A 57,671-nucleotide genomic window follows, 5' to 3' on the forward strand; every position below is an offset into this window, starting at 1 on the left:
TGTATCATATATAGCCATACCTGCAGTTACTGAACCGCCCGGGCTGTTGATGTATAAAGAGATGTCCTTTTCGGAATCCTGACTTTCAAGATACAGAAGCTGTGCAACGACAACGCTTGCGGTCGCGTCATTTACCTGATCTGAAAGCATAATAATTCTGTCATTGAGCAGTCTTGAATATATATCATATGATCTTTCGCCTCTGCTTGTCTGTTCAACGACATAAGGTACCAGTACGCTCATAATTTATCGCCCTTTCTTTAAAAACAGTTGTCCCACAATAAGCTGCGGGACAACGATACTTTATATGCTAAATTAGTCGAAAAAGCTATTATTCAGCCTTTTCCTCTGCAACAGTGTTATCAACCACAGCGTTTTCCTTAACAAGCTCTACTGCCTTCTGAACTCTGAGGTCTGTAGTATATTCATCAAGAGGAATGAACTGCTTAACTGTCTCAACATCAATATTATTTGCTGCAGCGATCTCGCCGAGACCGTTGTTGAGCTCTTCATCAGAGATCTCGATATTCTCAAGGTCTGCGATCTTCTCAAGAGCAAGTCTGAGCTTAACTTCACTGACAGCTCTGTCTCTGTATGTCTCTCTGAATGAGTCCATATCCATACCTGTGTACTGGAAGTACAGCTTGATGTCCATGCCCTGCTGTGCGAGCTGCTGCTCGAATGATCTCATAAGAGCGTCTATTCTCTGCTCATACATACAATTCGGGATAGGTGCATCTACCTTCTCGATAAGAGCTGTCATTACAGCATTCTCAAAAGCAGAATCCGCCTGACTTACAGCAGCTTCCTCAAGCTTTGTCTTGATATCATCCTTGTACTCAGCAACTGTGTCGAACTCTGTTGCATCCTTTACAAGGTCATCATTGATCTCGGGAAGTTCCTCATAGCTGATGGACTTGAGCTTACACTTGAATGTAGCTTCCTTGCCTGCGTAATCAGACATCTGATAGTCCTCAGGGAAAGTTACGTTTACATCGAACTCATCGCCGATATTGTGGCCAACGATCTGATCCTCGAAGCCGGGGATGAACTGACCGCTGCCGAGACGAAGAGGATGATCCTCGCCCTTGCCGCCTTCAAATGCTTCGTCACCGAAGAAGCCTTCAAAGTCGATAACAACTTCATCATCCATCTGAGCTGCTCTGTCGTCAACAGAAACGATACGAGCATTCTTCTTTCTGATGATCTCGATCTGCTTTTCGATATCCTCGTCAGTGATCTCCTTAACTTCCTTGGGAGCCTTGATTCCCTTATAGTCAGATATCTCGATCTCAGGCTTTGTAACACATACTGCCTTGAGCTCAACACCTGTTTCCTTATCGATAGATGTAACTTCTACATTAGGTCTGTCAACGAGTACAAGACCTGTCTCCTTAACAGCAGCATCGATCTCGGGACCGAGGAGTGAATTGATAGCACCCTCGTAGAAAGCGCCCTCACCGAACTCTCTCTCAGCAAGCTTTCTTGAAACCTTGCCCTTTCTGAAGCCCTTGATCTGGATGTTCTTCTTCTGTCGCTGGTATTCCTTCTCAACAGCTGCCTCAAAAGCAGCAGCGTCGATTGAAATTACTAACTCTGTAGTATTCACATCTGTTTTGTTTGATGATTTTAAACTCATATTGATACGTCCTCCAATATTTATATAACATACTTGGTATATTATACCACATTTGCAAAAATATTTCTACTGATTTTCAACACTTCTGCATAATGCACAAATCACATGATTTTTTCAGGGATAAACTGTAAATAATCCCCTGCAATAAGATGAAAATTTATGTCATCGTATGTATTTTTTACGCACAGATCATGTGCTGAGCGACCATGTATATGTCCGTAATAGCAATCTTTTATCTTGTAACGGTACAATATCTCAAGAATGTCGTAATTAAAATTTGTGGCAAAGATGGGCGGATAGTGCAGAAAAACTATTGGTTCAAGTTCATCTGCCAGAGCAGACTTTATTGAAGTCTCAAGACGCTGCACTTCCCTTTTCAGAACTTTTTCGTCCTGAGTCTCTCCGGGCATATTCACCCAGCCTCTTGTGCCGCATATTCCGTATTTATCATATTTATAGTGGTTGTTATGCAGTATTTTTATAGAGCTGCAGCCTTCTGAAGCAAGGAACTCCTCCATTTTACGCATAGTTGTCCACCAATAATCGTGATTTCCTTTTATGATGACCTTCTCGCCCGGAAGATCGTCTATAAAATGAAAGTCAGGAGCTGCTTCCGCAAGAGACATACCCCATGATATATCTCCCGGAAGTACTACTGTGTCATCTTCTTTTATAAGTTCGAGCCAGTTTTTCTCGATCCGCTCCTGGTAATCCTGCCACCCCGGAAAGATACTCATGGTCTTTTCAGGATTGCCTTTACACAGGTGCAGATCGGCAAGTACGAACAAGCTCATATTTTATATGCCCAGTGTCCTGAGCACATAATCCTTCTGGTCTGCTTTATCGATTACGTCGCTGAAGCGCTCGGGCTTGTTTCTGAGGTCAGCAAGAGCAGCAGGGACAGGAATATTCGAGAGCTGAGCGATCTTGTCGACCTTGTCATACTCATCTATGTCAGAAGCCTTGCCCTCAAGTGCTTCAAGAACAGCTGCACTGAACTTATAGGGGCTTGCTGTGGAAGCTATAACAGTTTTTGTTGTATCTCCAGAGGTCTCCTTATAATCCTTGTAAACCTTTACAGCTACTGCTGTATGAGTATCACAAGTGTATGAATATGTCTCATATACAGAGTGGATGGTAGCCTTTGTCTGACCATCATCACAGAAGCCTGCAGCGAACTCTTCCTTGAGCTTTTTCTTTACATCATCATTTACTTCATATCTGCCCTCTGAAGCAAGCTTGCCGAACCACTCTCTGATAAGAGCGTCATTGCGGTCAGTCATCAGATAGAGAAGTCTCTCAAGATTGCTGGAGATAAGGATATCCATTGAGGGAGATACTGTTGCATAGAACTGCCTGTTCCTGTCATAGATACCTGTGTTGATGAAGTCAGTGAGAACGTTGTTGATATTTGAAGCACAGATGAGCTTGTTGACCGGGATACCCATGTGCTTTGCATAGTAAGCAGCAAGGATATTACCGAAGTTTCCTGTGGGAACAACAATATTGATCTTATCGCCGAGAGCGATCTCGCCATCCTTCACAAGCTCTGCATAGGCAGATACATAGTAAACGATCTGAGGCACAAGACGTCCCCAGTTGATAGAATTTGCGCTTGAGAAGATCATTCCGTTGTCGTCAAGAGCTTTCTTCACATCATCATTTGTAAAAATTGCCTTTACGCCGTTCTGGCAGTCGTCAAAATTACCCTTGATTGCACAAACGCCGACGTTTGAACCTTCCTGAGTTTTCATCTGACGTTTCTGCATGGGGCTTACTCCGTCCTCGGGATAGAATACGAGGATCGAAGTTCCCTCAACATCTTTGAAGCCTTCGAGAGCAGCCTTGCCTGTATCACCGGAAGTTGCCACAAGAATAACGATCTTCTTGTCAAGCTTTATCTTCTTTGCAGATGTTGTAAGGAAGTATGGAAGGATCTGGAGAGCCATATCCTTAAATGCACAGGTAGGACCGTGCCAGAGCTCCAGCATATATGTACCGTCAAAGAGATGAGCTATCTCAGCAATGCTCTCAGTCTCAAAGTTCTTTGTGCTGTAAGCATTATCTGTACAATAGTGTATCTCCGCATCGGTAAAGTCAGTGAGATATTTTGAAAACACATAGGCAGCTCTGTCAGCGTATTTCATATCACCGATAGCTTTTATCTCATCAAGTGTAAGCTGCGGGATACTCTCGGGAACAAAAAGCCCACCCTCGGCTGAGATACCCTGAGTAATAGCGTCGGCACTGTTGACCTTGACATCACTGTTTCTTGTGCTGTTATAAAACATATTATCACCCTTCAGAATATGAAATTGTAGCCTGTTGTATCATAGGCATTTAAAATATAATCAATGCTGAGCACCTTGCCTGCGTCGATGATGACTTGTGCGACATCAAACCTCGGCTGAAGTATATTCGGGTACTTACAGCAATAATCAGCGGCAGTCTTTATTATCAGACCGCGTTTTCGTTTGTTGACGGCTTCAAATCCTGAGACCATGCTGTCAGGCTTACGGGATTTAACTTCAACAAAAGCGATATAGTCACCATTTTCGGCGATTATATCGATCTCACCGCCTTTGATCCTGTAATTCCGTGCGGTGATCTTATATCCACGCTCGATAAGGTAAGCACATACACTTTCCTCTCCGAGTTTTCCTATTTCACTTTTCGTCATAAAGCTTCTTCAAAAAAGTTCTGCGGTGTACATCTGATATACCGTATTCCGCAAGTTTTTCATAATGCATGGCAGTTCCATAGCCCTTATGCTTGCCGAAGCAATATTGCGGATACTTCTCATCAAGCTCACGCATATACCGGTCTCTTGCAACCTTTGCAAGGATAGAGGCAGCTGCTATGGAAGCTGATACGGCATCTCCATGAATAACATATCTGCATTCGCAATCAATGTCGGGAAGTCTGTTGCCGTCAATAAGTGCAATGTCAGGCTGTACTCCGAGTCCGGCTACCGCTCTCTTCATTGCAAGCATTGTAGCCTGAAGAATATTCAGACGGTCAATCTCCTCGACAGATGCGGTGGCGATACAGTAAGCATCAGCCTTTTCTATGACCTCATCATACAGAAGCTCTCGCCTCTTTTCTGAGATCTTCTTGCTGTCATTTAGATAATTGATCAGCACATCGTCATTAAGAACGACTGCAGCAGCATATACATCACCGGCAAGAGGACCTCTGCCGGCTTCGTCAACTCCGCATATCACAGGATATTCTTTGCGAAGCTGTGAATCATAATCAAAAAGTTCCTTGTGGAGAATGATCCTTGCCATTACTGCTCCTTCTGCGGAGGAGCTTCAAGGGTTATCCTGCCAAGCTTACCGCTTCTGAATTCATCCAGCACAGTGATTGCAGCACGTTCCGTATTGATCTCTCCGCCTGATATCATCATACCACGCTTTTTTCCGACTTTTTCGAGAAGATCGAGACCGGTATCTTCGTCTGAGAGTTCGATCTTATATCTTTCGGTGAGAGAATTCGGATAATTCTCGGCAAGGTATGAGAGCAGCTTCATGGCAAGAGTTTCGATATCAAGTATATCGTCGCTTATAGCGCCTGTAAAAGCAAGCCTTACAGCTACACTCTGATCTTCAAATTTTGGCCAGAGTACTCCCGGCATATCAAGCAGCTCGGTGTTATTATCCAGCTTTACCCATTGTTTGGTTCTTGTTACGCCCGGTCTGTCCTCGACCTTCGCGCGCTTAGACCCTGCTAACTTATTTATAAGCGATGATTTACCGACATTAGGGATGCCGACTATCATAAGTCTTATAGCCGCACCTTTCATGCCGTTCTTTTCACGCTTATCCATAAGCTCTTTCAGCACAGTGTTTTTCAATGCAGGCAGAATGGACTTCAGTCCCTTGCCTGATTTGCAATCTACTGCAAGCGCTTCACAGCCATTGCATCTGAAATAATTTATCCACTGCTGAGTTGATCTCTCGTCAGCAAGATCGCTTTTATTTAGCAGAACCAGTCTTGGTTTATTCTTTGTCATATGATCCATTTCGGGATTTCTGCTGCTGAGAGGCGAACGTGCATCTACTATCTCAACAACTGCATCTACAAGGGAAAGATTTGCTGCGATCAGTCTCCTTGTTTTAGCCATATGTCCGGGAAACCACTGGATCTGTTTCATGTCGGTATTATCCACACTTGCCTCCTGTGGGTCATTAGTCAAGTTTGCCAAATCTCTCGGACGGTGCCATGCGCCAGATAACCTCACCCTCTATATCCTTAACAGATACGAAACCGAGTTCTGACGAGCGGCTGTCAAGAGAATTTCTTCTGTTATCGCCCATTACGAATACATATCCTTCAGGCACCTTTACGGGGTACTTTCCTGTAAAGGCTCCTTCGTCGAGATGCGTCAGACCGCTTGCATACTCCTCGCGGAGCTCATTGCCGTCTACATACACCTTTCCTCTGCCAAAATCAAAATCTATTGTCTGTCCTTCAGCTGCGATTACTCTTTTTACAATAAGCTTTTCCACAACTTTTTTAGACGTTATTTCACCGCTGTCGTCAAGAGTAACCGATTTATCGGTTCTGGCGATAACGATATCGCCTTGCTTTACAGACAGGTGTATCTTACTGACTAATACGGTATCTCCGCGTGACAGCGTGCTTTCCATCGATTCGCCGTCTATGGTGTATGTGGCAAAACAGAAAGTAAACACCATGCTCACCACAAAAAATGTGATGAGCAGTGTTTCACAAAATCCGATTATCTTTTTTATCATGTCGGATCATTGCTTATTTTTGAAGAAAAGGAACTTGAACTCTTTTATAGGAGAATATTTAACAATAGCCTTTCCGTAGATCTGTTCCTTCTTGATAAGTCCGACGTCGCCGTTACGACTGTCAGCGGACTCACGTCTGTTATCTCCCATAACGAAGTAATATCCCTCGGGAACAGTTATGGGGAAATTGAAGTTACCGCCATCACTGATAACTGTCTGTCTGATGTAAGGCTCGTCAAGCACTTTGCCGTCAACGATGACCTGCTCTTTATCGACGTCAAAGTCGATAGTCTGCCCCGGCTCAGCGATAACTCGCTTGATGATGCATTCCTTCAGACCTGAACCTGATATATCTTTTTCAATAACTTTGTTGTTTTCGTCAAGGAAATATGCCATATCATTATTTATAACAATGATATCTCCGTAATGAGGACCTGTGTATACAGTAGTCATGAATACTCTGTTTCCATTGAAGAGTGTATTGTTCATCGAGCTTCCGACTACATTGACAGGGTGAAGGAAATATGTAAATATCATAATGATGACAAATACCGTAAGAAGAGTAGATTCAACTACCTCAATAATGTCGTTGATGATTTTTCCTTCTTTTTTCTCTGCTTCGTCGTCAGCTTTGTCTTTTTCTTCCTCGTCAGCCTCGTCATCATCGGCTTCATCGTCGTCATCTGTATCGTCTACGTCAGCAGCTTCTTCAAGCTCTTCAGCTGCATCCTCGATATCTTCAACAGCTTCGGCAAGCGCCTCTGTTTCTGTGTTTTCTGTAGTGTTCTTTGTTTCGTCAGCCATAATGCTGCCTCCAGACTTTCTTAATTATAAAAATGTAGCAAAAAAGGGACTTTAAGTCCCTCAAGGAAAGAAGATGAGTCAGCCGAGACAAAGTCGGCTGAACTCAGTCTGCAACCTGTTAGCGGAGCTGTTCCTTAACCTTAGCAGCCTTACCAACTCTGTCTCTGAGGTAGTAGAGCTTAGCTCTGCGAACCTTACCGTATCTTACGACCTCTACCTTGTCAACAACAGGAGAGTGAAGAGGGAATACTCTTTCGATACCGCAGCCGTGTGCAACACGTCTTACAGTAAAGGTCTCGCTGATTCCGCCGTGCTTCTTGGCAATTACAGTACCTTCGAAGATCTGGATACGGCTCTTATCGCCTTCCTTGATCTGAACGTGAACCTTAACGGTATCACCTACGTTGAACTGCGGAACATTTTCCTTCATGCTTGATTCGCTGATTAACTTGAGTGCATCCATTTTATTTTCCTCCTAAAATTTCCGAACATTCTTACCTGTCCCGCGATGTGCCGTTCAGCATTCGGCACGCACAGGAATAAATAATGCGGCGCTTTGAGCGCTCGGGCTCAATAAATGAGCAGCAGGCAGCGGACTATCCGATTTAATGTCTTTCGGCATTAACCCTCATTCGGGCATAAAATGTCCGAACGGATTTCAAATGCTTTTATATGATAACATACTTTGCAGAAAAATGCAAGTGTTTTCACGAAAAAATTTCATTATTTTCGCAAAAAATTCCCGTGCGTCGAATTTTTTCGGGTTCAAAGGGCGCTCCGTTACAGTTCCTGAGAGCATCTATGAACAGAGTCGGGTTAAAGTTCGTCTGTGTTCCTGCGGGAAGCCTTATGACCATATCAACGGATCTATCGTTCTTTTCACAGCGCATGACTTTAATAGAGGGCTTTATATCAACAGTTTTGATACCTTTTTTAGTCTTCTTTTCAATAAGTATCTCGGGCATACCGAGGAGAGCCTCGATATCGCCGTAAAGCCTTTCTGTATCATCAGAAACCAGCGAAAAACTGTACTCTGCTTCGGTTATTGCTGTTATTTTCTGCTTTTGTTCTGCTACCTTTATTATCTTCATGCCCTCAGGCATGACTGCATTGAGCTTGTCCCTTATCTCATCATAGGGCATTTCCTCATTAAGATTGAAGTCAAGTATCTCGCAGCTGCTCTCGAAACCGAGTGAAAGAGCGAGGGCAAAGGAATAGTATGGGTGAGGATTAAAGCCCTCGGTGTACCATATAGGAAGTCCCGAGCGTCTGAATGTTCTCAGCATACAGCGGTTCAGATCGAGATGAGAAATATATTTTGCACGGCCGCATTTTTCAAATGTTGCTCTTACACGGATCAAAAGCATTCCCTCCCGACTTTTTTATTTACTCCGCAGCCCGAACACCTCAGGCGGCAGTTAGGTGTTGTAACAGATTTATGAGCTGTCTTGTTTTCGCGTATGAGGAACTCTTTGCTGACATAATAGTCCAGATGATCCCATGGAAGTATCTCATCGTACTCAAATCTGCGGTTTGCGTAGAATGATGTATCGATGCCGCAGTCAGCAAAAGCCTCCATCCATTTCTCAAAGTTGAAGTATTCGTCCCAGCTGTCAAACTTGCAGCCTTTCTTCCATGCGGTATAGATCGCCTTGCACAGTCTTCTGTCGCCCTTTGCAAGTATGACCTCAAGCTGGCTGACATCAGGATTATGATAGCTTACCTTGATCTTCTTGGTCTTGACAGAGTCCAGAAGCAGCTTCTGCTTATGCTCGATCATTTCTCTTGTATCCTGAGGCTCGAACTGGAACGGAGTAAAGGGCTTCGGAACAAATGTAGCACAGCTGATGGATATCTGTACTCCCCTGCCCTTGGGACGGTTCTCTATACTATAATACAGGTCTATGATCCTGTTTGCAAGTTCTGCGATCCCGACGATGTCCTCGTCGGTCTCAGTGGGCAGTCCCATCATGAAATAAAGCTTTACAGAAGAATATCCGCCTTCAAAAGCAATGCGGCAGGTGTTCATTATCTCCTCTTCGGATACATTTTTGTTTATAACGTCACGGAGGCGCTGCGTACCGCCTTCAGCAGCAAAAGTCAGTCCGCTCTTTCTGACCTTTTTGATCTTTTCGAGCAGAGATTCCGAGAAATTATCGACTCTTAGCGAAGGGAGGGAAAGATTTATCCTTTCACTTACCGTATAATCAAGCAATGCTGTCAGCATAGGATCGATCTCGGAATGGTCGCTGGTGCTGAGTGACGCAAGAGAAACTTCATCGTAGCCCGTGTTTTCGCAAAGGCACTTTACCTCTTTACATATAGTCTCGGTATGTTTCTCTCTGAACGGTCTGTATATAAAGCCTGCCTGACAAAAACGGCAGCCGCGAATACATCCGCGAAGAACCTCTACCGATGCCCTGTCCTGAACGATCTCTGTAAAAGGAACAACAAAATTATCGGGATAAAACACCTTGTCAAAGTCCTTGATTATCCTTTTGCTGATCACTTCTGGAGCTCCGTCGGATACCGTGATTTTGTCGATCGTCCCGTCAGCCTTATACGAAAAATGATAGAACTTCGGAACATATACTCCTTCGATATGAGCTGCTCTGCGAAGGAAATCATCTCTTGAAGCTCCCTGCTTCTTCATTTCGGCATAGAGGTCCATAAGTTCGAGGTTGACCTCCTCGCCTTCTCCAAGAATGAATATATCAAAAAAGTCGGCAAGTGGCTCCGGATTACAGACGCAAGGACCGCCTGCAACAACTATCTGTGTGAGCTCCTGTGTCCTGTCAGCTGCAAATATCGGTATTCCAGCCAGGTCGAGCATATTAAGTACATTGGTATATGAGAGCTCATACTGCATAGTAAAGCCGATAAAATCGAATTCTTTTATAGGGTCGAGGCTTTCAAGCGCATATAAAGGGATATTATTCTCGCGCATTACCGCTTCAAAGTCCTCTCCAGGAGCAAAACAGCGCTCGCACCAGTAGTTTTCACGCTCATTAGTCAATGAATAAAGTATTTTCATGCCGAGATGAGACATTCCGATATCATATGTATCCGGAAAGCAAAAAGCAAATCTCACATCGATCTTGGATTTGTCTTTAATTACGCTTCCGACTTCTCCGCCGATATATCTTGAAGGTTTCTGGACTTCAAGAAGATGTTTTTCAATTAAATCTTTAAGCATATTTCCTCCGAGAAAACTCAAAATCGTTTATCCGCAGGTATCATCGCGGAAAAATCACCGTATCTTCCCTGCCATCCCTTAGGAACAAAGCTCTCAAAGTTTTCGGGCTTAGGGAATGCAGAGTACATTATATTATTATCAAAATCAATATACAGCGAGGGCTGATAATCTATCTTTTTATCGTCCCGTGCCATAGTCCTGAGGAGCCTGAGCTCGTCAGCAGAATACCGGCACTTGAAAAGATGTCCGAGAAAATGACTCGCTGTGTTTTCGTCAAGCACCTCTATCCCCCATCTTTTTTCACAAAAGTCTTCAAAGCTTCCTATATTGAGCTCAAAGTCTTCATACGACCTGCCGCTTCGTGAGTAAAGAGCCTTCCAGATGGAGTACAGCTTATTATAGTCCATTTTCCATAGATTTTTCGGAGCAACATACCACTCAAAATGCTTTCTGAAAACTACGGCAACTATTATATTTTCTTTATATTTCGGTAAAACCTTTGCTAACTGTTCCATATCTTTCGGGAAGCTCCTTTTCAAAACATATCATATCACATAACTGAACGCCCGCTTCAATTATCGGGTGATCATAGTTATCAATAAAAAAATTCTTGATAACACCGCTTCTGACAAAACCACAGCTCTCATAAAAAGGCACAGTAAGCGGACTGTCGCCTGTTCCGACAATGAGCCGACGAAAAGAACCTGAGAATCTGTTTTCGATGAAAGAGATCATCTTTCTTCCGTACCCCAAGCGCTGTGACTCCGGTGAAACGGCTATATTCTTTATCTCAAGTGTTCCGTTTCCTTCATCAGTTACAACACATACCGCAACCGCCTTGCCACCGTCATTCATCACAAACAGCCTTCCGCGCGAAAGGTACCTCAATATCATACTTTCCTGCTCATCTCCAAGAAGAAGCAGTTTCATAAAACGCTTCTTGTCTGCTATTTCTTCATGGACCGTAATCACTTCATGCTTTCCTCCGAAAAACGCATTGGCAGAAAATCGGAAAGCTTGTGAGTGCCGTCAGACAAAACCACCGTAAAGTCATCCTCGCAGAATTCACTGAGGACCTGCAGGCAAGCACCGCACGGATAACAAGGCTTGGAAAAGTCGCCGCTGCCGCTTCCTGCTACAGCTATGGCACTGAACTTTGTATATCCGTCTGAGACTGCTTTAAAAACAGCAGTTCTCTCGGCGCAGTTAGTCAGTGAATACGATGAATTTTCAATGTTACATCCTGTGTAGAGCCTGCCGTCGGCGGTTATAAGAGCGGCTCCAACGGAAAATCCAGAATATTTTGAATACGATCTCTCCGAAGCTTTCACAGCTTCTTCAAAAAGCTCATCAAAGCTCATTACTTTCACCTGCCCTTGCTGACTTTACGCTTCTTGCCGTCGGGTGTCATAATATATGTATTTTCCAGCTGCGCAGCAAGATTGCCTGTTACAGCTCTCCTGTATTCATTCCTGAGCTCTGTCTGTTCCGCCTTTTCAGCATCTGTAAGACCTTCAGCTTTTGATTTGTGTGCAAGCTCATTGATCCTGTCGATTTTTTTCTGGTCCAAATGTAACACTCCCTATACAATATTATATTTATTGTACCATGAATCAAGATTAATTTCAAGTATAATACTGGATTTTTGCGACAGGATATGTTATAATTATTAAACACAAACGACCGTAAGGGGGATTATTCATGAAAAAAGCGCTTGTAACAGGCGGCACAGGCGGCATCGGTGAAGCTATTTGTCGGCAACTTGCCAATGAAGGATACAAAGTCTATGTCAATTATGCTCATTCAAAAGATAAAGCCGAAAAAATAGCTTCAGAAACAGGTGGAATTGCAGTATGTTTTGATGTGTCTGATAAAAAGGCGGTACTTTCTTATATTTCCGAAATAGGGTGTATCGATCTTCTGGTTAATAATGCAGGAGTGTCTAAGATCGGAGTGTTCACCGATATAAGCGGCTTCGACTCCGATAATATTCTTGATATCAATCTGCGTGGGGCTATGAACTGCGCGAGAGCAGTCCTTCCCGAAATGATAAGACAAAAAAGCGGAAATATCATCAATATCTCTTCGATGTGGGGACAATGCGGGGCTTCGTGTGAAGTCGATTATTCGGCATCCAAAGCTGGTCTGATAGGTTTCACTAAAGCCCTTGCCAAGGAAGTCGCTCCGTCGGGAATAAGAGTAAACTGCGTAGCACCCGGATTTATAATGACAGAAATGAACAGATGCTTTTCCGAAGAAGACCTTGAGCTCATAAAGGAAGATATCCCGCTCGGTGTATTCGGTGAGCCACATCATATAGCGGATGCAGTATCATTTCTTGCTTCTGAACGTGCTGAGTACATAACAGGTCAGACTCTTGCTGTTAACGGCGGAATGGTGATTTAGAGGTGATAAAATGATCAATGACAGATTAAAGAAGCAGTTGGATTTCTTCCTCGAACTGGACAAAATGAAAAATCTTTACCGTCAGACCTATGTTCTGCATGAAAACAGGAAGGAAAACGACGCTGAACATAGCTGGCATATTGCTATAACCGCCTTTCTCCTCAGCGAGTACGCAAACAAGGACATCGATATCAATAAAGTTGTAAAGATGCTTCTGATACATGATGTTGTTGAAATAGACGCAGGTGATACATATTGCTATGATGCAGACGGCAACTCCACAAAGGCAGAGCGCGAAGAAAAGGCAGCGCAGAGGATATTCGGACTTCTTCCGGAAGATCAGAAAGACGAGTACTACTCTTTATGGCGCGAATTCGAGGACAGCAAGACGAATGAGGCAAGATTTGCTGCGGTCATCGACCGTATTCAGCCCCTTTTGCTGAACTACACCAAAGAAGGGATATCTTGGAGAGAGCATGGAATAGCTAAAAAACAAGTACTGGCTCGTAACGCTGATTACTTCAACGAATCAGATGAACTCGCCAAACTCATAAACAAGGTTCTTGATAACGCTGAAAAGAAAGGATGGCTCAAGTAACTTCTGGGCAATATGCACAATTTTGAGGAAGTTATTCAGTACACTGTTACCAATGCGCCGAATTTCGTGAACAAACAATGATAATTCCGTCGAAATCTTGAACTTTCTTCAGTATTATGCTATATTTATAATAAGTATTCAAGTGAAAACTAACTATTTACATAAATAAAAATTGTGAAGGATGATGACAAATGACAAAAAAGTCCAACGTGAGTGAGAAGGAAGCAGCTTTAAAGACCGCTGATCCGCTCATGAAAGACGTCAGCGACCCTATAGAAGCTGCTCTGGAGCCTTCAGCTCCCAAAAAAGTACGTTTTCCAAGATTAAAGAAATTCAATGAGAAACGTGAGCTTAATACAACAAAGTTCAGCAAATTCAATATGTTTCTTATGATCATATTCCCTGTGTTTATCTGCAGTATGGCTGAAATAACGCAATCGAAATATTTCACTTCTTACTTTAAGTTCTGGACCGAAAGACCCACAGTTCTGATATTCGATATACTGCTCACAGCTGTATTCTTTGTTTTCTTCCTTGGAATCTTCAAAAAAGGCTGGATCGCCATGGCTGTCCACAGCTTTATATTCATGGCACTTAGTACGACCGAACTTTTTAAATACGGAACAAACGGCAACCACCTTATTCTGTCCGATATGAAGCTGGTGAGAAGCGTCAAAAGCCTCACCTCTTTCGCATACATCAAGATAACCCCTCAGTTGATACTGTATTACGCCATAGTTGTTGCGTTCGTACTTGTAGCGATGTACTTTAACCCCAAACTAAAGGCAACTCCGATAAAACGTGTTACAGTTTCATGTGCCTGCGTTTTACCTGTTGCAGCGCTTATCGTGCTCCCTGCTTTTTATAAGCCTGTTTATAAGACGTTCAAGCTCGATACCACAAACGCAACAAACGCTTTTATTCTCAACGAGAAGTTTGACAAAAATCATTTCCTTGCATTTCTTATTCAGACTGCTACCGAAAGCTATTCAAACCGACTTGTTGTTCCCGAGGATTACAGTGAGGAATACATAGATCAGCTCATGAATATACCTGTCGATACACACGAGGACTTCAACGGCGGCAAAAAACCGAATGTAATTGTTATAATGAGTGAGTCCTATGCTGATTTCCGAGTTTTTGACCAGCTCGACATAGACAAGGACTGCTATAAATATTTTGACAGAGCTGCTGCAGAGGGAAAAGGTGGTACAGCTATTACTCCAACATACGCAAGCTGGACTGTCAGATCTGAATTTGAGCTCCTTTTTGGTCTTCCCGTAAGAGGACTCAATACGCCTAATATGCCCCAGCGTGAGCTTGCCGATCGTGAGCAGCCTGCACTCGCACAATACTATAAGAGCTGGGGATACGAGACAGTTTATGTTCACCCGTTTATGAGCGGATTCTACAGCAGAGCTAGAATTTACGGACATTTCGGCTTTGAGAAGATGATCTATCACGATGATCAGGCAGGTTCGACTGATTTTACAGTTCCTGTTAAGCACTTCGGAACATATGTGGATGATTCAACTGTTTTTGATCAGATCGTATATGAGATCAAGAACTCAGACAGACCTGTTTATCTCCACACAACAACAATGCAGAATCATCAGCCATACAATCAGGGAGAGGATCCCGATGACGAATTTGGCAATTACCTGACATGGATACATCATTCTAACGAGGGATTGAAGGAATTTCTCGCTCAGCTCAAGGAGATCGATGAGCCGACACTTGTATTTTTCGTAGGCGACCACTTCCCCTCACTGCGCGGTGAAACAAGCGTATACAATCAGTTGGGGCTCAGCGGAGAAAACTGCACACCGCTCTATCAGCAGAAGTACTTCTTCTGGAGCAATTATGATGCGGATTTCTCATATATCCCCGACCATGAAACATCGTTCTTCTATATGCCGTATATAATTCTTAACATTATAGACGCTCCAAGAGACGCATTCATAGAGAAGATGAACGGCTTCATGGAAACTGTTCCGGTTTATTCATCCGAATACAACAGTGATATACCAAGGAACGAAGAGCTTGATATAATCACAATTGATCGTGTGATAATGGAAGAATTTTCACCTTCACCTATTCCGGAAGATGAATTGTCAACACATAACTAAGGAGAATCGTTCAATGAAAGAAATTACAAAAGGACTCACAGGTACTTCCGAGCTTACAGTCTCGGATAAAGACCTTGCAGTAAACGTAGGAAGCGGCAGTCTTGAAGTACTTGCCACTCCTGTTATGGTAATGCTGATGGAAAAAGCTGCCTGCAGCTGTGTTTCGGAGTATCTTGAAGGTGATGAAACGACCGTAGGCACTGAAATGAATGTGAAGCATGTATCGGCAACTCCAAAGAATATGAAGGTATGTGCTGAAGCTGAACTTGTAGAAGTTAACGGACGTGAGCTTACATTTTCTGTCAAGGCTTATGATGAAGCAGGAGACATTGGAGAAGGTATTCACAAAAGGTTCCTTGTTTACGGTGAGAAGTTTACTGCAAAGACATATTCAAAGTTATAAATCGAAACGGCTTTACTACTTGGTAAAGCCGTTTTTACTTATCGTTATATCAAAGAGTCGCGTAAAGATTTGTTTCCCACGCCGGGATGTAAAGCTGATGCCTGATATACAGCTTATATGATGGATTGAGCTTCTTTATTAATAATGGCAGCTCAAATATATCTTCATTTCTGTGATAGAGTGAGACCATCATCTTAGGAGCATAATGTGAAATTGTCAGAGCAGCTCCCCAGATCGCCTCTCTCTCAAAGCCTTCAACGTCCATTTTTATGATCGTAGCAGGCTTTTTGGCGAGAACACTGTCCACAGATAATGCACTGACCATATTCTCTGATGAAGCGCTTATCGCAGACTGGCGACCTGCCTTGGCTGAAAACGGAAGCTCTGTATCGACACACCATGCCGCAGCATTATACGCATAGACATGAGGCATTCCGTCAACAAATTTCGCCAGCTTCTTAAAGTTCTTCTTATCAGGCTCGAGGGCGTATATAGAAACATATTTCCCGTGAGTGAATTCAAGAACTTCTTTAATAGTATCGCCGTTATAAGCTCCGAGGTCAACGTAAACCTCGTTGAGATTAGGCTTTATGATCTTCTTATATATCTCAGCCTTTGATGTTGTAACAGCTGAGAGGTATTCTATCTTGCCGCTGATTTTGAAGTTGATGATATTTGCATATACCTTGCGTGAATAATCATCAGCAAGGCTGTCATAGACCTGCTGTATCTTATCGGCGTGCTCTACACAGTACTCATATGTAAAGATACCACTGCCGATAACAGGTACATCAGGAACATACAGCGTATGCTTTGATGCAATAGCATGTACCTTATCGACAATTTCCTGATAGCCTGCAGCAAAAGCAAGTACAACAACGAAATCGTCAACTGCTTCTTCTATCTCTGAAAGCTTATGGACTCTGTAACCCTCAAAAGAATGTCCGCGTACAAAATCATCGCTTGCGAAAATACCTGCTACGGTTATTTTTTTGTTACGGAAAACAGACATGATCTTTAGTGCGCCGTCACCCATACCATATATGAATATAGGACGCTTCTCAGCCTTCAGTCTGTCCCAGCTGGATTGTTTTTCTGTTATAAACGAGAGCATTCTCCCAATCACCTCTGAAATCAAAAATCTCCGTCTTGGTCATGCATATCGTCGAAATCGTCGTAATGATCCTGACCTGAATGGAAGCCCATCATATCTCTTCCTCTTATGCCGTATTTGTCTCTCATAACGGTAAGATATTTATCAATAAGCTCGGAGACCTTTCTGACATTTTTAATACAGTGGACCTCTTTTGAAGGAGTATCAGCGTCACGGCTGTAGATTATTATAGTACCACAGTTAAAAAGGCGCTGAAAGAACGGATATTTTACTTTTTTATCTGTGATCTTGTAAAGATCTATCTCATCCTCATCGATACTGAGAAAGCCCGTTCTGGTGATGAATTTTGATTCGGTAAGATAATAGCGTGTGAAAGTAAGAGGCAGACCGAAAAGTGAACGTTTTTTATCTGTCCATACATAGTCGAAAGCATTTTTTTTCATAACCTGATCCTCCAATCTGTTAATAAGCAGACCTCTGTATTTCTATTTTACCACATAACGCCCCAATAGTCAACTATATTCTTTAAGAAAACTGTTAAAACCGCAGATCAAATAACTTATTAAAATCCAGTTTTTTCGTAAAAATCGAAAAAAAGACTTTACAAAAATGTTTTTATATGGTATAATATTATCACCGTGTACTTGGTTCGGGGCATGTCCTCGACTTTCACCCCCCACTGAGTTAGCGGAATATTTTATTAAGAGGTGCTTCAAATGTTATTGAAGGATGAAAAGACAGCCGTTATTGAGGCTAACAGAACACACGAAAATGACACAGGATCTCCTGAGGTTCAGATCGCTATCCTCACAAGAAGGATCAACGACCTTACAAACCACCTCAAGACCCACAAGAATGACCACCACTCAAGAAGAGGTCTTCTCAAGATGGTTGGTCACAGACGTAACCTTCTCGGCTATCTCAAGAAGAAGGATATCAACAGATACCGCGCTATCGTAGAGAAGCTCGGTCTCCGTAAGTAATCATGAGTATAAAGGCAGCGGGGTTATTTATACCCTTCTGCCTTTACGTCTATCAGAGTGCAGGGATTAGAAGTCAGAGGTAAGGGTCGGAAACTGCTGTTTGCAGGCTTTTACCTCTAACTTCTAAAGGCTCTCCTCTGATAAAAAATAATCAAATTGGAGGCAGATTATATGTTTGAAAACTACAGAACTTTTGAAACGACATATGCGGGCAGACCGCTTATCGTCGAGACAGGCAAGACCTGCGGACTTTCCAATGGTTCATGCTGGGTAAGATACGGCGAAACAGTTGTAATGGCTAACGTTACTGCAAGCGCTAAGCCCAGAGAGGGCATCGATTTCTTCCCTCTTTCAGTTGACTACGAAGAGAGACTCTATTCAGTAGGCAGGATCCCCGGTTCATTCACAAAGCGTGAGGGCAAGCCCTCCGAAAAGGCAATTCTTACATCACGCTGCGTTGACAGACCTATCCGTCCTCTGTTCCCAAAGGATATGAGAAATGACGTTTCGGTAGTTATGACAGTTCTCGCAGTAGAGCCTGATAACTCTCCCGAGATCGCAGGTATGATCGCTACTTCAATAGCTATCTCCATTTCCGATATTCCGTGGAATGGTCCTATTGCAGGTATCAATGTTGGTCTTGTTGACGGTGAGATCGTTCTCAATCCTACTCTCGAGCAGAGAGCTAAGACCGACCTTACTCTTACAGTTGCAGGTACTGCCGAGAAGATCGTAATGATAGAAGCAGGTGCAAACGAAGTTCCCGAGGATACAATGCTTGAGGCTATTCTCAAGGGTCACGAGGAAATCAAGAAGATGGTCGCTTTCATCAGCGATATCCGTGCTCAGATCGGTAAACCCAAGTTCACATTCGAGTCAATGGAAGTTGACCACGATATGTTTGATGCTATCGAAGCATTTGCAGCTGACCGCGTAAAGGTAGCTCTTGATACAAACGACAAGAATGTTCGCGACGAGAGACTTGCTCCCATTGTTGACGATATCCACGCAAACTTCGATGAAAAGTATCCCGAGCAGATACCCATGATAGATGAGTGTATATACAAGCTTCAGAAGAAGATCGTTCGTACTTGGCTCTATGAGGGTAAGCGTGTTGACGGACGTGGTATCGACGAGATCCGTCCTCTGGCTGCCGAGGTTGGCGTACTCCCACGTGTACATGGTTCAGGTCTCTTTACAAGAGGTCAGACACAGGTTCTTACTGTCGCTACACTCGGACCTGTCAGCGATTCACAGAAGATCGATGGTCTCGATGAGGAAGATTCAAAGAGATATATGCATCAGTACAACTTCCCGAGCTACTCCGTAGGTGAGACAAAGCCCAGCAGAGGCCCCGGACGTCGTGAGATCGGTCACGGTGCACTTGCAGAAAGAGCTCTTGCTCCTGTTATTCCTCCTGTTGAGGAATTCCCCTATGCACTCAGACTGGTTTCAGAGGTACTTTCTTCAAACGGTTCAACTTCACAGGGTTCTATCTGTGGTTCAACACTCGCTCTTATGGACGCAGGTGTTCCGATCAAGGCTCCAGTTGCAGGTATCTCATGCGGACTTATCACTCTTCCCGACAGCGATGACTTTATGACAATGGTTGATATTCAGGGTCTTGAGGATTTCTTCGGTGATATGGACTTCAAGGTTGGCGGTACTCACAAGGGTATCACAGCTATTCAGGTGGATATCAAGATAGACGGACTCACTCCTGCTATTATAAAGGAAGCATTCGAAAAGACAAGAAAGGCTCGTCTTTACATTCTTGATGAGATCATGCTCAAGGCTATTCCCGAGAGCAGACCTACTGTTAACAAGTATGCTCCCAAGATGCTCCAGACAAAGGTTCCTGTTGACAAGATCCGCGAAGTCATTGGTCAGGGCGGTAAGGTTATCCAGAAGATATCCGCAGACTGTGATGTCAAGATCGATATCAGCGATGACGGAAATGTATTTATCAGCGGTGTTGATGCTGATAACGCAAATAAGGCACTCCAGATAATCCACACTATCGCAAATGATCCTGAGGTAGGTGCTATCTACAAGGGAAAGGTAGTAAGAATAATGGACTTTGGTGCATTCGTTGAGATTGCTCCCGGCAAGGACGGTCTGGTACACATTTCCAAGCTGGACAAGCAGAGAGTAGAGAAGGTGGAAGATGTTGTTTCTATCGGAGACGAGATCGTTGTTAAGGTAACAGAGATCGACCGTCAGGGCAGAATAAACCTCTCCCGTAAAGACGCTCTCGCTGAGATCGAAGCAAAGAAGAAGAACTAAACAAATTACAAATACCGTGTACTTATATGTACACGGTATTATTATAATAATATGGGAAATAAATACAATTACGGAAACATTATTTGTGATGTCTTGATGGACCCGCTTCATAAATACGCTTTCAGCCGAGGTGAAATTATAGCAATTATCTGCTGCTTAAATTTCTTATGGTTAGCTATTGCTGTCATTGTTGTTGCGGCTTATTATCATTCTATACAAATGCGCTTATTTATGGGCGGAGTCATTTACCTTCCTTCAACTGTTTACAATTATTTTGCTATCAGAAAGCTGCACACTATAACTACTGTAATTAAAAACGGCGATAGATTTCCCGCGGAAATACTTAGCTATCAAAGAACGAGCTCATCGAGAAAAGGTATTACTCATTACAAATATTCGCTTGAAGTCTCATATGGTAAGCGAAAAAGAGTTGTTTCTGAGGGATATACTGACGATCCGTGCTACAGTCTTGCAAGTACAAAGTGCATTGTCTACATCTATCGCGGGAAATGCTTTGTCTCAGATTTCAAAGTACGAACCTCAGGTGATCCTTTTACAGATATTCCTGAAAGATAAAAAACACAGGTACAAAAGTACCTGTGTTTTCTTTTTAGTGATAATTATGGCTCTGTTTGAGAACCATGTCCTTTACTTTCATCAGTGAAGTTGTTGTGCTTCTTTCATTTTCCGAAAGCTTCATGGTTATAAATTTTATGGTCTCCTCATAATCGGGTATCATTATATGCTCCAGTGCATTTACTCGTCTGCGGGTCTTTTCGATCTCGTCTGCCATAAGCTGGCAGGCTTTTTCTATTTCAGCAAGTCTTATCATCTTTGGAAAAACCGCACTGAGCGCACTTACCGCACCGTCAAGATCGATAGAGGTAAACGCCATACCGTATGAAAAGATGTCATTAGTGTCATCTGTCCTGAATTTTGTCTTGAATTCGGGGATATACACGCTCATAACATTCTTCTCGCTGACCTCCAGCTCGACTTCCTGCTTAGGCAGCATTAATGCTGTTTCGAGGACTTCCTTCTGCATTACAGAGCCTGCAACAGCCATATATCTGTTTGCCTCATTTATAGCCTGCTCGACTTCAGTTCGCAGTTGACGGTTTTCTTTTATGAGTATCATGAACTGTCTCATAAGCTCATCTCGCTTATCTTTGAGCAGCTTGTGACCTCTCCTCGCTGAAACAAGCTTCTTCTTCAGCTTACTGAGTTCCATTCTGGTGGGATTAACATTCAATCTTGCCAATCAGCTCACCTCATTTCTGAGTATCGTAGTACTTGACCAGATACTCCTCTCTGATTCTGCGAAGCTCGCTTCTTGGAAGCAGCTTCAGAAGCTCCCAGCCTATTGAAAGCGTATCTTCAATGCTTCTGTTGTTCTCGAAGCCCTGAGAAACATATCTTTTCTCAAACTCATCAGCAAATTTTGCATAGAGCAGATCAGTAGGTGTAAGTGCTGCTTCACCAAGAACGACCATAAGCTCCTTGGCATCCTTTCCTCTGGCATATGCCGAGAAAAGCTGATTCATAGTATCGGAGTGGTCAGCTCTTGTCTTGCCTTCGCCTATGCCTTTATCCTTCAGACGTGAAAGAGAAGGAAGAACATCTACGGGAGGATTGATACCTTTTCTGTAAAGCTCACGGGAGAGTATTATCTGTCCCTCTGTGATATAACCCGTAAGATCGGGGATCGGGTGAGTCTTATCGTCTTCGGGCATAGTGAGGATCGGTATCATTGTAATACTTCCCTCTTTGCCGTTCTGACGACCAGCACGCTCATAAATAGTTGCAAGATCGGTATACATATAACCGGGATAGCCTCTTCGTCCGGGTACTTCCTTACGGGCTGCAGATACCTCACGGAGAGCATCTGCATAGTTTGTGATATCCGTAAGAATTACAAGAACGTGCATTCCCTTTTCAAATGCAAGATATTCAGCCGCTGTAAGCGCCATTTTAGGAGTTGCCAGACGCTCGATAGCCGAGTCATTTGCAAGATTGATGAATAAAACTGTTCTGTCAAGGGCTCCGGTGCTTCTGAAACTCTGCACAAAGTACTCGGACTCCTCAAATGTAATACCCATAGCTGCAAATACAACAGCAAACTGTTCATCTTTGCCGCGCACCTTAGCCTGTCGTGCTATCTGAGCTGCAAGCTGAGCATGAGGAAGTCCGCTTGCTGAGAATATAGGCAGCTTCTGTCCTCTTACAAGGGTGTTCAGTCCGTCAATAGCTGAAACACCGGTCTGGATAAACTCCTGAGGATACTGTCTTGCAACAGGATTCATAGGAAGTCCGTTTACATCCAGTCTCATTTCGGGAATTATCTCAGGACCATCGTCTATAGGTCTGCCAAGTCCGTCAAAAACTCGTCCCAGCATATCCTCTGAAACACCAAGCTCCATCTGATGACCCGAAAATACGACGCTGCTGTCCTGAAGATTGATACCTGCTGCATTCTCAAAAAGCTGTACAAGGGCATTTGTGCCGTCTATCTCAAGAACTCGGCAGCGGCGCTTCTCACCGTTTTTAAGTCTTATTTCTGCAAGCTCACCATAGGTTACGTTCTCAACATCCTTTACAAGAAGCAGAGGACCAGCCGCTTCCTCGATCGTTCTGTATTCTCTTGGCATCAGTCTTCCTCCTTGTCAAGCAGGTCGTTGAGCTCAGAGGATATCTCCACTGAAAGCTTATCAAACTCTGCGTCTGTTTTATCTTCTTCTATATACTTGAAACGGCCTATCTTTTCTCTTACTGCAAGATTAGCTACTTCTTCAATATCTGCACCCTTTGCAACTGCATCAGAAGCCTCATCATTAAAGTTGAGTATCAGCTTCATCATGTAGAGCTGCTTTTTAAGACTTGTGTAGGTATCTACCTCGTGGAACGCGAGCTGGTGCAGGAAGTCCTCACGGATGGAACGTGCTGTTTCCATTTTCAGTCTGTCTCTTGGCGAAAGAGCGTCCATACCTACGAGCTTTACTATCTCTTTAAGCTCCGCTTCATCGTGAAGTATCTCCATAAATCTTGCTCTGGACTTCATCCAGTCCTTGGATACGTTATTATCGTACCAGCTTGCAAGTGAGTCAGCATAGAGTGAATAGCTGGTGAGCCAGTTAATAGCAGGAAAATGTCTCTGATATGCCAGATTAGCATCAAGTCCCCAGAAAACCTTTACGATACGGAGAGTTGCCTGAGAAACCGGCTCGGATATATCACCGCCGGGAGGCGATACAGCTCCGATTACCGAAAGTGCTCCTTCCCTGCCCTCGGTACCGTTTGAAATAACCCTGCCTGCGCGCTCATAGAACTGTGCGAGACGGCTTCCGAGGTATGCAGGATAACCTTCATCACCGGGCATTTCCTCGAGACGACCGGACATCTCACGAAGGGCCTCTGCCCATCGTGATGTGGAGTCAGCCATAAGGGCAACTGAATAGCCCATATCACGGTAATACTCTGCTATTGTGATACCGGTATAAACTGAAGCTTCACGGGCTGCAACAGGCATATCTGATGTATTTGCAATAAGCACTGTTCTCTCCATAAGGGATTTACCTGTGTGTGGGTCGATAAGCTCGGGGAATTCGTTAAGAACGTCTGTCATCTCGTTTCCACGCTCTCCGCAACCGATATAAACGATGATATCAGCTTCTGCCCACTTTGCAAGCTGATGCTGAGTTACCGTCTTGCCGCTTCCGAAAGGACCCGGGATAGCTGCAACTCCACCCTTTGCTATTGGGAAAAGGCAGTCAATAACTCGCTGACCTGTTACCAAAGGCATATCGGGTGAAAGCTTTTTCTTGTATGGCCTTCCGCGTCTTACAGGCCACTTCTGGATAAGAGAAAGCTCTTTGTCGCCCTTGGATGTTTCGATAGTGCAGACAATATCATCGGCATGGAATTCGCCCTCAGATATCTTTTTTACTGTACCTTCGATACCGTTTGGTACCATTATCTTATGAAGAACAATGTCTGTTTCGGGAACTGTTCCGATTATATCTCCGCCCGTGACCTTATCTCCTGCCTTGACTGTAGGAGTAAACTTCCAGAGCGGCTCTCTTTTCAGTGAGGGAACTTCAACACCTCTCTGGAGGTTGTTTCCGCAGACCTTTCTTATATCGTCAAGAGGACGCTGTATTCCGTCAAAGATGCTTCCGATAAGACCGGGACCAAGCTCAACACTCATGGGCTCGCCTGTGGATTCAACGCCCTCACCTGTTCCGAGACCTGAGGTCTCCTCGTAAACCTGTATTGAAGCACGGTCACCGTGCATCTCTATTATTTCGCCGATAAGGCGCTTTTCACTTACCCTTACAACGTCAAACATATTGGCGTCGCGCATACCTTCGGCAACGACCAGCGGTCCTGAAATTTTTACTACTGTACCTTTGCTGTTCATTTATGCAAATCCGCCTCTTTCCTAATTCAGTATATCTGAGCCGACAGCTTTCTCTACCGCCTCATGAAGTGCTCTCATTCCGTCACCTGTATTCCCCTCTATGGCAGGGATAAGAACAATTGACGGAAGCTTGCTGCTTCTGTATTTAGCTATTGTGTCGCTCACAAGTGCAGCAGCAGGCTCTGTGATATAGATCACAGCAAAATCATTTGCTGCAAGCCTCGAAATGAGCTTGGTTATTTTATCAGGTTCAGTCTCACGGAATACGGAAAGCCCGAGCGCAGCAAAGCCTGATACGCTGGCACTGTCGCCTATTACTGCTGCTTTATACATATAGCTTTCTCATCCTTTCCGTGATAGTCTCCTTATCTGCACCGAATTCCTTGCATACTGACAAAATCCTGAGGTTTTTTATCTCTGCTTCCTTTGCAATGAAGTATGCAGCAAGAGGCTCAGACCCGAAAGCAAGCATTCTCGCTGACTCAGCAAGCTCCATCAGAACATCATCACACCACTTTTCAAACTTTGCAGCAGATTCTTTCAGAAATGCTGCTCCGTCACTGTAAGCTGTTGTCTCAAGGTGTGAGAAAAGCTGCTCTGTACCGGCAAGCGAAGCTTTTATAAGAGCGTCTTTTTCGAGCTCCGGACTGCCGCACACAGCGTTCTCCATGAACTGCGCCGATTTTCCCAGCAGACAGCATCTGTATGCAGTTTTAATATCCGCACAGGCAGTTATAAGCTGTGCATATTTCTGCATAAACTCGCTGCCGGAGTGAGCAGCGCTTTTCTGCATTGCCTCAAGTGATGCTCTGTCAATGAGAGAGTCTGAGAGCTGTCCGTCAAGAGTCCTCGTCACCAGCTCATACGCTTCAGAAGCAGTCTTTCTCATGTATTCGGGAAGCCCGCTTGCATCCTTTGTGTTTATAGCGTCTGTGAGTTCTTTAAGTCCCACATTTGACGGTGATATATAATAATGCTCCGGGGCTCTGTTGGAGATTATTGCCTTCAGAACTGCTTTAAGATTGTGGAAATCATTTCTGTAGAGAAGAATTTCCAGTTCTTTGCAATCAGGAGCATATTCCATGAGCATTGCCCAGACATCATTAAGATCATCAGGCTTAGATGTACCGCTCTTTGATGCGGAAATCGAGCTTATCTCTGCCTTTGAGCGAGCGTTTATCATCTGCTCAATGTCGCTTTTGCTCAGAAGTGTGTTTTCCATAGCCCTGACAGCACCGACTGCATTTGCGTATTTTGTTCCGTTCATGCTATCACCTACCCGAACAGAATCCTTGCCGCTGTATCTCTGATGTCTTCCTTTTCAGCTTCCATCATTGCACGAAAGCTGCAATTCTCAGAGATAAGTCCATAGCTGAGAATAAATCCGTCCTCAATATCCGCAGGCTGCTTTGAAAGCTGAATGCTACCGCCGATTTTTTCTGTCAGTTCACACAGTTTCTTCTCAAAATCTGCCGGAACACGGTTCAGATCAGCTTCACAAAGCCCAAGCACACCGCTGCCTTTTTGTAAGTGGCGGCTGATCAGCCTGATAAGAAGATCAAAGTACTCCTTTTCGGGAAGATTTTTGAGCTTTGAGATGGTTTTTTCGATAGTATCGTCTATAATCTCAACCTTGCAGGCGAGTATCTTACGCTTCATGGAAGCGTCCACTGAAGCACATGAGTTTTCAAAGTCCTTCTCAGCCTGAGCTTTTGCATTTTTTAGATACTCCTCATAAGCTTTCTTGGCTTTTTCATTTCCCTCTGCTTTTATTACATCCGCCCTGCTTTCGGCAGCTTTGAGTATGCTGCTTTCAGTTTCTTTCTGCTGTTGTTCTATGAGAGTTAAGATCTCGTCAAGTCCTGACATAATCCTACCTCCGTTATACAGCAATATTCAGTATCATGAGGACTGATATGAGAAGTGCAAGAATAGCGTATGTCTCGACCATTGCTGCCATGATGATAGCTTTACCGTTGTGGTCGGGCTTCTTAGCTGTAATGCTTACGCCTGCGGCAGCTGTTCTGCCCTGCATGATTCCCGAGATAAGTCCGACAACTGCAATAGGAAGTGAAGCAGCGAGGAAACCAAGTCCCTGCTGAAGTGTAAGAGCCTCTGCACCGCTGCCAAGAACTCCTGTGCGAAGAAGAATGAACATAGCTGCGATAAGTCCGTAAAGTCCCTGTGTACCGGGAAGGAGTTCAAGAAGAAGCACCTTGCTGAATTTTGAGGGGTCAACAGATACAACGCCTGCTGCTGCCTCACCAACAAGGCTTACGCCCTTTGCAGAACCGATACCTGCTAAAAGTGCTGCAAGTGCAGCTCCTATTATTGCTAATACTAATCCGTTAGTCATTTGAATTTTCCTCCTTGAATTTTATATACTTTGTATTTACAGTAAGCGGAGCGAACTCGCGGCCGCCTCCTGTGTAGAATTTGCTGAACAGCTCGACAAACTGCAGTCTGTCAGTATGAACATATGCACCGAGGAGATTGATGGCAAGGTTAGCGATATGTCCCACTACAAAGACTATGATAAGCAGTATGAGCTTGACGATCTTGTTCTCAGGCATTGTACCAATAAGGTTGATAACACTTGCGATACTTCCCGTTGCAAGTCCGAGAGCAAGGAGTCGCGAATATGAAAGTATGTCACCGAGATATCCCGTAGCTGTATTGTACAGCGCATACAGACCGCCGAAGAACTTTCCGAAAACTGACTTGGATGTTCTTCCTGCTGTAAGCACAAGCATGATAACGCCTGCGATAAGCATATATGTGCCTGTTTTTGTAAGCGCCGAAGGTACAGAGATAAACATTCCTGCACCGATAGGCGCCACGCCGAGAACTATAAGATATATAGGCAGTGCATCAAAAACAGCGTCCAGTTTCTTTCCGGTATCCCATGTCATCTTGAATGCCACGGCAACACCGAGGAAAAGATGCAGTATACCAAGTCCGAATGAAACAAGAAGCAGTTTCACGGGATCGGTCAATGGTTCAAACCAAAGAGCTATGCTTCCGATCTCTTTGCCAAAGAATTCACGGGAAACGACCTGAACAATATCTCCGAACCAGCTTCCGAAAAGTGCTCCCCAGAAAACAGTAGAAATACCGCAGTTTCGGAACATCGTCAGTGTTTTTTTCATGCTTGATTCAAGCTTGAACTTTTTCAGAGCAATTGTTGTTCCAATGACCATGAGAAGTCCGTATCCTGCGTCTGACAGCATCATTCCGAAGAACAGATAGTAGAAGAATGACATTACAGGTGTCGGGTCAACATCTCCTTTTGCCGGAAGAGCGTACATCTTGGTTATGCCCTCGACAGGAGCTGAGAACCTGCTGTTTTCAAGCAGAACAGGAACGTCTTCATCCTCGTCAGGATCAGTAAATGTTATTGAAGCCGTATATCTGGCTTCAATCTCTTTTTTGAGCGATTCTGTGTATTTCTCCGGGATATATCCCGTAAGCACAAACGTGGAACCGGTGAAACCAAGTCCGCTCAGCGCGTCATACTTCTCCTTACGCATTTGCAGATAATCGATAACAAACTGAAGCTGTTTTCGGTTCTCGGAAAGTTTTTCAATGTTGTCTGCAGCTTCCTCGGAGCGTTCTTCAAGCTTTTTGATCTCCTGCTTGTACTGTTCATGCAATTCCGAAGGAGTCCTGCTGTCGCTCTCAGATATGGAAACGAATGTGAGCTTGCGAAGAATGCTCTCCGCTTCATCATATACGTCCTTACTGCATAGTATAAACAGATTAGTCTGTTCTTTTGAGCCGCTAATAACTTCAACACTGCACCTTTCGGGCAGCTGCCCTTCAAGCTCCTCAGCAGAGGTCTGGTACGGAAGAGTGCCGATAAATGCAGAAGTGGTTGATGTTCCTTTGAAATTCAGCGGAATATCAAGCGGCAGCCAACGATCAAGCATATCACATTTGATCTCAAGCTGTGTCACAGCAGCAGCTGACTCGTTAATCACTTTCTGATTTCGGATTATATCATTAGCCGCTCCCATGACTTTTTCCATCTGCATTGCCTCTCTGCCAAAGTCATGCTTTTCGACCTCGGTCTTGCCACTGAACATATCCGCCAGTCCGACCTTTTCCGGAGCGACCGAATCGATTATCTCCAGAGCCTGAGCAGCGGTACTGCGAAACTTTTCAAATTCGCCGACAACAGCGGTAACATTAGTGTTTTCAAGCTCTTCATCGGTGTTTTTTGATATCTCAACAACTCCCCTGCGCTGCAGAAGCTCGATTATTTTTTTACTATCGGTAAGCATAGCTATAAGCTCTATTTTTTTCATTTTGAGCTTCGCCATATTTTACATCACACTCCTTTCAGGAACGAATATCAGAAAAATCTGCGAATGATCTCATCAACAGCTTTGTCTGTATTTGAACCTGCAAGTTTTTTTATCTCGCTGATCTTGTTTTGACACTCAGCTTCGGCGTTATGTTTGTAACTCTCAAGCTTTGAGCTGTACGTCTGTCTCAGCTTTGACACTTCAGAAGCAGCCTCACTGATTTTTTTTTGGATAGCAAGAGAAGAACTTCCCGAAGCAGAACTTATAATATCCTCGCGCCTGCGTCTTGCTTCGGCATTTTTCTTTTCTGAAAGTGCCTCGGCTTCAAGTATCTTTTTTACGGCTTCTGAAGCCATATTATTACCTCCTTAAAAATGACCAACAGTCATTCAATACACTAAGTATATCACTTTGAAAACCAATAGTCAATAGATAATCTGTTAATAAACTCTAACATTAAACAGAAAGGGAGCCAACCCTACAGACAGCTCCCTTTTTAGATTATTCATCTTATATTTAATATTATACCTGATATTGAATAAAAAGTCAATAATAATCGTATAATTTTTTGTTGTTTTCTTTGTTTTTATACGCCGAATATCTCAAATGTCTCATCTTTAAGAGAAATTGAATTATAACTTCCGCGTTCAAGAGTATTATCCTTTTGATCAATGTATGCGTTCAGAATTGCTCGGCTCATATTTGTTATGTCACTGCGCTTAACAGCTTCTTCAGGCGTCAGCAGCAGGACCTCGCTGTTTTCATAGCCATCAGACCGTGGTTCACCTGAGATATACCTCAATCTGAAAACGATGATCCACTGCTCCTTCCTGAACTGTACAGCAAAAACAGACTCTGCTTCTGCGATAACACCGGTTTCTTCAAGCAACTCGCGTCGAACAGACTCAGATGGAAGCTCACCTTCCTTGACATATCCCCCCGGAATAAGTATTCTTTCCTTTGCAGCGCCATAGGTATGACGAACAAAAAGAATTTTCCCGTCGATATCAAGTATTCCGCATACTGCGTAGAAACGATTACTCATTATCCTCTTTTTTAACTACGCTGATACCAAGGACATCAAGACTCTCGTCGTCAACGGTTGAAGGACACTCTGACATAAGCTCGCTTGCATTCTGGACCTTGGGGAATGCAGTAACATCACGGAGACTGTCTGCCTTACACATGATCATAGCTATACGATCAAGTCCGATACCCATACCACCATGAGGCGGAGCACCGTATCTGTAAGCATCGACAAGGAAGCCGAACTTCGCCTGTATCTCCTCATCGGTCATGCCAAGTGCTTCAAACATCTTCTGCTGAAGCTCGAAATCTGTAATACGCATTGAACCGCTGGAGAGTTCTGTACCGTTGAGAACAAGATCCCAAGCCTTTGCACGAACGTTTGCAGGATCAGTATCAAGATAACCGAGACACTCCTCCATAGGCATTGTAAAGGGATGATGTGCTGCCACCCATTTATCATTATCGTCATCATACTCAAAGAAAGGCATTTCTGTTATCCAGAGGAAATTGTACTGATCCTCGGGAATGATATCAAGCTTCTTTGCACATATAAGTCTTATTGCGCCAAGAGTTGCAAGAACAGTCTTTGTCCTGTCGGCACATATGAGGACGAGATCTCCCTCATGAGCATCAACTGCTGCACATATCTTTTCAAGTACACCGTCTGCAAGGAACTTCTTGAATGAACAGTTAGGCTCATCAGCCCAGCGTATATAAGCAAGACCCTTTGCACCGATACCCTTAGCGTGCTCAACAAGCTTGTCTATCTCCTTGCGGGTATAAGTCGCTGCACCGTTCTTTACGTTTATCGCACGGACAGAGCCGCCATCTTCGATTGCATTCTTGAATACAACGAAATCAATGTCCTTTACTGTTTCAGTGATATCCTGTATCTCAAAGCCAAATCGAGTATCAGGCTTGTCGGAACCGTAACGGTTCATTGCATCAGCAAATGTAAGTCGAGGAAGCGGCGTTGGAATGTCAACACCAAGAACTTCCTTGAAAAGGCGCTTGATATAGCCTTCAACGCACTCCTGGATATCCTCTGCGTCAACAAAAGACATCTCAAGATCGACCTGAGTAAATTCAGGCTGGCGATCAGCTCTCAGGTCTTCATCTCTAAAGCAGCGCGCGAGCTGGATATAACGGTCAAATCCGGAGATCATAAGAAGCTGCTTGTAGATCTGAGGAGACTGAGGCAGAGCGTAGAATTTGCCCTGATGAACTCTCGAAGGGATAAGATAGTCTCTTGCGCCCTCCGGAGTGGACTTCATCATCATAGGAGTCTCTATTTCAAGGAATCCGTTCTCATAAAAATAATCACGGGTCACCTTGGCGATCTGATGGCGTCTGATGATGTTTTTCTGAAGAGGAGCACGCCTGAGGTCAAGATAACGGTACTTCAGACGAAGCTCGTCATTAACTTTTGTCTCGTCAGTTATCTCGAAAGGAGTTGTCTGAGCCTTCGCAAGTATCCTGAGGTCATTTACAAAGATCTCAACATGACCGGTCTTGAGTTTATCATTCTTGCTCTCACGCTCGCGGACTTCTCCCTTTGCCATGAGAACATACTCGCTTCTGCACGAAGCAGCCTTTTCAAAAAGCTCCTTGTCAGTTTCGTCGTTGAAAAGAAGCTGTACAACGCCTGTTCTGTCGCGAAGAACTATAAAGATAACTCCGCCCTTGTTTCTGATTCTATCAACAAATCCGCCGACTACTACTTCCTGTCCTATCTCTGTGACCTCACCGCAGTAATGTGTACGCTTCAGACCTTTCATACTGTCTGCCATTTTACTTATCCTCCCCTGTGAATGCAAACATAGACTGATTTTCCTCGTCTATAACATCAAGTACTTTGTTGAAATACTCGTTTTCAAAGTTTGCTGTAAATTTATCGTTGAGGAGCATTTCCTTCTCCTCGCCGCTCTCCATTTCTTTGAGGCGGGCTTTTCCGTCATTGAGCTCATTATCGCCGATGACCATTGTATAAACTGCGCCTATCTTGTTGGCGTACTTCATCTGAGCCTTGATACCTCTGCCCATAAGGTCGTATTCGGCGAAATATCCGTATTCGCGGAGTGAACGTGTAAGCTCCATCGCCTTTTCAAGAGCTGCGTCGCCCATTGTTGCGAAGTAAATATCGCACTTCTTAGGAGCAAGGTAATCACATCCCTGCTTTTCCATAACAATGAGAAGTCGCTCTATACCCATACCGAAGCCGAGAGCAGGAGTAGGCTGTCCGCCGAGCTGCTCAATGAGTCCGTCGTAGCGTCCGCCGCCGCAGACTGTGCCCTGTGCACCTATCTCGGTCGTAATGAACTCGAAAACAGTCTTGGTGTAGTAATCAAGTCCACGTACGATCTTCGGGTCAACAACATAGGATATCTCTGCGTTATCGAGGTATTTTTTCAGTTTTGTAAAGTGGTCGCTGCACTCCTCACAAAGATAATCGAGAATAACCGGAGCGTCTTTGGCTATTTCGCGGTCCTCAGGGCTCTTGCAGTCGAGAAGTCTCATCGGGTTCTTGACAAGACGCTCCTTGCAGGTGTCACAGAGCTCGTCCTTATGGGGTTCAAAATAAGCTCTCAGTGCCTCATGGTACTTGGCGCGGCAAGCCGGACAGCCGATAGAGTTGATGTGAAGCTCTATCTTCTTGAGTCCCAGCCTGTCGAGAATATTCTTGGCAAGACTTATTACCTCAGCGTCGGCAGCCGGCGAAGAGCTTCCGGCCATTTCAAGTCCGAACTGGTGAAATTCACGGAGTCTGCCTGCCTGTGGTCTTTCATGACGGAAGCATGAGATGATGTAAAATATCCTCTGGGGCATAGCTTCATTGAGAAGTCCGTTCTGGAGCATTGCACGGATAGCACATGCTGTTCCCTCGGGACGAAGCGTGAATTCAGTCTCCTTCGCCTTTACCGTGTACATCTCCTTCTGTACAACGTCGGTCGTTTCGCCGACAGAACGAAGGAATAAGTCTGTATTCTCAAAGGTCGGGAAGCGAAGTTCACCGAAGCCGAAGCTCTCAGCAGTTTCGCGTGCTATCTTCTCGATGGTATACCACTTGTGGATATCCTTAGGAAGAACGTCTTCGGTTCCATTTGGACGTTTGATATTAATAGCCATATATTTCAAGCCTTTCCTTGTATGTTTTAACATGAAAATTGTCCCTTGATGAAGGGACAATTAAATATCAGATGCTCGGATTACCTACCTCACGCCAATCAAGGTCTCCTCTTTCAAGGGCGAGTATCAGCGCTTCAGCGGTAGCGATATTTGTTGCAACAGGAACGTTGTGAACGTCGCAGAGTCTAAGGAGATTCATACCGTGTACATCTGCTGCCTTAGGATTGATCGGATCCCTGAAGAAAAGGAGAACATCGACTTCATTACATGAAAGAAGTGCGAGAATCTGTTCTGCTCCGCCCTGTCCGCTGAGATACCTCTTTATCGGAAGTCCTGTAGCTTCGCTTACCTGCTTACCTGTGGTGTTGGTAGCAATGAGTGTATGCTTAGATAAAATTCCGCAGTAAGCGCTGCAGAACTGGACCATAAGCTCTTTTTTAGCGTCGTGCGCAATAATTGCGATCTTCATATATATGTCCTTTCCCCGCAAAGCGGAATATTTTCATTTATACAGTCTTAACTGTAAGCGGAACGAATTCTCCGCCAAGTCGTTTAGAGATAGCGTCAAATGCTCTGAGTGCTTCGCTGTCAGTAGGGATAGGATTACCCTTTCCGGTAGCAACAGTCATCTTGAAATCATCAGGGATAACACCGATAAGCTGAACGCCGACCTTATCGATTATTTCGTCAAGGTTGGAAATGAGCTCGCTTCCGATTATCTTTTTGCTTATTTTATTGATGATCAGGCGCTGGCTCTTGTTTCCTCTGTTATAAAACTCATCCGACATGAGACTTGCATCTCTGATGCAGACGGGATCGGGTGTAGAGATAACGAGAATAAGATTCGCCTGCTCAACAATGTCGAAAACATGGGAATTAATTCCTGCGCCTGTATCAATAATGATATATTCAAAGTATTTCTTTACTGAACGGCAGATCTCAACTATCTGTTCAGCATTAACTGCGGTCAGAGTCTTGGGAGCACAAAGGATATTCAGATTTGAAGCCATAGGGATCTGGGCAACTGCTTCAAGAGCGGTCTTTTTTCCGCTGAGAACGTCTCCGAGGTCATACTTGATATTATCCTCAACTCCGAAAATGATATCGAGACATCTGAGACCGAAGTCCAGTTCAATAATGAGAGTCCTGTGACCCTGTTTTGCGAGAGTATAACCAAGACCTGCACATACGGTAGATTTTCCAGTACCGCCTTTTCCTGAGGTAATAGCAATAATTTTAGACATTTCGTTTCCTTTCCGATATCCGCAAGCCAAAGCAGTTTTGCTGCATAAACGGCACCGGACTCTGATAATTATTAATAATAATAATCCTACTGTACATTATAACACATAATTACCTAAATGTCAAAGAACTTTTTGAAACAAAAGATAAAATTGTGCAAATATGCTCTTTTTGGAGCTTACAATTGTGGAATACTCACAAAGAATTCTGCAACTCAGCCATAATTTTATTTACGGTCTTTTCAATGTTACAGCCGTTTTCGTCAATGACGATATCGGCATACTTTTCATATAGCGGAACTCTTTCTTTGTACAATGCATTCAGAGACTGTCCTTTGCGGATGACAACTCCCCTGTTTTTAATGTTTCCGAGACGATATCTCAGCTTGTTATAGTCAAGTTTAAGATAAACTACAACACTTTCATCGGAAAGATTAGCCATAGCCTCTTTGCCGTAAACAACGCTTCCGCCCGTGGCAATAACTGAATTATCGGCAGAAAACGAGCTCAGTATCCTGTTTTCGGTCTCTATAAAGCCATCGATCCCTTTTTCGGCAATGATGTCCTTCAGAAGCTTTTTCTCTTTTTTCTGTATGACAAGATCGGTATCAACAAAGCTGTATCCCAACAGCTTGGCAAGGATCACCCCTACTGTGCTTTTTCCGACTCCCGGCATACCGATAAGTATAATATTTTTATGCACTTTATACTCTCCAGATATGATTGATACATTATTATTTTAACTCACATTGTGCAAAATGTCAATAGATAATCAAGCCATATATTGCGATATTATTTTTTTATATACTATTTATTGACAAAAAAGCGGTTATATGATAACATATTTTCACAAGGAGTGGTCATATGAGCAGAAGTCCTTTCGTTTTTTCTTGTGATAACAAGCGCTATCACACTCTGAATTACTACAGCAGAACAAGATTTGGACACAAAATATATAAGGCTGTTATCGACTGTGGTCTGACCTGTCCGAATATTGACGGCAGCAAAGGGACCGGCGGCTGTATATTCTGCGATGGGGGCAGTGGTTATTTTACCCATCCGTATGCGGACATATCGGGTCAGCTCATACTTGAAAGAGAAAGAATATGTAAAAAGTACGGAGATAGTGCTAAATTTGTCGCGTATTTTCAGGCAAATACAAATACATACGCTCCCATTGATACGCTGAGGCAGTACTACAAAGCCGCTCTTACATTTCCAAATGTGTGCGGTATCTCCATAGGCACGCGCGGAGACTGCCTTTCAGATGAAACCATCGATCTTCTGAGCGAGATCAACTCCGAAACAGCCTTGACTGTTGAGCTTGGTATGCAGACTTGTCACGATCCAACAATCAAGCTCATAAACAGATGCTGTACCCATGATGAGTTTCTGGAAGGCTTCTATAAGCTGAAAAGCGCAGGTATACGGACTTGTCTTCACATTATAAACGGTCTCCCTTATGAAACTGAAGAAATGATGATACAAACCGCCTATGAGCTTGCAAGACTTGTTCCTGAAGCCGTAAAAATACAGATGCTCCATGTCATAAAAGGCACAGAGCTGGAAAAATGGTATTCTGAAGGAAGATTTCGACTTCTTGATCGTGACAAATACATCGATATCGTTGTAAATCAGCTTGAACTGCTTCCGCCGCAGACTGTCATAGAACGTATCACAGGTGACGGTGATAAACAAAAGCTGATCGCTCCCGACTGGACAAGGGACAAAATAGCCGTTCTCGGAGGAATCGACAAACGACTTGCCGAGCTTGATACATGGCAGGGAAAGCTATATAAATAGAATATAACGGGCAGAGGTTATCCTCTGCCCGTCGTTTTTATATATCGTTTCTGATTATGTCATCAAGAGTTTCTCTCTTGACTGCAATACGCGATTTACCCTCGTTTACAAAAACTACAGCAGGCTTCTGGAGTCTGTTATAATTTGAAGACATAGAGTAATTATAAGCGCCTGTAGCGCAAACCGCGATTATATCGCCGGACTCAGCGTACTGAAGCGGCATATTCTCGCCGATAAGATCACCGCTCTCACAGCACTTTCCTGCGATAGTTACCTTTTCGGTCTTTTCCTGATCGGCCTTGTTTGCAACAATAGCTGTATACCCCGAGCCGTAAAGAATGTATCTGGGACTGTCAGCCATACCTCCGTCTACGGATATATAAGTCCTGATATTGGGGATCTCCTTGCGAGCACCAACAGTATAGAGTGTTATTCCCGCAGGTGCAGCAATAGAACGTCCCGGTTCAATGAACATCTTGGGGAGCTTTACTCCAAGAGTTTCACACTCGGTTTTTACAGTCTGAGATACTCGCTCAAGGTACGTTTCAAAAGGTGAAGGGTCATCTTTGTCAGTATACTTGATTCCGAATCCTCCGCCAAGATTGAGCCCTTCGATCTCGTATCCGAGCTCATTCTTTATCTTTGCGATAAAACCGAGCATAACCTTTGCAGCCTCTTCAAAAGGTGCAATATCAAATATCTGTGAGCCGATATGGCAGTGCAGACCGTAAAGGCTTACATTCTTACAACTTACAGCTTCTTTAACAGCTTCAAAAGCCTCTCCCGTTTCAAGTGCAAATCCGAATTTACTGTCGATCTGTCCTGTTTTAACAAAATCATGGGTATGAGCATCGATTCCGGGCTTGATCCTGAACATTATATTCTGGCAAACGCCCAGTGACTCGGCGATCTTTTCGAGCCTGTGAAGCTCGCTTATATTATCAACGATTATATGACCGACCTTGTTTTCTACTGCAAAGCGAAGCTCCTCATCAGTCTTATTATTGCCATGGAAGCCGACTTTATCCATAGGAAATCCAGCCTTGAGAGCTGTGTAAAGCTCTCCGATGGAAACTGCATCAAGACCATCACCCTCGTCAGCAACTATCCTGCACATTTCCATGCAGGAAAAAGCCTTGCTTGCGTAGTGAACTTCGCCCTGACCGTTATAATACTTGTTCATGCTGTCATGAAAACGGCGAAGACTTTTTCTTATCATCTGCTCGTCCATGACATAGAGCGGTGTGCCGTATTCTTTTACAAGCTCCACCGTGTCAGCTCCGCCGAAGGTAAGATGCCCCTCGGAATTGACATTGAGATTTTCGGATACAAACATTTTTAACATCCTTTCGGGTATAATTTATTCGTCAGCGACGTCATTGTCGTCTGCGATATCCTCAACTATCTGTCTGAGTTCTTCGACTCCCTCGAATGTCTGCGACGAAAAAGGTATGGTATGTATATCCTCAAAGCACGGTATCTCGTTCTTGAACGCTTCAAGTCTCTTCGTGCGTTCGGTCTTGTTGAGCTTGTCAGCCTTGGTCAGAACGAGAACAAAAGGCATTTCCGTATCAATGAGGTAATTTATCATCTGAACGTCATCCTTGGTCGGAGCGTGCCGCATATCCACAAGCATGAACACAAGACGGATGTCTCTGTCAGAGCTGAGATAGCCTTCAATAAGTCCCGACCAGCGCTCTTTCTCGGACTTTGATACCTTTGCATAGCCATAGCCCGGAAGATCAACAAAGTAAATATTCTCCAGTCCGTAGAAATTAATTGTTGCGGTTTTTCCGGGGACCGAGCTTACTCTGGCAAGATTTTTTCTGTTGAAAAGCTTATTGATAAGCGTAGATTTTCCCACGTTGGAATGTCCCGCAAAGGCTATTTCTATCCTTTCGGGCGCAGGTATCTGTGAAAATTTGCCATATGCGGCGGTAAACTCCGCTTTATTGTAATTCAGTTTCACGGCGTTACCTCCTTACGATGTTTATTTTATAAGAGCTGTATCAAGAACGTCGGTAAGTTCCTCTGCATACACAAAGGTGATCGCGTTCTTTACAACTTCGTCAACTTCTTCGAGATCAGGCTTATTTGCAGCAGGAATAATGACAGTCTTTATTCCTGATTTATACGCAGCCATAGTCTTTTCACGAAGTCCGCCGATAGGAAGCACCTTTCCATGCAGTGTCACTTCGCCTGTCATAGCTACATCCGATCTGACTTTAAGACCCGAAAGTGCAGAGACAAGAGCAGTAGTCATGGTCACACCTGCTGATGGACCATCCTTGGGAACAGCCCCCTCCGGAGCGTGTATGTGCAGATCGATGTTTTTGTAGAAATCGGGATCAATACCGTATTTTTCTGCAATGCTGCGGACATAGCTTACAGCTATCTTGGAGCTTTCCTTCATGACCTCGCCGAGTGAGCCTGTAAGTTCGATCTTGCCTGTTCCCTTCATGGTTATAACTTCGATGGGCATAAGAACTCCGCCTACTGATGTCCATGCAAGTCCGTTTACCACGCCGACCTGATCCTCCTTGGAAGAGAGATCGCCGAGGTACTTTCTAATGCCCAGATATCCGTTGATATCCTTCGCCTTTATTGTCACACGCTTCACCTCATCAGCAGCAATTCGCCTTGCAGTTTTTCTACACAGCGATGCGATGCTCCTTTCAAGCGAACGTACTCCTGCTTCCTTGGTGTAATACTGTATAAGCTCGTCAATAGCGTCATCACTTATCTTCAGCTGTGAAGCTTTAAGTCCGTGTTCCTTGAGCTGCTTGGGGATAAGGTGCTCCTTTGCGATATGGAACTTTTCCTCTGCTGTGTAGCTTGGCAGCTCGATAACTTCCATTCTATCAAGAAGCGGCGCAGGGATAGCGCCAACATTGTTTGCTGTTGTAATAAATACAGCCTTGCTGAGATCGAAAGGCACTTCGATGAAGTGGTCACGGAAAGCATTATTCTGTTCAGCGTCAAGAACCTCGAGCATTGCAGATGACGGATCACCCTTGATATCGCTGCAAAGCTTGTCAATTTCATCAAAAAGAATGAGTGGATTTGCGGAGCCTGCCTGTGAGATCGCAGTTATGATTCGTCCGGGCATTGCTCCCACATATGTTTTTCTGTGACCTCTTATATCAGCCTCATCGCGGACACCGCCGAGAGAGACTCTCGCATACTTTCTGCCCATAGCCTTAGCAATGGACTTGGCAATAGATGTCTTACCGATGCCGGGAGGGCCTGCAAGACAGATTATCTGTCCCTTTATTTCGGGATTTAACATATAAACTGCCAGAAACTCGAGTATACGCTCCTTGACTTTCTTCAGACCGTAATGATCCTTTTCGAGGACAGTTTCAGCCTTCTCCATAGAGAGCTTTGCCTTTGTGTATTTGCCCCACGGAAGATCAAGGACTGTATCAAGATAATTCTTTATTACAAAAGCTTCTTGTGATGACGGAGGCAGCTTTGTAAGCTTATCTGCCTCTTTCAACAGCTTTTCCTTGCTCTTTTCGTCTAATTTAAGCTCCATAATATCATTTATGTAGCCGAAAGCTTCCTCGCCCTCGTCCTCGCCCAACTGCTCCTGAATAACTCTGAGCTGTTCACGAAGATAGAATTCACGCTGTCCTTTATCAATGCTGTTTTTAGTCTGCTCGTTGATAAGGTTTTCCAGCTCGAGAATCTCGACCTCGGATGTTAAGCAGGCAAAAAGCACAGAGAGCTTGTTGATAACATTAGTCTCCTCAAGGAGAGTCTGCTTGTCTCTGTAGTTAAGGTTACAGTTAAACGTTACCGTCTCAAAAAGCTTGATGGGAGAATCCTGCGTCATAATAGACGTTAGTAGCTCCTTAGGCATCCTCGGGAAGAATGACGCATATCTCTCAAATACATCCTTGACCGATCGCATAAGAGCTTCAGCTTCAACCTCGTCCACCTTTGCCCTTGAGTAAGTGGGAGTACGCTTTACCTCTGCTTTCAGCACCTCGCCATCATCTATAAGGCGTACAAGATTTGCCTTATATACACCCTCAACAAGCACTTTCATGATATTGTCAGGCAGTTTCAGCACCTGCTTTATCTCGGCAACGACACCGACCTTGTAAAGATCGGACGCCTTGGGATTTTCGATATATGCTTCATGCTGAGTAACAAGAAACAGTTTGCCTCCCTCTTTGAGAGATCTCTCAACAGCAGCCATAGACTTGCTTCGTGAAACATCAAAATGCATGACCATTTTCGGAAAGGCAACAAGCCCCCTCATCGCAACTGTATAGAGGATATTAGCCTCTTCTATGTTTTTATCGCTTTTTATTGTCTGTTCCATAAAATCACCGCGTTTCTGTATGGTATATCATATTCATCCTAATAACCGATAATATCGGTTCTTTATATTATACAATAAAAATAAAAAAAATTCAACCCCCTAACGCTTCTGTACAGCATGGGATGATATATCATTTTGCTATACGGATTAAATAATTAAAATCATATAGTAATTTAATATATAATTTAAGTATTTTTTCATGACTGACTATGCGAATATTTGCGGAAGTTTGGTTATTATCTCCATTTTTTGCGAACTTTAAGAAATAATCTTTACTTTTTGTTGAGAATGTGGTATGATATACACAAAGGTGTATGTACTATCGGGCTTTTTGGCTTTCAATGTTCCACTTATAAAAAAGGGCTTTACTTTTACGGAATAATGTGTTAAAATGTAAAGTAAGAAATTGTTGCATACGCCTTTAAGGCAGATTGGAGAATTACTATGATCGACAAAATCAAATCCGAAAGCATGGATCTGCTCTTTGAAGCTATACTTACTCTTGATTCCGTTGACGACTGCTATAAGTTTTTTGATGACCTTTGCACAAGCATTGAGCTGAAAGCCTTTGCTCAGCGTCTTCACGTTGCAAAACTCCTCGATGAACACAGAGTATACAACAGCATTGTTACAGAAACAGGCGCAAGTACAGCTACAATAAGCAGAGTAAACCGCTCACTGAAGGACGGTAACGACGGCTATAATATCGTTTTTGACAGATTAAAGAAAAAAAATCTGCTGAAGTAATACGGCTATGTCGTGAAAGCTCCGAGGCGGGAGTTTTTGCGATAGATAGAATTACAACTTGAAAGGAAGATCTAAATGAAAAAGGCGAAGATATTCAAACGATCATTAGCCTGCCTTTCTGCAGCTGCTACCATTTTGTCAAGTAGCATGGTGACAAATGTTAATGCAGCTGTTATCACGGAAGGCAAACCAAACAATTATGACAACTTTGCTGAGGCACTCCAGCTTGCGTTATGTTTCTATGACGCAAACAAGTGCGGTGACGAGGTCGCCGATGACGGCTATTACTCGTGGAGAGGCAATTGCCATGTAAAGGATGCAGAGATACCGCTCCAGCCAATGAATCCTATGCCTGAACTCTACGGCGAGGCAAAGAACGACGGTTCACAGAACGGTAAAGAGCAGGAGAAAAAAGAAGACGAACAGCCTAAGGGCGAAGGTGACGGCGACGGCGGACTCAGTGCTGCAAAGGGACTTTATGAAGGCGTTAATATGTCTTCAAAATTCATTGAGGCGAACCGCAAGTACCTCGATCCCGATGGCGATGGAAAGCTTGACCTCACAGGCGGCTGGCACGATGCCGGTGACCATGTTAAGTTCGGTCTCCCCGGAAGCTTCTCCGCTTCAACAGTCGGCTGGGGTTACTATGAGTTCAGAGATGCATATAAGGAAATGGGCCTCGATGAGCACGTTGAGGACGAAATGCGCTGGATCAATGACTACTTTATGAAGGCTACTTTCCTTGATGATGACGGAAACGCTATCGCATACTGTTATCAGGTCGGAGAGGGTAATAACGACCACAACTACTGGTGTGCTCCTGAGCTTCAGGTCGATGATACAGTTGTTGCTTCATCGAGCTGTGCAGTAAAAAGACCTGCTTACTTCGCAACTGCTGAGATGCCCGCCCCCGATCAGTGTGCAGGCGCTGCAGCTTCACTGGCTATTAATTATCTTAACTTCAAGGATACAGACGCGACCTACGCCGCTAAGAACCTCAAATACGCAAGGGCACTTTATGAGCTTGCTGTTGCTACACACGAAGAATCATGGACTCCCGGTTCAACTCCCAGTTCGCTGGTTCTCGGTTACGACGGCGGATTCTATCACTCAAGCTACGACTATGATGAGCTCTCATGGGCAGCTGTATGGCTTTACTACGCTGCTGTTGCTGAAGATGAGACTCAGAAGGATGCAGCTTACGACAAGTATATCAAGGCTATCATCGACGTTGATGAGTCTACAACCAACGATAAGGGCGCTCATCCCTACACAGGTTATATGAAGCGTATCATCACAGATACAGGCAACTGCTGGCAGAACATCTGGGTACACTGCTGGGATACAGTTTGGGGCGGCGTTTTCGCTAAGCTTGCTCCTGTTACCAACACTGCCCGTGACTGGTACATCTTCCGTTACAACCTCGAGTTCTGGTCAGGCTGTAACGCTGAGGTTGATGCTTCCGAATGGGGCTATGAGCCTGTAAGAGGTCATAAATATTTCGGCATGGACGACTACCTCTGGAATACGCCTATGACCTGTGATCAGATACCTGACCTCCCCAACAGTGACACAAGCAGCGACTTTATCGCTAAGTCTCCTAAGGGTTGGGCAGTTGTTTCTGGTTACGGTTCTGCACGTTACAACACAGCAGCAGGTCTCTGTGCTTGTGTATATGCAAAGACTACAGGTGATGACACATTCCTCCCCTGGGCAAAGGCTCAGATGGAATACATCCTCGGTAAGAATCCCATGGGTTACGCTTACGAGGTAGGCTATGGAAACAATTTCGCTTCACAGCCTCACCACCGCTCATCTCACTGCTCAGGTAAACAGAGCATGGAAGATCCTACCGTACAGGTACACACCCTCTGGGGCGCTCTCGTAGGCGGTCCCGACCTCAAGGATTTCCATAATGATGTCACAAAGGACTATATCTATAACGAAGTTACAGATGACTATAACGCAGGCTTCTGCGGCGATCTTGCAGGTCTGTACCACTTCTATGGTGCAAAGGGCAAGGAGCTTGAAAAAGAAAATCACATCAATCCTGATTTCGATATGTCAGCTAACGCTATCGGCTACGATCAGGTCGACAAGGACGGCAATCCCCTTCCTGTTGGTATCTACGCCGCAGGCGGAAAGAATCAGGAACAGGACAGCAGTGTTCAGCTCAAGGTTGTTATCTACAACAGAACTATCAATCCTCCGAAATTTGAAAGTGATCTCAGAGCAAGATATTACTTCAATATTTCTGAGCTTACAGAAGCTGGCTACGATGTAGATTATATCGTTCCCAGAATCGACTACGACCAGGAAAAGAGCTATTCAAACGGAAAGAACGAAGCTAAGTTCACAGGTCCTTTCAAGTACGACGATGATGGAAACTACTATATCGACATCCAGTGGAAGAATTGCGACTTCTACGGAAGCCGTGTATTCCAGTTCGCTCTTACAACTAAGATGGACGAGGAAAAATGCGTATATCCTCACTGGGATTCAACAAACGACTACAGCTATGCTGATCTCGTTTCTTTCGCAGACGACAATGAAGCAGCAGCTATAACAGATAAGATCACACTTTATGCTGACGGGGAGCTTATCTGGGGTGTTGAGCCCGACGGAACAAAGCCTGATGGCGAAAAGAAGGAAAACACATCGACTGATCCCTCGGTTACAAAGAAAGCCGTTTATGGCGATACAAACTGCGACGGAACTGTTGAGCTGGCTGATGCTATCCTCATCATGCAGACCCTTGCAAGTCCCAACAAATATACTGTTACCGAGCAGGGCAGACTCAACGGAGACGTTGACAGTTCTACAGTAGGTCTTACCTCAAATGACGCTATGTTCATTCAGGAATTCCTGCTGAAGAAGAGAGCAAATCTTGCCCCCTCAGTCAAGTGATATAAGCTGTAAAGTACAACTCACATCTGAATAAAGCGATACCGAGCCTTTAAAAAGGCTCGGTATTTTTGTAATATAAAACCCTCGGCTTAACCGAGGGCTTCTTATTATATAACAAAGTTTAAAGGCATTCCGTTTTTCATGATCGCGTGAAGCTCGCCCTGAATAAGCGGCATAAGATAGTCATAAGCGGGAGGCAGTACATTATTTCCGGCTTCGTTGATCCACTCGCGGGGGAAAAACTTTTCTGAATTTGCTGCCTTTGAAGCATCAACAGTGTCTATCCTATAGCTGTAAGGCATATTGGATTCACGAACAAATGTCATCATACAGCCTGAATTACCCTTTAAAGCTGTCTCGACCGCCGCCATTCCAATTGCTTCAGATGACTGTATGTCCTCAAGTGAAGCGATATGGGAGCTGCAGCGCTGCATAACATTGAGTTCTATTGAACGGACCTTACATCCTATTTCAGCTGCTACAAGCTTTTCAAGGAACTTACCGATACCTGCAAGATATACATGACCGAATACATCCTTCTGTCCCGACTGGAATTCCTCTGCAGCAAATTTCCCCTCAGCTGTCTTGACACCCTCAGAAACAACAACTATAACAGCTCTGTGCTTTGACATCTGATCCTTAACATCTGAGAGAAATCTTTCTATGCTGAATGTTGTCTCGGGTAGATATATAAGGTGAGGAGCACTCTCTCCATTTGCGCGTATACAACAAGCCGCTGCTGCAAGCCATCCTGCGTGACGTCCCATGGTCTCAATAATTGTTACAGAAGGTATACTGTAAACATTACTGTCGCGAGTGATCTCCTGAACAGTAACTGCAACATATTTTGCAGCAGAGCCGAATCCGGGTGAGTGATCGGTTTCACAGAGATCGTTATCGATAGTTTTAGGGATACCGATTATTTTAATGTCTTCTATTCCTTTATCTTTTAGATATGAAGAGTACTTAGCAACGGTATCCATGGAATCATTTCCGCCAATATAGAAGAAAGCTCCGATATCATGGCTGCGGAGCACCTCTGTTATCCGTTCGTATATCTCAGATTTCTCCTTGTAGTTCGGAAGTTTTTTTCGACATGAGCCAAGTACAGCGGAGGGAGTTCTGAGAAGAAGCTGATAGCTTACATCACTGTTGATCTTTTCTTCCAGATCAACCATCTCGTCATTGATAATGCCCTCGATACCGTTGATAACTCCGAAAATCTTGTCTATCTTCTGAGATTTTTGTGCTGCACTGAATACTCCTGCCAAAGAAGCATTGATCGCACAGGTTGGACCGCCTGACTGAGCAACTGCTATATTCATGATACACCAATCAGCTAAAAAGCCGTTCCTCTCATAATATTTGCCATAGGCATCAATATTATTATAACATAGCTATATTTGTATTTCAAGGAGAAGAACCGCCAAAAAAGAAGCACAATAAATCGCAATATTTGATAATAATAGCAATAATTGCATAATAAATGACAAATTTATTAAATCAGTCCATAGTGTTTAAGTGCATTAGCAATACCATCTTCTTCAATTGGAGTAGTTATGTACGAGACATAAGGATAAATGTTCTCTGCTCCGCCCATTGCTATACTGTTAGGGACAGCCTGAAGCATAGGAAGATCATTCATGCTGTCGCCTATAGCATAAGCTCTCTCCATTGGTATATCCAAAAGCTTTAATATCGTTTCTATACCTGTAGCCTTTGAAAATCCAAGAGGAACATTCTCATAGAATCCGCCTCCCCTGTCGATAATAGAATAGCTTTTACCGATCTCACGCCTAAAAAGCTCCATATCACTGTTTTCATTCTGCCAGATAACGAACTTATCAAAACCGAAATCATCATCCTCAACTCTGCCGCTGACATCTATCCCGCTGTCAACAAACACCTCCATGAAATACCTGAGTCCATCGGTCATCGTTGCCTTATCATCAAAGAAATAGCCATCTGAATGTTCATAAACGGGCGTAACTCTGCATTCCCTGAGAAGCTTCGCTATTCTTATACACTCATCCTTAGGTACCGTTCTTTTAAGCAATACTTTTCCGCCATACTCGATATAAGTCCCACACCCACAAATATATCCATCAAAACCAAGTTCCTTTACTTTGGGACTGATATTAAAAGCTGTTCTTCCCGAATTGATAAAAGTAAGGTTTCCTATTTTTCGCGTTTCTTTAATAGCTTCCCGTGTACTCTCGGGAATAACGGCTCTTTCATCTTCGGTTACGATAGTTCCGTCAATATCAAAGAATATTATTGACTTCATTAAAACACTCCTTAAATAATAGTGATCTTTTCTTAAAAAAGCAAAATATGTATTGATTATTTACGCACGATATGTTATAATACAACTATGAGGTGATATAATATGTTACATATTTATTATGGTAATGGCAAAGGAAAAACTACGGCAGCTGTTGGACTTACCGTGCGTGCTGTTGGTTCGGGAATGAAAGTTGCTTTCTTTCAGTTTCTTAAAAACGGATCATCATCAGAGATTTCAGTTCTCGAAGAACTTGAAAATGTTACAGTCATATGCTGTGAAGAATGCCAAAAGTTTACCTTTGCGATGAACGACCTTGAAAAAAACGAAGTAACTCTTTGCCATAACGAAATGCTCAGAAAAGCCGCAGAGCTTCTCAGAAGCAATTCTGTTCAGCTTGTAGTTCTTGATGAATTCATAGATGCATATAATAAAAAGCTCATTGATACTGAGCTTGCAGACGATTTTATTAACAATGATCTGTCAAACGGAGAAATAGTTATGACAGGCAGAAATCCTTTGGATAAGCTAAAAAAACGTGCGGATTATCTGACAGAAATGAATGCTGTAAAGCATCCTTTCGATAATGGTATAACTGCCCGAAAAGGTATAGAATATTAAACTGCCGCAGTAAAAGCTGCGGCAGCTTTTTATTTCAATTCTCTTAGTTCCTCAACGATTGCCATATCCTCATCGTTTATCTTGAGATTAGAGATTATTGTTTTATTATCAGGAGATATCACCTTTATCTCTATAACAGTCCCCTCCTTTACCGATCCTACAGCTGCTTTGAAAAACGGCGGTAGCTTCGGATGGTTTGTAAGAAACCGATCAAGAAGGGATTTAAGCTTGAATGCGTTCATTGGATTCATTTGTTTCACCTCATGAATATTATATCATAGTATTCATCAAAAAGCAAGGAATCCGTAATCACGTTTCGTTTTTGTTATCTTTTACATCAAGATTTCTGTTTATCAGGAACTGTGCACATAGCCCCGTAAACGCACCAGCAATACAACCTGTTATCAGCAGGAATGGATATATGGATAATACAGCAAAGGAACGCATAACGATAACAGCAACTATCATCTGTCCCGTATTATGCAGGATCGCTCCTATGATGCTGCTGAGCCATATGTATTTCAGCGGCACTATACGCTTTACTAAAAGCATTCCTGTCAAGCAGAATACCGCACCTGCCATACTGTACATTATCGCCGAGACATTCCCTCCGAATATGGAACCGAGGAGAACTCTTGCAAATACTATCATTGCTGTCTCTTTCGCACTGTACTTATAAACAGCATAAACAGTAATGATATTGGCGAGTCCGAGCTTTGCTCCGGGGATAGGAATAATATCTATTCTAAGTTCAATTATAAATATTATCAGAGCAAGAGCAGTGAGCAGTGCAAGTCTTGCCAGCTTGTGTGCTTTCATCACTCGCCTGCCCCCTCATCCGAAAACCTTATGACAAGCTTGTGTGGAAGACATACAATAGGAATGTTCTCTGAACGGAGTTCACCTGTTTTAATGCAGGTGTGATCGGGACAATCCGCATCAATTATGCTGATATGTCCGTCTTTAATCTGTACTTCGTTCCAACCTCCATCGGGATAATCGATCTTGAATGTCCTGTCTTTCTCTTCGGAAAGATCAAGATGATAAATGATCTTATTATTCTGTACGATATCTACCCATGTACTGTCAGACGGCTTTGAGCCTATAATAGCAAAAACTACAGCAGCTGCAAATATAACTATAACCGCTCCTATTAGAAGCTTTACTCCTTTAGTCAAGTGATATCACCTCTGCTTCCATACTGCTTATATTTGTAAAGCAGTCGGCTATACCTTCCGTGTAGTATATCCTATGATCATCTGAAACAAGTATAAGATCAAAAGAAGGATCACTTTTCAGCAGTTTCCTTGCGCCGTCATAGCCTGCTACAAACAGGGCGGTAGATAAAGCGTCGCAGTCGAGCCCGCAGTCGCCTATTACAGTGACAGAAACAAGTCCGTTATCGGCAGGATATCCGTCGGCAGGGTCAAGAATATGCCAGTATACACTGCCATCATCAGCGGTAAAATAACGCTCATAATTTCCCGAGGTTATTACTGCCTTGTCGGCAATTTCAATAATACACATATCAGTATCGGGAGCAAACGGGTCACGGACAGCTACCTTCCAGTTGCTTCCATCAGGCTTCGTCCCCAGTGCCTGAACATTTCCGCCGAGACTAACGATAGCTGAGCTGATGCCGTTGCCTGCCATAGACTTCATTATCTCATCTCCTGTATATCCCTTTGCAAGAGCTCCAAGATCAATCTCAACATCTTCAGGCAGGCTAACAGTATCTCCGTCTATATTTACTTTACTATAATCTACGTTTTCGAGAAGGCGTTTAAGAGTTTGCTCGCCAGGAATCTTATGATCCCCTGTTGTAAATCCCCATTCTTTGAGAACAGGGTAAAGGGTAATATCAAGGGCTCCACCTGTTCTGTCCCCCATCTCTATAGCCTTATTAATTATTATTGCTGTGTCATCACTGACTTCAACTAACTTTCCATCGCTGTGATCAATCTTCCATATGTCGCTGGTCTCATTTGTAACGGATAGCTCTTCTTCAAGCTGAAGTATCCGCTTCTCTGCTTCACTGAGAGCAATATCTGCATTTTGACCATAGGCTTTCATGTTCATGAACGTATCCATTGCAAACACATCTCTCGTCTGAGATGTCATATTGATATCGGATGCTTCCTTTTTCTGAGAGCATCCGCTGATTAACAGTATTCCTGATAAAACAGTCGAGAGTGCAAACATCTTTTTTATCATATTATAGCTCCTAATACTAACTTGATAATATTATATCATAAGTTGTTAGTATTTGCAACCATAATTTAATAATGTCAGCAAAAAAGCCACATCAGACTGCTCTGTGTGGCTTTTTTATATAAAGTTTGATTATTTCTTGAGCAGGCTCTTTCCTGTCATTTCAGCAGGCTGAGGAACTCCCATGATATCAAGCATTGTAGGAGCAAGATCAGCAAGAACACCGCCTTCGATGAGTTCGCCCTCAACGCCTACAGCAATAAGAGGAACAGGATTAGTTGTGTGTGCTGTAAAGGGACTTCCGTCAGGCTCCATCATCTTATCAGCATTACCATGATCGGCAGTGATAAGAGCTGCGCCGCCCTTTGCAAGTATCTTCTCAACCATTCGTCCAACACAAGTGTCTGTTGCTTCAACAGCCTTTACAGCAGCATCAAAGATACCTGTATGACCGACCATATCGCAGTTAGCGTAATTGAGAATGATCACATCATATTTGTCAGAATCGATAGCCTCGCAAACAGCATCGCAAACCTCATACGCACTCATCTCAGGCTTGAGGTCAAATGTTGGAACGTCAGGTGACTTGATAAGGATACGGTCCTCGCCCTCGAACTGCTTCTCCTCACCACCGTTAAAGAAAAATGTAACATGGGCATACTTCTGCGTTTCAGCGATACGAAGCTGAGTCTTTCCAAGCTTGGAAAGGTATTCGCCCATAGTCATTGTGAGCTGCTCGGGAGGATATGCAACAGATACATTAGGCATTGTAGCATCATACTGAGCCATGCAAACGAAGTTTACAGGGAAGAAACCATTTTTTCTCTCGAAGCCGTTAAAATCAGGATCAACAAATGAACGTGTGATCTGTCTTGCACGGTCAGGGCGGAAGTTAAAGAATATAACGCTGTCATCAGCCTTGATCTGAGCGCCGCCCTCTATAACTGTGGGAAGCATGAACTCGTCAGTTACTTCGTTGGCATATGAGTTCTTTATTGCCTGAACAGGATCCGCCTCTTGAACGCCTTCGCCGTAAACAAGAGCGGAATATGCCTTTTCTACTCTGTCCCAAGCATTGTCTCTGTCCATTGCATAGAAACGTCCAGAGATAGTAGCGATCTTACCAAGGCCAATCTTATTAAGCTCAGCAACAGTTTCTTCCATGTACTCAGCTGCTGAAGAAGGCGGAACATCTCTTCCGTCAAGGAATGCGTGAATGTAAACCTTGTCAAGACCGTTCTTCTTAGCCATTTCTACAATGCCGAAAAGGTGCTCCATGTGGCTGTGAACTCCGCCCGGTGAGAGAAGTCCCATAAGGTGAAGAGCACTGTTCTTTTCCTTACAGCTGTTCATTGCGTCAAGGATAGCCTTGTTGCTCTCAAATGCGCCGTCCTTGATATCCTTGGATATCTTGACCAGCATCTGGTAAACGATACGGCCTGCGCCGATATTTGTGTGTCCTACCTCGGAGTTGCCCATCTGTCCGTCGGGAAGTCCGACATCAAGACCGCTTGCGCCGATAATAGTGTTCGGGCACTCAGCCATGTATTTGTCAAGATTCGGCTTCTTGGCTGCTGCAATAGCGTTGCCGTATGTATCGGGGTTATAGCCGAAGCCGTCCATGATTATAAGTGCTACGGGTTTTTTTGACATAAAAATTCTCCTTTAAAGATAAGTTAAAATATCTATATGTGCCGACATTAGTCAGTCACGCAATAAACGTACTCCCCTCTTGGAAAATACGATTTCTGCCGTTAGTTATAATGCTCATGCCCAAAACAAGCAAAGTCCTGAGCTTTCATCAAATGCACAGCCAAATCTGCCGCTCTTATATACAACAGCATCTGTGCTTAGTTCAAGTTTCTGTTCATCACTGAGCCAAATGAAAACATGATGCGGAATACTCAAATAGTCTGAATTAACGCTCACACGGTAATTGACATCCTTTTCATAAAGTTCAATGTCAGTTTTATTATCAAAATTGTATTCACTAAAAGTCTTTTCATTATTGATATATTCAAGGCCATTAGCTTTAGCTTCGGAGATATACTCTTTTATTTGCTCCTTATCGCATCGCATGACAAGATAAGCGTAAGGATGATAATCCTGTGCCGGAACTGACATTTCCGTACGAAAGAAGTATTCGTCACAGTTTTCAGGAAGATGCTGCGGAAGAATTCTTTTCCATTCACTGTCTGATCTTATCCCATATCCCCAAATTGCTCTCTTTACGGGATAAAAAAACTTATTATTCTTAAACGATACTCCTATTATCGGAGAAGCAAAAATGATCACAGCAAATAATATAGTGATAATGCGAACGATTATAAGAGGCACTCTGAAAGTACCGTCCTTACGATTCTTACGAAAAAAGATGACAAGAAAGAAATTAGCCGCAAGGAATGGTAATAAAAGTATTCCTGTTATTCCATTAGCAGCAAACACAATGAAACAGCCGCCAAGGAAAAAGAAAAAAAGTACAAATAAAACATTAATATAGAAATATACCGATCTTTTTGCTCTTGCTTTATTATTAGTCATAGAATCACCCTTCTAAAAGATTGGACAAAGGAAAACACTTTGTCCTTCTATGACAATAGTATAGCACGGCAAGCATTATTTGTCAATATAAAATTATCGTTCTTCGATATTTTTTTATTGATTATCAAAAACTATAATATTTATTCTCCCGACTGTCTTGTTCAGTCGGGAGAATAAGAGATATCAGTTTAATCAGCCGTTTACAGCCGCCTGAACGATCACATTGAAGTCTTCAGCCTTCAGTGAAGCACCGCCGATGAGACCGCCGTCGATGTTGGGCTTAGCAAGAAGCTCAGCAGCATTCTTTGCGTTCATAGATCCGCCGTACTGGATCGTTACAGCGTCTGCTGTAGCCTGATCGAAGAGCTTAGCAAGCTGAGTACGGATAAAGCCGCATACTTCCTCAGCCTGATCAGGAGTAGCTGTAAGACCTGTACCGATAGCCCATACAGGCTCATATGCTATAACAACATTTTTTACCTGCTCTGCTGTAAGCGACCAGAGGTCAAGCTTGATCTGACGAGCAATAACTTCCTCAGTAATGTTGCACTCGCGCTCCCACTTGAGCTCACCAACACATACGATAGGCTTGAGACCAGCCTCGAGAGCAGCGATAGTTCTCTTGTTAACTGTCTCATCTGTCTCACCGAAGTACTGTCTTCTTTCGCTGTGACCGATTACAACGTACTCAACACCGAGCTCTGTGAGCATATCAGCTGAGATCTCGCCTGTGAAAGCGCCGCTCTTCTCAAAGTGAACGTTCTCAGCACCGATCTTAACGTTGCTTCCGGCTGTTGTGTTGATAGCTGTCTCAAGGTTTGTGAAAGGAACACAAGCAATAACCTCGATCTTGCCCTCAGCATTAGCTACGAGAGGCTTGATAGCCTCGAGAAGCGCCTTAGCCTCGGGACGAGTCTTGTTCATTTTCCAGTTTCCGGCAATAATTGCCTTTCTGAGATTCTTGTTCATGGTATATAACTCCTTTTATCAGAATTTTAATTCGTCGTCATCATCGTCGCCGTAATACGGAAGCATATCTGCGTCATTGTCGCCGAAATTGTTACCGCTGTTGTTTCCGATAGCAATGCCCTTCTTTATAGGAGAAAGAACAAAACCTAAAACAACTCCGAGAAGAAAACAAACGACGGAAAGAAGAATAAGAGTTGTCTTATCCTCCTGTGCTCTTGTAATGAGTTTCATATTTACACCTCATTTATTACAATAAGGGCGAATATTTCTATCCGCCCTATTGATAATGTAATTACTTTTCAGCGATAGCTGCAACGCCGGGAAGTACCTTACCCTCAAGATACTCGAGTGAAGCACCGCCGCCTGTTGAGATGTGGCTCATCTTATCAGCAAATCCGAGCTGGATAGCAGCTGTAGCAGAATCGCCGCCGCCGATGATCGTTGTAGCGTCAGCCTCAGCAAGTGCCTCGCAAACAGCTACTGTACCCTTTCTGAGTGTGGGGTTCTCGAAAACGCCCATAGGACCATTCCAAACAACAGTCTTTGCAGTCTTTGCAGCCTCTGCAAAGATAGCAGCTGTCTTAGGACCGATATCAAGACCCATCTTGTCAGCAGGGATCTTGTCAGCGTCAACATACTCTACGCTGATCTCTGCATCGATAGGATCAGGGAATGAAGCAGCAATAGCTGTGTCAACGGGAAGAAGAATCTTCTTGCCGAGCTTCTCAGCCTTTGCGAGCATTTCCTTGCAGTAGTCAAGCTTTTCTTCGTCAACAAGTGACATACCGATAGAGCCGCCCTGTGCCTTGATGAATGTATATGCCATACCACCACCGATGATAAGTGTATCGCACTTCTCAAGAAGATTAGAGATAACATTGAGCTTATCAGCCACCTTAGCACCTCCGAGGATAGCAACGAAGGGTCTCTCAGGAACCTCTACTGCATTACCAAGATACTGGATCTCCTTCTGCATAAGGTAACCAACAGCTGTTTCCTTAACGAACTTTGTAACGCCTGCTGTTGAAGCATGAGCTCTGTGTGCAGAACCGAAAGCGTCCATAACGAATACTTCACCGTCAACCAGGTCAGCAAGCTCCTTAGAGAACTCCTCACCGTTCTTTGTCTCCTCGTTTCCGCGGAAACGTGTATTTTCAAGAACAACGATCTCGCCGTCCTTCATAGCAGCAACAGCCTTCTTAGCGTTGTCGCCGACAACTGTATCATCAGCTGCGAATGTAACCTTTGTGTTTACCAGCTCAGCAAGTCTTGCTGCTGCGGGAGCCAGTGAGAACTTAGCCTCGGGACCATTCTTGGGCTTGCCGAGATGTGAGCAAAGAACAACCTTTGCACCGTTCTCAACGAGCTTATTGATAGTGGGAAGAGCAGCCTGGATTCTGTTATCATTTGTGATAACGCCGTCCTTCATAGGAACATTGAAGTCAACTCTTACGAGTACCTTTCTGCCCTTAACGTTAATGTCTTCTACAGTAACCTTGTTTAATCCTGCCATGGGTATGACATCCTTTCGTAATAAGATACATTGGTCGCTGTTGTTATATTATTAACAACGTACATTACTATTTTACACTATTTCAAGTTTTTTTGCAAGTCTTTCCGTAATTTTTTTCATGATAAACATGAAAACTTTTTATGAAGGCTTTATATATATTGAAATTGTCCTGTTCTACGCTAAAAATTCCATGCTGAGCTTATAGAATTCGTCCTGATTTGTCATCATAGCAGGATGATCCCCGCATTCAAAGAGGTGCATACTGCCATTGGTCAGCTTTTCAAGCATATTACCGTATACTTTTTCGTAGTAATCATGTGCAACACTGTACATAAAATTATCGCCTTTACTTCCTGTGAGCAGCACCTTAGCTTTAAGATCACTGATAGGTCTGTGGAAGAAATTCACAACTTCTTTTGAGTGTCTGATTATAGCCGATGTGTCATTATGAACGATCTGCTCCCAGTCATCACCGTGCATATAGGAGTAAAATCCCCTTGCATTTGTATCTTCCAGCGAAGAACTGCGGTCGGAAAGCAGATTTTTTACAAAGGCTTCATCAGCTTTCTCGCCCTCAAAACTGTCAGCAATGACTTTGTCCACACATTCGGACGCCTCAAGTGCTACATTCAGAGCAGCAATTGCTCCCCCGCTGCAACCTATAATGTTAACCTTGTCATAATGTTTAAGCCTGAGGAATGCAATTGCCTGCTGAGCCTCATAAAACCATAAATCGGCAGGAAATTCCGATAACCTTTCCGATCTTCCGTGTCCGAGGAAGTCTATGAGTATAACTTTGTAACTGTCCGTGTATCGTTTGCTGAAATCTGTGAACATTTTAGAAGAAGCTGTGTTGCCATGAAGGAATAACAGTGGTGTTCCGCTGCCATTCTCCTCATAATATATCTTTTTATTATCAAATGTAAAATAGCTCATATCGCACCTCCTTTATATCATAATTATAAAGCATTTGTATACAGCTGTCAATAAAAAAGCCACAGCAAGTAAACGCCGTGGCTTTGGATTTTGTATTAAGTTTCTATCACTTGAATACAGCAAGGAGGAATCCAGCTGCGATAGCAGAACCGATAACACCTGCAACATTCGGTCCCATAGCGTGCATGAGCAGGAAGTTTGAGGGATTAGCCTTCTGACCTTCCATCTGAGATACACGGGCAGCCATAGGAACAGCTGAAACACCTGCGGAACCGATAAGAGGATTTATCTTGCCGCCTGAAAGCTTATACATGATCTTTCCAACGAGGAGTCCGCCGATAGTTGAGAATGCAAATGCTGTAAGACCAAGAACAATGATCTTGATGGTCTCAAGTGAAAGGAATCTGTCGGCAGCTGTTGTAGCACCAACGGAAATTCCAAGGAATACAGTTACGATGTTCATAAGAGCATTCTGAACTGTATCTGAAAGTCTCTCTGTCACTCCGCACTCCCTCCAGAGATTACCAAGCATAAGGCAGCCTACGAGAGGAGCCGTTGAAGGGAGAAGAAGGATTACGAACATAGCAACTATTATAGGGAAGATGATCTTCTCTGTCTTTGTTACGACACGAGTCTGCTCCATTTTTACTTCTCTTTCCTTCTTGGTGGTGAGAAGTCTCATGAGCGGAGGCTGTATCATAGGGATAAGAGCCATGTAGGAGTAAGCTGCGATAGCTATTGGTCCGAGGAGCTCGGGAGCCAGCTTAGTTGTAAGGAAGATAGCTGTAGGACCATCAGCACCGCCGATGATACCGATGGAAGCAGCCTGATTTCCACTGAATCCGAGGCAAACTGCTCCAAAGAATGCAAGGAATACGCCCATCTGAGCAGCAGCGCCGAGAAGAAGGCTCTTAGGATTGGAGATAAGAGGACCAAAGTCTGTCATAGCTCCAACGCCCATGAAAATAAGTGAAGGATAAATTCCTGCCTTGACACCTATGTAAAGTATATCAAGAAGTCCGCCATGAGCCATGATAGCTCCGTAGCTGTGGTAATCCTGATGCTCAGGGTCGAGGAAGTTGTCCCAAAGATTCATATGATAAAGTGCATCGGATGTATCTCCGCCTGTAAAGTAAGAAAGATTTACGAGGAGACAGCCGAACGCGATACCTACGAGAAGAAGCGGTTCAAACTTCTTCTTGATACCAAGATAAAGGAGGACACAGGAAATAAGGATCATTATAAGATTTTTCCAGCCTCCGTCAATGAGAAAGCTATGGAATCCGGAGCTTTCCCAAAGAGTTTTAAGGGTTTCAAGTATATCCATTTCAAGTCCTCCTTATGCGATAACAACCAGAGGAGCGCCTGTATCTACAACAGAACCCTTGCTTGTAACTACCTGAGCAACTGTACCGTCCTTAGGAGCTACTATCTCATTTTCCATCTTCATAGCCTCGAGGATAACGAGGATCTGACCAGCCTTTACAGCGTCGCCCTTAGCAACATCAACTCTGATGATGTTTCCGGGCATAGGAGCTGTCACTGTTTCACCTGCTGCAAGATCAACAGGGGCTGCAGGTGCAGGAGCGGGAGCTGCTGCGGCAGCAGGGGCAGCAGCAACAGGAGCAGCGGCAGCTGCAGGAGCTGGCGCAAGTGCCTCATATTCATCAAGCAGAACAGCTTTACCCTGCTCTACCTCAACCTCATAGGTCTTGCCGTTAAGAGTTACTTTATACTTCATGATTATTTGACCTCCTTAATGGAAATAAAGTGCAGCTCATTGAGCGGCTTCTGCATTTTGTCGGCAACTATTGCCATTATCATAGCAGCTTCCTTATCAGGAACGTCAAAGAGCTTAACATGACCTGCTGAACCGGGAGCAAGAGGAAGCTCCTTTTCTGTATCAGGAGCAGTCTCGGGTGCAGTCTTCTTTGCAGCTTCTGCATTAGCGCTTTCCTTTGCATTCTTTGACTTGAAGTAAGCGCCTGTGCAATAAAGAACTATCATCAGAAAAATAAGTCCGCAGAAGACAACGCAGTAACCGAATACAGCAGTTATAGCCGCATCACCGATAGACATTTCCTTTACATTTTCGGCAGCAGCAGTAAAAAAGTTTGAATCAAACATAACTCTGCCTCCTTACATTTCCTCAATGGTGTAAACAGCTTCGTTTTCTTCCTTAGCCTTGCGGTCCTTGAGGAAATTGAGAGTCTGGTCGGGATAGCAGATGTAGCTCATTACATCTTCCTCACTGCGGCAGAGATCACCGAGAGCTTCTCTTGCTGCTGTAAACTCCTCACCTGTTCTCTTCTGGTCTTCGATACGGCAGTCAACTGCCTCACTGTCACCGAGTACCTTTTCAACGAGC

The 57,671-nt window shown here is 43.8% G+C and carries 62 protein-coding genes (2 of these 62 running past the window's edge); 10 read left to right on the top strand and 52 right to left on the bottom strand.

From position 1 onward, the window contains the following. The 16 genes from clpP to DSZ37_RS00670 all read right to left on the bottom strand — a co-directional run. Positions 1–243, bottom strand: partial view of an ATP-dependent Clp endopeptidase proteolytic subunit ClpP gene (clpP, locus tag DSZ37_RS00595; RefSeq protein WP_019678690.1) — the 5' end (the start) only. The gene continues 348 nt to the left of window position 1, outside the view; only the first 243 of its 591 coding nucleotides appear in the window; the start codon lies at positions 241–243; the stop codon falls past the left edge of the window. Between the two features lie 88 nt (positions 244–331). Then, positions 332–1,639 carry a trigger factor gene (gene tig, locus DSZ37_RS00600; RefSeq protein WP_109725043.1) on the bottom strand — a complete coding sequence of 436 codons (1,308 nt, stop codon included), beginning with the start codon at positions 1,637–1,639 and terminating at the stop codon, positions 332–334. 101 nt (positions 1,640–1,740) lie between these two features. Next, positions 1,741–2,433: a metallophosphoesterase gene (locus DSZ37_RS00605; RefSeq protein ID WP_109725044.1), complete on the bottom strand. Its 693-nt coding sequence runs from the start codon at positions 2,431–2,433 to the stop codon at positions 1,741–1,743. Between the two features lie 3 nt (positions 2,434–2,436). Next, positions 2,437–3,930 carry a threonine synthase gene (thrC, locus tag DSZ37_RS00610; RefSeq protein WP_109725045.1) on the bottom strand — a complete coding sequence of 498 codons (1,494 nt, stop codon included), beginning with the start codon at positions 3,928–3,930 and terminating at the stop codon, positions 2,437–2,439. Between the two features lie 11 nt (positions 3,931–3,941). Further along, entirely contained in the window at positions 3,942–4,319 is a 378-nt protein-coding gene (locus DSZ37_RS00615) for a YraN family protein (protein WP_109725046.1), read from the bottom strand. After that, entirely contained in the window at positions 4,306–4,929 is a 624-nt protein-coding gene (rnhB, locus tag DSZ37_RS00620; RefSeq protein ID WP_109725047.1) for a ribonuclease HII, read from the bottom strand. Before rnhB ends, DSZ37_RS00615 begins: the two co-directional genes overlap by 14 nt. After that, positions 4,929–5,810 (bottom strand): ribosome biogenesis GTPase YlqF, encoded by an 882-nt coding sequence (gene ylqF / locus DSZ37_RS00625; RefSeq protein ID WP_242978530.1) that lies wholly within the window; start codon positions 5,808–5,810, stop codon positions 4,929–4,931. Before ylqF ends, rnhB begins: the two co-directional genes overlap by 1 nt. A gap of 19 nt (positions 5,811–5,829) precedes the next feature. Continuing rightward, positions 5,830–6,399, bottom strand: coding sequence for a signal peptidase I (lepB, locus tag DSZ37_RS00630; RefSeq protein WP_109725048.1), 570 nt, complete (start codon positions 6,397–6,399; stop codon positions 5,830–5,832). A 6-nt stretch (positions 6,400–6,405) separates the two neighbouring features. After that, on the bottom strand, positions 6,406–7,203 hold the full coding sequence (gene lepB / locus DSZ37_RS00635; protein ID WP_109725049.1) for a signal peptidase I: 798 nt from the start codon (positions 7,201–7,203) through the stop codon (positions 6,406–6,408). A gap of 118 nt (positions 7,204–7,321) precedes the next feature. Next, the gene (gene rplS, locus DSZ37_RS00640; RefSeq protein ID WP_028520554.1) at positions 7,322–7,666 is read right to left on the bottom strand and encodes a 50S ribosomal protein L19; all 345 of its coding nucleotides are present in this window, start codon (positions 7,664–7,666) and stop codon (positions 7,322–7,324) included. A gap of 244 nt (positions 7,667–7,910) precedes the next feature. Further along, complete coding sequence (locus tag DSZ37_RS00645) at positions 7,911–8,564, bottom strand: TIGR03936 family radical SAM-associated protein (RefSeq protein ID WP_109725050.1); 654 nt, start codon at positions 8,562–8,564, stop codon at positions 7,911–7,913. After that, on the bottom strand, positions 8,561–10,399 hold the full coding sequence (locus tag DSZ37_RS00650; RefSeq protein WP_109725051.1) for a TIGR03960 family B12-binding radical SAM protein: 1,839 nt from the start codon (positions 10,397–10,399) through the stop codon (positions 8,561–8,563). The genes DSZ37_RS00645 and DSZ37_RS00650 overlap by 4 nt, the downstream gene beginning before the upstream one ends. Positions 10,400–10,416: 17 nt before the next feature. After that, on the bottom strand, positions 10,417–10,914 hold the full coding sequence (locus tag DSZ37_RS00655; protein ID WP_109725052.1) for a hypothetical protein: 498 nt from the start codon (positions 10,912–10,914) through the stop codon (positions 10,417–10,419). Continuing rightward, positions 10,880–11,368 carry a GNAT family N-acetyltransferase gene (locus DSZ37_RS00660; RefSeq protein ID WP_431768061.1) on the bottom strand — a complete coding sequence of 163 codons (489 nt, stop codon included), beginning with the start codon at positions 11,366–11,368 and terminating at the stop codon, positions 10,880–10,882. Before DSZ37_RS00660 ends, DSZ37_RS00655 begins: the two co-directional genes overlap by 35 nt. Then, on the bottom strand, positions 11,368–11,760 hold the full coding sequence (locus DSZ37_RS00665; protein ID WP_109725053.1) for a cytidine deaminase: 393 nt from the start codon (positions 11,758–11,760) through the stop codon (positions 11,368–11,370). The genes DSZ37_RS00660 and DSZ37_RS00665 overlap by 1 nt, the downstream gene beginning before the upstream one ends. A 5-nt stretch (positions 11,761–11,765) precedes the next feature. Then, positions 11,766–11,969, bottom strand: a complete 204-nt coding sequence (locus DSZ37_RS00670) for a DUF896 domain-containing protein (protein ID WP_109725054.1) — start codon at positions 11,967–11,969, stop codon at positions 11,766–11,768. Between the two features lie 131 nt (positions 11,970–12,100). On the opposite strand from DSZ37_RS00670, the gene ymfI reads away from it, so the two are divergent. The 4 genes from ymfI to DSZ37_RS00690 all read left to right on the top strand — a co-directional run bounded on the left by ymfI (position 12,101) and on the right by DSZ37_RS00690 (position 15,935). Beyond that, positions 12,101–12,805, top strand: a complete 705-nt coding sequence (ymfI, locus tag DSZ37_RS00675) for an elongation factor P 5-aminopentanone reductase (protein ID WP_109725055.1) — start codon at positions 12,101–12,103, stop codon at positions 12,803–12,805. A 10-nt stretch (positions 12,806–12,815) separates the two neighbouring features. Continuing rightward, positions 12,816–13,403, top strand: coding sequence for an HD domain-containing protein (locus DSZ37_RS00680; RefSeq protein WP_109725056.1), 588 nt, complete (start codon positions 12,816–12,818; stop codon positions 13,401–13,403). A 191-nt stretch (positions 13,404–13,594) separates the two neighbouring features. After that, positions 13,595–15,532, top strand: coding sequence for an LTA synthase family protein (locus DSZ37_RS00685; RefSeq protein ID WP_109725057.1), 1,938 nt, complete (start codon positions 13,595–13,597; stop codon positions 15,530–15,532). A 13-nt stretch (positions 15,533–15,545) separates the two neighbouring features. Continuing rightward, positions 15,546–15,935 carry a thioesterase family protein gene (locus tag DSZ37_RS00690; RefSeq protein ID WP_109725058.1) on the top strand — a complete coding sequence of 130 codons (390 nt, stop codon included), beginning with the start codon at positions 15,546–15,548 and terminating at the stop codon, positions 15,933–15,935. A 49-nt stretch (positions 15,936–15,984) separates the two neighbouring features. Here the strand turns inward: DSZ37_RS00690 and DSZ37_RS00695 are convergent, their stop codons facing one another. Continuing rightward, complete coding sequence (locus tag DSZ37_RS00695) at positions 15,985–17,049, bottom strand: FkbM family methyltransferase (protein WP_109725059.1); 1,065 nt, start codon at positions 17,047–17,049, stop codon at positions 15,985–15,987. A gap of 20 nt (positions 17,050–17,069) precedes the next feature. Next, complete coding sequence (locus tag DSZ37_RS00700) at positions 17,070–17,492, bottom strand: PH domain-containing protein (RefSeq protein WP_109725060.1); 423 nt, start codon at positions 17,490–17,492, stop codon at positions 17,070–17,072. Between the two features lie 273 nt (positions 17,493–17,765). On the opposite strand from DSZ37_RS00700, the gene rpsO reads away from it, so the two are divergent. Together rpsO and DSZ37_RS00710 are read left to right on the top strand one after the other, a co-directional pair. Then, complete coding sequence (gene rpsO, locus DSZ37_RS00705) at positions 17,766–18,032, top strand: 30S ribosomal protein S15 (protein WP_028520517.1); 267 nt, start codon at positions 17,766–17,768, stop codon at positions 18,030–18,032. A gap of 171 nt (positions 18,033–18,203) precedes the next feature. After that, on the top strand, positions 18,204–20,318 hold the full coding sequence (locus tag DSZ37_RS00710; protein ID WP_109725061.1) for a polyribonucleotide nucleotidyltransferase: 2,115 nt from the start codon (positions 18,204–18,206) through the stop codon (positions 20,316–20,318). 610 nt (positions 20,319–20,928) lie between these two features. Here DSZ37_RS00710 and DSZ37_RS00715 read toward each other — a convergent pair. The 15 genes from DSZ37_RS00715 to DSZ37_RS00785 all read right to left on the bottom strand — a co-directional run bounded on the left by DSZ37_RS00715 (position 20,929) and on the right by DSZ37_RS00785 (position 35,141). Further along, positions 20,929–21,579 (bottom strand): V-type ATP synthase subunit D, encoded by a 651-nt coding sequence (locus DSZ37_RS00715; protein ID WP_109725062.1) that lies wholly within the window; start codon positions 21,577–21,579, stop codon positions 20,929–20,931. Positions 21,580–21,589: 10 nt separating this feature from the next. Further along, positions 21,590–22,966 (bottom strand): V-type ATP synthase subunit B, encoded by a 1,377-nt coding sequence (locus tag DSZ37_RS00720; RefSeq protein WP_109725063.1) that lies wholly within the window; start codon positions 22,964–22,966, stop codon positions 21,590–21,592. Continuing rightward, positions 22,966–24,735, bottom strand: coding sequence for a V-type ATP synthase subunit A (locus DSZ37_RS00725; protein WP_109725064.1), 1,770 nt, complete (start codon positions 24,733–24,735; stop codon positions 22,966–22,968). Before DSZ37_RS00725 ends, DSZ37_RS00720 begins: the two co-directional genes overlap by 1 nt. Before the next feature lie 21 nt (positions 24,736–24,756). Then, positions 24,757–25,068: a V-type ATP synthase subunit F gene (locus DSZ37_RS00730; protein WP_109725065.1), complete on the bottom strand. Its 312-nt coding sequence runs from the start codon at positions 25,066–25,068 to the stop codon at positions 24,757–24,759. Next, on the bottom strand, positions 25,061–26,002 hold the full coding sequence (locus DSZ37_RS00735) for a V-type ATPase subunit (RefSeq protein WP_109725066.1): 942 nt from the start codon (positions 26,000–26,002) through the stop codon (positions 25,061–25,063). Before DSZ37_RS00735 ends, DSZ37_RS00730 begins: the two co-directional genes overlap by 8 nt. 8 nt (positions 26,003–26,010) lie before the next feature. Next, positions 26,011–26,604 carry a V-type ATP synthase subunit E gene (locus DSZ37_RS00740; protein WP_109725067.1) on the bottom strand — a complete coding sequence of 198 codons (594 nt, stop codon included), beginning with the start codon at positions 26,602–26,604 and terminating at the stop codon, positions 26,011–26,013. Positions 26,605–26,617: 13 nt separating this feature from the next. Continuing rightward, positions 26,618–27,091, bottom strand: coding sequence for a V-type ATP synthase subunit K (locus DSZ37_RS00745; RefSeq protein ID WP_028520508.1), 474 nt, complete (start codon positions 27,089–27,091; stop codon positions 26,618–26,620). After that, on the bottom strand, positions 27,084–29,057 hold the full coding sequence (locus DSZ37_RS00750) for a V-type ATP synthase subunit I (protein WP_109725068.1): 1,974 nt from the start codon (positions 29,055–29,057) through the stop codon (positions 27,084–27,086). The genes DSZ37_RS00745 and DSZ37_RS00750 overlap by 8 nt, the downstream gene beginning before the upstream one ends. Positions 29,058–29,089: 32 nt before the next feature. Continuing rightward, on the bottom strand, positions 29,090–29,398 hold the full coding sequence (locus DSZ37_RS00755; RefSeq protein ID WP_109725069.1) for a hypothetical protein: 309 nt from the start codon (positions 29,396–29,398) through the stop codon (positions 29,090–29,092). Between the two features lie 230 nt (positions 29,399–29,628). Beyond that, entirely contained in the window at positions 29,629–30,087 is a 459-nt protein-coding gene (locus DSZ37_RS00760) for an NUDIX domain-containing protein (protein WP_109725070.1), read from the bottom strand. After that, positions 30,080–31,861 (bottom strand): aspartate--tRNA ligase, encoded by a 1,782-nt coding sequence (aspS, locus tag DSZ37_RS00765; protein WP_109725071.1) that lies wholly within the window; start codon positions 31,859–31,861, stop codon positions 30,080–30,082. The genes DSZ37_RS00760 and aspS overlap by 8 nt, the downstream gene beginning before the upstream one ends. A gap of 1 nt (position 31,862) precedes the next feature. Next, positions 31,863–33,197 (bottom strand): histidine--tRNA ligase, encoded by a 1,335-nt coding sequence (hisS, locus tag DSZ37_RS00770; RefSeq protein ID WP_109725072.1) that lies wholly within the window; start codon positions 33,195–33,197, stop codon positions 31,863–31,865. Between the two features lie 67 nt (positions 33,198–33,264). Next, on the bottom strand, positions 33,265–33,666 hold the full coding sequence (locus DSZ37_RS00775; RefSeq protein ID WP_009984662.1) for a methylglyoxal synthase: 402 nt from the start codon (positions 33,664–33,666) through the stop codon (positions 33,265–33,267). A gap of 37 nt (positions 33,667–33,703) precedes the next feature. After that, positions 33,704–34,441, bottom strand: a complete 738-nt coding sequence (locus DSZ37_RS00780; protein ID WP_109725073.1) for an AAA family ATPase — start codon at positions 34,439–34,441, stop codon at positions 33,704–33,706. A 193-nt stretch (positions 34,442–34,634) separates the two neighbouring features. Beyond that, a complete protein-coding gene (locus DSZ37_RS00785) occupies positions 34,635–35,141 on the bottom strand; it encodes a shikimate kinase (RefSeq protein ID WP_242978531.1) in 507 nt (168 codons plus the stop codon). Positions 35,142–35,302: 161 nt separating this feature from the next. On the opposite strand from DSZ37_RS00785, the gene DSZ37_RS00790 reads away from it, so the two are divergent. Next, positions 35,303–36,241, top strand: a complete 939-nt coding sequence (locus DSZ37_RS00790; RefSeq protein WP_109725074.1) for a TIGR01212 family radical SAM protein — start codon at positions 35,303–35,305, stop codon at positions 36,239–36,241. Positions 36,242–36,278: 37 nt separating this feature from the next. Here the strand turns inward: DSZ37_RS00790 and lysA are convergent, their stop codons facing one another. Genes lysA through lon form a run of 3 tightly spaced genes read right to left on the bottom strand, consistent with a single transcriptional unit; the run spans position 36,279 to position 40,574 of the window. Further along, a complete protein-coding gene (gene lysA, locus DSZ37_RS00795) occupies positions 36,279–37,577 on the bottom strand; it encodes a diaminopimelate decarboxylase (protein ID WP_109725075.1) in 1,299 nt (432 codons plus the stop codon). A 24-nt stretch (positions 37,578–37,601) separates the two neighbouring features. Beyond that, entirely contained in the window at positions 37,602–38,204 is a 603-nt protein-coding gene (gene yihA / locus DSZ37_RS00800) for a ribosome biogenesis GTP-binding protein YihA/YsxC (RefSeq protein WP_109725366.1), read from the bottom strand. A gap of 27 nt (positions 38,205–38,231) precedes the next feature. Then, positions 38,232–40,574, bottom strand: coding sequence for an endopeptidase La (gene lon / locus DSZ37_RS00805; RefSeq protein ID WP_109725076.1), 2,343 nt, complete (start codon positions 40,572–40,574; stop codon positions 38,232–38,234). Between the two features lie 444 nt (positions 40,575–41,018). Between lon and DSZ37_RS00810 the strand changes: the two genes are divergently transcribed. Then, on the top strand, positions 41,019–41,321 hold the full coding sequence (locus DSZ37_RS00810) for a YerC/YecD family TrpR-related protein (protein WP_019678660.1): 303 nt from the start codon (positions 41,019–41,021) through the stop codon (positions 41,319–41,321). Positions 41,322–41,396: 75 nt separating this feature from the next. After that, positions 41,397–44,228: a glycoside hydrolase family 9 protein gene (locus DSZ37_RS00815; protein ID WP_109725077.1), complete on the top strand. Its 2,832-nt coding sequence runs from the start codon at positions 41,397–41,399 to the stop codon at positions 44,226–44,228. Positions 44,229–44,335: 107 nt separating this feature from the next. On the opposite strand, the gene DSZ37_RS00820 is transcribed toward DSZ37_RS00815, so the two are convergent. Beyond that, a complete protein-coding gene (locus DSZ37_RS00820; RefSeq protein WP_109725078.1) occupies positions 44,336–45,553 on the bottom strand; it encodes a 6-phosphofructokinase in 1,218 nt (405 codons plus the stop codon). 173 nt (positions 45,554–45,726) lie between these two features. Further along, positions 45,727–46,515 carry an HAD family hydrolase gene (locus DSZ37_RS00825; protein WP_109725079.1) on the bottom strand — a complete coding sequence of 263 codons (789 nt, stop codon included), beginning with the start codon at positions 46,513–46,515 and terminating at the stop codon, positions 45,727–45,729. A 102-nt stretch (positions 46,516–46,617) separates the two neighbouring features. Here DSZ37_RS00825 and DSZ37_RS00830 point away from each other — a divergent pair, with 102 nt between their 5' ends. Further along, positions 46,618–47,133, top strand: a complete 516-nt coding sequence (locus DSZ37_RS00830; RefSeq protein WP_109725080.1) for a cob(I)yrinic acid a,c-diamide adenosyltransferase — start codon at positions 46,618–46,620, stop codon at positions 47,131–47,133. 29 nt (positions 47,134–47,162) lie between these two features. Here DSZ37_RS00830 and DSZ37_RS00835 read toward each other — a convergent pair whose 3' ends face one another. From DSZ37_RS00835 to DSZ37_RS00900, 14 genes are all read right to left on the bottom strand, one after another. After that, entirely contained in the window at positions 47,163–47,384 is a 222-nt protein-coding gene (locus DSZ37_RS00835; protein WP_109725081.1) for a hypothetical protein, read from the bottom strand. A 58-nt stretch (positions 47,385–47,442) separates the two neighbouring features. Beyond that, complete coding sequence (locus DSZ37_RS00840; RefSeq protein WP_109725082.1) at positions 47,443–47,952, bottom strand: Gx transporter family protein; 510 nt, start codon at positions 47,950–47,952, stop codon at positions 47,443–47,445. Beyond that, positions 47,952–48,311, bottom strand: a complete 360-nt coding sequence (locus tag DSZ37_RS00845) for a NusG domain II-containing protein (protein WP_109725083.1) — start codon at positions 48,309–48,311, stop codon at positions 47,952–47,954. The genes DSZ37_RS00840 and DSZ37_RS00845 overlap by 1 nt, the downstream gene beginning before the upstream one ends. Then, positions 48,304–49,347: an FAD:protein FMN transferase gene (locus DSZ37_RS00850; protein WP_109725084.1), complete on the bottom strand. Its 1,044-nt coding sequence runs from the start codon at positions 49,345–49,347 to the stop codon at positions 48,304–48,306. The genes DSZ37_RS00845 and DSZ37_RS00850 overlap by 8 nt, the downstream gene beginning before the upstream one ends. A gap of 129 nt (positions 49,348–49,476) precedes the next feature. After that, on the bottom strand, positions 49,477–50,997 hold the full coding sequence (gene gpmI / locus DSZ37_RS00855) for a 2,3-bisphosphoglycerate-independent phosphoglycerate mutase (protein ID WP_109725085.1): 1,521 nt from the start codon (positions 50,995–50,997) through the stop codon (positions 49,477–49,479). Between the two features lie 114 nt (positions 50,998–51,111). Next, positions 51,112–51,885, bottom strand: coding sequence for a hypothetical protein (locus DSZ37_RS00860; protein WP_109725086.1), 774 nt, complete (start codon positions 51,883–51,885; stop codon positions 51,112–51,114). 192 nt (positions 51,886–52,077) lie between these two features. After that, entirely contained in the window at positions 52,078–52,854 is a 777-nt protein-coding gene (tpiA, locus tag DSZ37_RS00865; protein ID WP_109725087.1) for a triose-phosphate isomerase, read from the bottom strand. An 18-nt stretch (positions 52,855–52,872) separates the two neighbouring features. Then, positions 52,873–53,085 carry a hypothetical protein gene (locus DSZ37_RS00870; protein ID WP_109725088.1) on the bottom strand — a complete coding sequence of 71 codons (213 nt, stop codon included), beginning with the start codon at positions 53,083–53,085 and terminating at the stop codon, positions 52,873–52,875. A 61-nt stretch (positions 53,086–53,146) separates the two neighbouring features. Continuing rightward, complete coding sequence (locus DSZ37_RS00875) at positions 53,147–54,367, bottom strand: phosphoglycerate kinase (protein WP_109725089.1); 1,221 nt, start codon at positions 54,365–54,367, stop codon at positions 53,147–53,149. Between the two features lie 174 nt (positions 54,368–54,541). Further along, entirely contained in the window at positions 54,542–55,303 is a 762-nt protein-coding gene (locus DSZ37_RS00880; protein ID WP_109725090.1) for an alpha/beta fold hydrolase, read from the bottom strand. Positions 55,304–55,409: 106 nt separating this feature from the next. Further along, positions 55,410–56,630, bottom strand: a complete 1,221-nt coding sequence (locus DSZ37_RS00885) for a sodium ion-translocating decarboxylase subunit beta (protein ID WP_109725091.1) — start codon at positions 56,628–56,630, stop codon at positions 55,410–55,412. Between the two features lie 12 nt (positions 56,631–56,642). After that, a complete protein-coding gene (locus DSZ37_RS00890) occupies positions 56,643–57,044 on the bottom strand; it encodes a biotin/lipoyl-containing protein (protein ID WP_028520481.1) in 402 nt (133 codons plus the stop codon). Between the two features lie 2 nt (positions 57,045–57,046). Beyond that, positions 57,047–57,430, bottom strand: coding sequence for an OadG family protein (locus tag DSZ37_RS00895; protein WP_109725092.1), 384 nt, complete (start codon positions 57,428–57,430; stop codon positions 57,047–57,049). A gap of 12 nt (positions 57,431–57,442) precedes the next feature. Then, a protein-coding gene (locus DSZ37_RS00900; RefSeq protein WP_109725093.1) for a pyruvate carboxylase subunit B crosses the window boundary here: on the bottom strand, positions 57,443–57,671 show its final stretch. 1,169 nt of this gene lie beyond the right edge of the window; 229 of the gene's 1,398 nt are visible here — the last part of the coding sequence; the start codon falls outside the window, past its right edge; the stop codon is at positions 57,443–57,445.

Origin of the sequence: Ruminococcus flavefaciens, from assembly GCF_900116855.1 — a bacterium.
In the GTDB taxonomy this organism is placed as follows: domain Bacteria; phylum Bacillota; class Clostridia; order Oscillospirales; family Ruminococcaceae; genus Ruminococcus; species Ruminococcus flavefaciens_R.

Excerpts from the sequence above, each read along its gene's own strand:
- DSZ37_RS00830 (WP_109725080.1), top strand. The coding sequence starts at position 46,618 with ATGTTACATATTTATTATGGTAATGGCAAAGGAAAAACTACGGCAGCT.
- DSZ37_RS00615 (WP_109725046.1), bottom strand. The coding sequence starts at position 4,319 with ATGACGAAAAGTGAAATAGGAAAACTCGGAGAGGAAAGTGTATGTGCT.
- DSZ37_RS00890 (WP_028520481.1), bottom strand. The coding sequence starts at position 57,044 with ATGAAGTATAAAGTAACTCTTAACGGCAAGACCTATGAGGTTGAGGTA.
- DSZ37_RS00685 (WP_109725057.1), top strand. The coding sequence starts at position 13,595 with ATGACAAAAAAGTCCAACGTGAGTGAGAAGGAAGCAGCTTTAAAGACC.
- DSZ37_RS00740 (WP_109725067.1), bottom strand. The coding sequence starts at position 26,604 with ATGTCAGGACTTGACGAGATCTTAACTCTCATAGAACAACAGCAGAAA.
- DSZ37_RS00750 (WP_109725068.1), bottom strand. The coding sequence starts at position 29,057 with ATGGCGAAGCTCAAAATGAAAAAAATAGAGCTTATAGCTATGCTTACC.
- aspS (WP_109725071.1), bottom strand. The coding sequence starts at position 31,861 with ATGGCAGACAGTATGAAAGGTCTGAAGCGTACACATTACTGCGGTGAG.
- rpsO (WP_028520517.1), top strand. The coding sequence starts at position 17,766 with ATGTTATTGAAGGATGAAAAGACAGCCGTTATTGAGGCTAACAGAACA.
- rnhB (WP_109725047.1), bottom strand. The coding sequence starts at position 4,929 with ATGGCAAGGATCATTCTCCACAAGGAACTTTTTGATTATGATTCACAG.
- DSZ37_RS00650 (WP_109725051.1), bottom strand. The coding sequence starts at position 10,399 with ATGCTTAAAGATTTAATTGAAAAACATCTTCTTGAAGTCCAGAAACCT.
- DSZ37_RS00825 (WP_109725079.1), bottom strand. The coding sequence starts at position 46,515 with ATGAAGTCAATAATATTCTTTGATATTGACGGAACTATCGTAACCGAA.
- tpiA (WP_109725087.1), bottom strand. The coding sequence starts at position 52,854 with ATGAACAAGAATCTCAGAAAGGCAATTATTGCCGGAAACTGGAAAATG.
- tig (WP_109725043.1), bottom strand. The coding sequence starts at position 1,639 with ATGAGTTTAAAATCATCAAACAAAACAGATGTGAATACTACAGAGTTA.
- DSZ37_RS00885 (WP_109725091.1), bottom strand. The coding sequence starts at position 56,630 with ATGGATATACTTGAAACCCTTAAAACTCTTTGGGAAAGCTCCGGATTC.
- DSZ37_RS00810 (WP_019678660.1), top strand. The coding sequence starts at position 41,019 with ATGATCGACAAAATCAAATCCGAAAGCATGGATCTGCTCTTTGAAGCT.
- DSZ37_RS00820 (WP_109725078.1), bottom strand. The coding sequence starts at position 45,553 with ATGAATATAGCAGTTGCTCAGTCAGGCGGTCCAACCTGTGCGATCAAT.
- DSZ37_RS00690 (WP_109725058.1), top strand. The coding sequence starts at position 15,546 with ATGAAAGAAATTACAAAAGGACTCACAGGTACTTCCGAGCTTACAGTC.
- ymfI (WP_109725055.1), top strand. The coding sequence starts at position 12,101 with ATGAAAAAAGCGCTTGTAACAGGCGGCACAGGCGGCATCGGTGAAGCT.
- DSZ37_RS00790 (WP_109725074.1), top strand. The coding sequence starts at position 35,303 with ATGAGCAGAAGTCCTTTCGTTTTTTCTTGTGATAACAAGCGCTATCAC.
- DSZ37_RS00755 (WP_109725069.1), bottom strand. The coding sequence starts at position 29,398 with ATGGCTTCAGAAGCCGTAAAAAAGATACTTGAAGCCGAGGCACTTTCA.
- DSZ37_RS00710 (WP_109725061.1), top strand. The coding sequence starts at position 18,204 with ATGTTTGAAAACTACAGAACTTTTGAAACGACATATGCGGGCAGACCG.
- DSZ37_RS00665 (WP_109725053.1), bottom strand. The coding sequence starts at position 11,760 with ATGAGCTTTGATGAGCTTTTTGAAGAAGCTGTGAAAGCTTCGGAGAGA.
- DSZ37_RS00860 (WP_109725086.1), bottom strand. The coding sequence starts at position 51,885 with ATGACTAATAATAAAGCAAGAGCAAAAAGATCGGTATATTTCTATATT.
- lysA (WP_109725075.1), bottom strand. The coding sequence starts at position 37,577 with ATGTTTGTATCCGAAAATCTCAATGTCAATTCCGAGGGGCATCTTACC.
- DSZ37_RS00730 (WP_109725065.1), bottom strand. The coding sequence starts at position 25,068 with ATGTATAAAGCAGCAGTAATAGGCGACAGTGCCAGCGTATCAGGCTTT.
- DSZ37_RS00735 (WP_109725066.1), bottom strand. The coding sequence starts at position 26,002 with ATGAACGGAACAAAATACGCAAATGCAGTCGGTGCTGTCAGGGCTATG.
- DSZ37_RS00725 (WP_109725064.1), bottom strand. The coding sequence starts at position 24,735 with ATGAACAGCAAAGGTACAGTAGTAAAAATTTCAGGACCGCTGGTCGTT.
- gpmI (WP_109725085.1), bottom strand. The coding sequence starts at position 50,997 with ATGTCAAAAAAACCCGTAGCACTTATAATCATGGACGGCTTCGGCTAT.
- rplS (WP_028520554.1), bottom strand. The coding sequence starts at position 7,666 with ATGGATGCACTCAAGTTAATCAGCGAATCAAGCATGAAGGAAAATGTT.
- DSZ37_RS00680 (WP_109725056.1), top strand. The coding sequence starts at position 12,816 with ATGATCAATGACAGATTAAAGAAGCAGTTGGATTTCTTCCTCGAACTG.
- DSZ37_RS00760 (WP_109725070.1), bottom strand. The coding sequence starts at position 30,087 with ATGAGTAATCGTTTCTACGCAGTATGCGGAATACTTGATATCGACGGG.
- DSZ37_RS00850 (WP_109725084.1), bottom strand. The coding sequence starts at position 49,347 with ATGATAAAAAAGATGTTTGCACTCTCGACTGTTTTATCAGGAATACTG.
- DSZ37_RS00780 (WP_109725073.1), bottom strand. The coding sequence starts at position 34,441 with ATGTCTAAAATTATTGCTATTACCTCAGGAAAAGGCGGTACTGGAAAA.
- DSZ37_RS00875 (WP_109725089.1), bottom strand. The coding sequence starts at position 54,367 with ATGGCAGGATTAAACAAGGTTACTGTAGAAGACATTAACGTTAAGGGC.
- DSZ37_RS00655 (WP_109725052.1), bottom strand. The coding sequence starts at position 10,914 with ATGGAACAGTTAGCAAAGGTTTTACCGAAATATAAAGAAAATATAATA.
- DSZ37_RS00840 (WP_109725082.1), bottom strand. The coding sequence starts at position 47,952 with ATGAAAGCACACAAGCTGGCAAGACTTGCACTGCTCACTGCTCTTGCT.
- lepB (WP_109725049.1), bottom strand. The coding sequence starts at position 7,203 with ATGGCTGACGAAACAAAGAACACTACAGAAAACACAGAAACAGAGGCG.
- thrC (WP_109725045.1), bottom strand. The coding sequence starts at position 3,930 with ATGTTTTATAACAGCACAAGAAACAGTGATGTCAAGGTCAACAGTGCC.
- DSZ37_RS00745 (WP_028520508.1), bottom strand. The coding sequence starts at position 27,091 with ATGACTAACGGATTAGTATTAGCAATAATAGGAGCTGCACTTGCAGCA.
- lon (WP_109725076.1), bottom strand. The coding sequence starts at position 40,574 with ATGGAACAGACAATAAAAAGCGATAAAAACATAGAAGAGGCTAATATC.
- lepB (WP_109725048.1), bottom strand. The coding sequence starts at position 6,399 with ATGATAAAAAAGATAATCGGATTTTGTGAAACACTGCTCATCACATTT.
- DSZ37_RS00815 (WP_109725077.1), top strand. The coding sequence starts at position 41,397 with ATGAAAAAGGCGAAGATATTCAAACGATCATTAGCCTGCCTTTCTGCA.
- DSZ37_RS00700 (WP_109725060.1), bottom strand. The coding sequence starts at position 17,492 with ATGAAAAAAAATGCTTTCGACTATGTATGGACAGATAAAAAACGTTCA.
- DSZ37_RS00695 (WP_109725059.1), bottom strand. The coding sequence starts at position 17,049 with ATGCTCTCGTTTATAACAGAAAAACAATCCAGCTGGGACAGACTGAAG.
- DSZ37_RS00880 (WP_109725090.1), bottom strand. The coding sequence starts at position 55,303 with ATGAGCTATTTTACATTTGATAATAAAAAGATATATTATGAGGAGAAT.
- DSZ37_RS00605 (WP_109725044.1), bottom strand. The coding sequence starts at position 2,433 with ATGAGCTTGTTCGTACTTGCCGATCTGCACCTGTGTAAAGGCAATCCT.
- DSZ37_RS00870 (WP_109725088.1), bottom strand. The coding sequence starts at position 53,085 with ATGAAACTCATTACAAGAGCACAGGAGGATAAGACAACTCTTATTCTT.
- hisS (WP_109725072.1), bottom strand. The coding sequence starts at position 33,197 with ATGGCTATTAATATCAAACGTCCAAATGGAACCGAAGACGTTCTTCCT.
- DSZ37_RS00895 (WP_109725092.1), bottom strand. The coding sequence starts at position 57,430 with ATGTTTGATTCAAACTTTTTTACTGCTGCTGCCGAAAATGTAAAGGAA.
- DSZ37_RS00835 (WP_109725081.1), bottom strand. The coding sequence starts at position 47,384 with ATGAATCCAATGAACGCATTCAAGCTTAAATCCCTTCTTGATCGGTTT.
- DSZ37_RS00775 (WP_009984662.1), bottom strand. The coding sequence starts at position 33,666 with ATGAAGATCGCAATTATTGCGCACGACGCTAAAAAAGAGCTTATGGTC.
- DSZ37_RS00720 (WP_109725063.1), bottom strand. The coding sequence starts at position 22,966 with ATGCCAAGAGAATACAGAACGATCGAGGAAGCGGCTGGTCCTCTGCTT.